Origin of the sequence: Pseudarthrobacter sp. L1SW (genome assembly GCF_020809045.1) — a bacterium.
Lineage (GTDB): Bacteria > Actinomycetota > Actinomycetes > Actinomycetales > Micrococcaceae > Arthrobacter.
In genome coordinates, this window is the sequence record NZ_CP078079.1 from 1 (window position 1) to 56,387 (window position 56,387).

Genomic DNA, 56,387 nt, shown 5'->3' on the forward strand with positions numbered 1-56,387 from the left:
ATGACAGTAGACGAAGCCAACCACGCCAATACTGTCGGAAGTTCCTGGCGGCGCGTTGTCAGCCTCCTGGAACAGGACCACCGTGTTTCACCTCGGCAGCGTGGCTTTGTCATCCTTGCCCAGGCCCAGGGCCTGATCGGGTCCACCCTCCTGGTGGCCGTTCCCAACGAGCTCACCCGCGAAGTGCTCCAGACCCAGGTCAAGGACGCCCTGGACGACGCACTGCACAACGTTTTCTCCGAGGACATCCGGTGCGCCATCGACGTGGATACGGACCTGGTGCCCATCCACAAGGAACCCGAACCCGTCGTCGTCGAGCCTTCCTTCTCCCCGGACCAGCTCATCGAGCAGAAGCCGCAGCCCATGCTGCCCAGCACCTCCCATGAATTCGGCCGCCTGAACCCGAAGTACGTCTTCGACACCTTCGTCATTGGTTCCTCCAACCGCTTTGCCCATGCTGCCGCCGTCGCCGTCGCCGAAGCACCCGCAAAGGCCTACAACCCGCTGTTCATCTACGGTGACTCCGGCCTGGGCAAGACGCACCTTTTGCACGCCATCGGCCACTACGCCCGGCGGCTCTACAGCGGCATCCGGGTCCGCTACGTCAACTCGGAAGAGTTCACCAACGACTTCATCAACTCCATCCGTGACGATGAAGGCGCCAGCTTCAAGACCACGTACCGCAACGTGGACGTACTGCTCATCGATGACATCCAGTTCCTCGCGGGCAAGGACCGGACGCTGGAGGAGTTCTTCCACACGTTCAATTCCCTGCACAACAACAACAAGCAGGTGGTCATCACCTCGGACCAGCCGCCCAAGTTGCTGGCAGGGTTCGAGGACCGGATGAAGTCCCGCTTCGAGTGGGGCCTGCTCACGGACATCCAGCCGCCGGAACTCGAAACCCGCATCGCCATCCTCCGCAAGAAGGCCCTGAGTGAAGGCCTGTCCGCTCCCGATGACGCGCTGGAATACATCGCATCCAAGATCTCCAGCAACATCCGTGAACTTGAAGGCGCCCTGATTCGGGTCACTGCCTTTGCAAGCCTCAACCGCCAGCCCGTGGATGTGGCACTCGCGGAAATGGTCCTCAAGGACCTCATTACCGACGACGGCGCCCAGGAGATCACGTCCAGCCAGATCCTCCAGCAGACCGCGGAGTACTTCAAGCTGAGCATGGAAGAGCTGTGCAGCAAGTCGCGGACCAGGACTCTGGTGACCGCACGCCAGATTGCCATGTACCTCTGCCGCGAACTCACGGACATGTCGCTGCCGAAGATCGGCCAGGAACTCGGCGGCCGCGACCACACCACCGTGATCCACGCTGACAGGAAGATCCGCGAGCTGATGGCCGAGCGGCGTGTGATCTACAACCAGGTGACGGAATTGACCAACCGGATCAAGCAGCAGCAGCGAGACTCCTAGCCAGCGCACCTATACCTTATTAACAGGTGCATGTGGATAAGCCTGTGGATAGTTAAGGGGACAACCGCGGTTAATGGGCTTAAAACCCTTAAGGCGCCTGTGGATTCGGAAAATCGCAAAAAATGTTCTCCCCATCCACACCCTGTTTAAAACCTGCGCCGCCCACACTGGATGAACAGGGCTTAACCGCTGGATCCCGCGGTGAGGGGAGGTTATCCACAGTTTCCACAGCAGTTATTAACACTACTAATCCCAAAAAATTGAAATCCCTCAAACAACAAGACCTGTGCACCCGTCCACACCGCACCAGGCCGGGCGGCCCTTAAGGCAGCCGGGACCATCGGGGATGGGTTAATCCCGGATCTTCCGGCTAAGCTGTCAGCAGCGCTCCCATCCTTGGGTTTTCGTGTGGTTCCCGCAGCACGGACCATGCAGGTTCAAGTGGCGGGGCAACACACTTTTTGGAACTGCCTGCGGGAAGTTCCAGGTCTATGGCAGCAGCAATGAAAGGCGGCACCCTTCCGTGAAGTTCAGAGTCGATCGGGACGTCCTGGCAGAAGCCGTCACCTGGACAGCCCGGTCGTTGTCTCCGCGGCCGCCCGTGCCCGTCCTGTCCGGCCTGCTGTTGAGGGCGGAAGCCGGCACCGTCAGTCTCTCCAGCTTTGACTACGAGACGTCCGCCCGCCTGGAAATCGCGGCCGACGTCAGGGACGAAGGCACCATCCTGGTTTCCGGCCGGCTCCTGGCGGACATCTGCCGCAGCCTCCCCTCGGCACCGGTGGACGTCGAAACGGATGGCAACAAAGTCACCCTGACCTGCCGCCGAAGCAGCTTCCACCTGGCCACGATGCCCGAGGCCGAGTACCCGCCTCTTCCCGCGCTCCCGGCCATCAGCGGAACGGTCCCCGGTGATGCCTTCGCCCAGGCGGTGTCACAGGTGATCATCGCTGCCAGCAAGGATGACACCCTGCCCATCCTCACGGGCGTGCGGATGGAGATCGAGGACGACCTCATCACGCTGCTCGCCACTGACCGCTACCGCCTGGCGATGCGCGAAGTGCCGTGGAAGCCGGTCAACCCCGGTATCTCGACCAGTGCCCTGGTCAAGGCGAAAACCCTGAACGAAGTCGCAAAGACCCTCGGCAACAGCGGGGACATCAACCTGGCCCTCGCGGACGACGACAGCAGGCTGATCGGTTTCGAAAGCGGCGGGCGGACCACCACCTCGCTGCTGGTGGACGGCGATTACCCCAAGATCCGCTCGCTGTTCCCGGACTCGACTCCCATCCACGCCACGGTGCAGACCCAGGAGCTTGTTGAAGCCGTGCGCCGCGTCTCCCTTGTGGCTGAACGCAACACTCCGGTCCGGCTCGCCTTCACCCAGGGGCTCCTGAACCTGGACGCCGGAACGGGAGAGGACGCCCAGGCTTCCGAGGAACTCGAGGCCCAGCTGTCCGGTGATGACATCACGGTGGCCTTCAACCCCCACTACCTGGTGGAGGGCCTCAGCGTGATCGAAACCAAGTTTGTCCGGTTCTCGTTCACCACTGCGCCCAAGCCGGCCATGATCACAGCCCAGGCGGACGCCGACGGCGAGGACCAGGATGACTACCGCTACCTGGTGATGCCCGTCCGCCTCCCCAACTAAGTAGCGCCAAGTGTCGTTATGGACGTCCAAAACGACACTTACTGCTACCTGGTTTGGCAGCCCACGATTGTTCCCGCACCCTAGCGCAGAAGGAAGTTCCACAATGCACATTGGACTGATCGGCCTTGGCAAAATGGGATTCAATATGCGCGAACGCCTGCGCAAGGGCGGCGTGGAGGTCACGGGCTTCGACCGGAACCCCGATGTCACGGACGTCGCAACCCTCAATGAACTCCTTGCCGCAGTCCCGGTGCCGCGGCTGATCTGGGTGATGGTTCCCGCCGGCGAGATCACGGACGCCGTCATCAAAGAACTGGGCGACAAGCTCACCGAGGGCGACCTGGTGATCGACGGCGGAAACTCGCGCTTCACCGAGGACCAGAAACACGGCGAACTCCTCGCTGCCAAGGGAATCCGCTTCGCGGACTGCGGCGTGTCCGGCGGAGTCTGGGGCCTGCAGAACGGCTACGGCCTGATGGCAGGCGGCGATGCGGCGGACATTGAACGCGCACTTCCGGTGTTTGATGCCCTGCGCCCGGAGGGCGAACGCGAGGACAGCTTTGTCCACGTCGGCGGTATCGGCGCAGGCCACTACGCCAAGATGGTCCACAACGGGATCGAATACGGCCTGATGCAGGCGTACGCCGAGGGCTACCAGCTGCTGGCTTCCAAGGACATCATCAGCGACCTTCCCGGCACGTTCCGCGCCTGGCAAAAAGGCACGGTGGTCCGGTCCTGGCTGCTGGACCTGCTGGTCAAGGCACTTGATGAGGACCCGGGGCTGCAGAACATCGACGACTACGTCGAGGATTCGGGCGAGGGCAGGTGGACCGTGGAAGAGGCCATCGCCAACGCAATTCCCGCTCCGGCCATCACGGCGGCACTGTTCGCCCGCTTCGAATCGCGCGAGGACAGCTCCCCGGCCATGAAGATGGTGTCCGCACTGCGCCACCAGTTCGGCGGACACGCCACCCGTCCCGCCAAGTAGCATCCACCCGGGAACCGTCCAGGTTCCCAGAATTGCCGAAAACCGCGTGTACCTCGAACACCTCTCCCTGACCGACTTCCGCAGCTACGCCCAGGTTGACCTTGCCCTGGGTCCGGGAGTCACCGTCCTGGTTGGATACAACGGCATTGGCAAGACCAACCTGATGGAGGCCATCGGCTACCTGGCCACCCTCAGCTCCCACCGCGTCAGCTCGGATGCACCCCTCCTGCGGTTTGGAACGGACCGGGCTTTGGTGCGGGCACGCCTGGTCCGGGGCGGGCAGACCACGGTCCTGGAACTTGAGATCAACGCCGGCCGGGCAAACCGCGGCCGGATCAACCGCAGCAATCCGGTACGCGCGCGCGACCTGCTGGGCATCTGCCAGACCGTCCTCTTCGCTCCCGAAGACCTGGCCCTGGTCAAGGGGGATCCCTCGAACCGGCGCCGCTTCCTGGACGAGCTGCTCGCCAGCCTCATCCCGCACCATGCCGCAACGCGCAGCGACTATGACCGCGTGCTGAAGCAGCGCAATGCCCTGCTGAAGTCCGCCCGGGCGGGTAAGTTCACCTCCGCCCATGAGGCAACCCTTGATGTGTGGGACCAGCACATGGCGAAGGCGGGCGCTGAACTGCTCCATGCCAGGCTCGAGCTGGTGGAGCGGCTCCGCCCGCACCTGGCGCGTGCCTATGCGGACCTGACCGACGCGTCTAAACCGGCAGACGCCCTCTACCGCTCCACCCTCCAGAACCAGATGGACGACGACGGCGCCGCGCTTCCTTCCGCGGCCGGCACCGCGGGCGGAGGTACTTCGGCGGACGTGGAAGACCTGCGCCAGTTCTCGGTGGACCAGTTGGCGGAGCGGTACGTCCGAGCCTTCGCCGAATCACGCCGGAAGGAACTCGAACGGGGCATTTCGCTCGTTGGACCGCACCGCGACGAACTGGAACTGATCCTGGGCCAGGCGCCCGCCAAGGGCTATGCCTCCCATGGCGAAACCTGGTCCATGTGCCTCTCCCTGCGGCTCGCCTCCTATTACGTAATGCTGGACGACGCCCGTACCGGAGGTTCCGCTCCCATCCTGATCCTCGACGACGTTTTTGCCGAGCTGGACGTCCAGCGGCGGCGTAAACTGGCCGCAATAGTCTCCGGCGCTGAGCAGGTCCTGGTGACCGCCGCCGTCGACGCCGACATCCCGGAAGAGCTGTCCGGACGGCGGGTGAAGGTCATCCCGGGAGGAATTGATGAGCAGGGACAATGAGAAAGGCGGCGGGCTGCAGCCCGGCCGCGACCCCGACAACATCGACGCCCCGCAGGTTGCCCTGAACCGGATGCGGGAGGCCGCCGCGGCGCGCGGCGAAATCCGCAGGGCAGCCCACCGCCCGGGCACCTCAAAGGCCAAAAAAGGCACCCGCGACACCCGCGGCTTCAGCCAGTTCCATGGCACCGGCCGCGACCCCCTTGGCCTGGGCAAGGTGGTGGGACGCCTGGTGGCGGAACGCGGCTGGACCTCCCCGGTGGCGGTGGGATCCGTGATGGCCGAGTGGGCAACCCTGGTTGGCCCTGAGATCTCGGCCCACTGCACCCCGGAAAGCTTCACCGATACCACCCTGCACGTCCGCTGTGACTCAACTGCCTGGGCCACCCAGCTGCGGCTCCTCAGTACCAGCCTCCTCGAGAAGTTCCGGGTGGAGCTGGGCGACGGAGTTGTCACCAGCATCCAGGTGCTTGGCCCTGCGGCGCCGAGCTGGCGCAAGGGCGGGCGCTCGGTAAACGGCCGCGGCCCCCGGGACACGTACGGGTAGTGCCGGGGGCCGGACTCTTGATAATCCGCCCAACGGCGTGTAGAGCGCTGTAGGGGATGGAGGGCGTATAGGCACCCGGAGGCCGCACTTCCAGCTCGCCCAAGGCGCGGTCAACGCCCTCGCACGGGCACACCACTGTCCGCCGACGGCCCTGGAATGCGGGGAAATGGGCCGCCGCGCGGTAGAATCGTTGTAGATAACTGGGCGCGGGTGAAACGTTGACTGAGTCCGTTTTCCGCGCGCCCACAGCACGCGGAGCGCGGATCCCCACCGTCAGCAGGCCACCGGCGCTATAAGTTTGTGCCTGTTGGCGGATGACTTTCCTGGGTCCAGGAGGGGATTCGGCCGGCCATCATCGAGAACAGAGGAGTCGACAGCGCCTGTGGCTAACGACAATACAGATATTCTGGCAGCTGAACCCGCAGTCGAGGATGCCCGAACGCCTGATACCCCGGCCCCATCGGCGACGCCGCGTGAATACGGTGCCAGCGACATCACTGTCCTTGAAGGCCTGGAAGCGGTACGCAAGCGCCCGGGCATGTACATCGGTTCGACAGGACCCCGCGGCCTCCACCACCTCGTCTACGAAGTTGTTGATAACTCGGTGGATGAGGCCCTTGCTGGCTACTGCACCCACATCGAGGTTGTCCTGCAGGCCGACGGCGGCGTGAAGGTTGTGGACGACGGCCGCGGCATTCCCGTGGACATGCACCCCACCGAGCACAAGCCCACGGTTGAAGTGGTCATGACCATACTGCACGCCGGCGGCAAGTTCGGCGGCGGCGGTTATGCGGTTTCCGGCGGCCTCCACGGTGTCGGCATCTCCGTGGTCAACGCACTTTCCAGCCGCGTTGATACTGAAGTGCGCCGCCAGGGCCATGTCTGGCGGATGTCCTTCGCGGACGGCGGCAAGCCCCAGGGCAGCTTGGTCAAGGGTGAGGAAACCGACCTTACGGGTACCACCCAGACCTTCTATCCGGATCCTGCGATCTTCGAAACCACCGAATTCGACTTTGAGACGCTGCGCGCCCGGTTCCAGCAGATGGCCTTCCTTAACAAGGGGCTTCGCATCACGCTGACGGATGAGCGCACCGCTGCCGAGCCGGATGCCGATGCCGACCTGGACCTTGACGCCGTCGCCACCGAGGGCGAAGTCACCGCAGAACACCGCACCGTGGTGTACCAGTACGACGAAGGCCTGCTGGACTACGTCAAGCACCTGAATTCCGGCAAGAAGGTGGATGTGGTCCACGAGGACGTCATCGCCTTCGAAACCGAGGACACGGAACGCAAGATAGCCCTCGAAATGGCGATGCAGTGGACCAACGCCTACTCCGAGAGCGTGCACACGTACGCCAACACCATCAACACCCATGAGGGCGGAACCCACGAAGAGGGCTTCCGTGCTGCCATGACCTCCCTGATCAACCGCTACGCGCGCGAAAAGGGAATCATCAAGGAAAAAGACGACAACCTGACCGGCGACGACATTCGCGAGGGCCTCACCGCCGTCATCTCCGTCAAGCTTGCCGAGCCCCAGTTCGAGGGCCAGACCAAGACCAAGCTGGGCAACTCCGAGGTCAAGGGCTTCGTCCAGCGCGTGGTCACCGACGGTTTGGGTGACTGGCTGGAACGCAACCCCGGCCCCGCCCGGGACGTCATCCGGAAGGCGATCTCCGCAGCGCAGGCCCGGATGGCCGCCCGCAAGGCCCGGGACAATGCCCGCCGGAAGAGCCCGCTGGAATCCTTTGGCATGCCAGGCAAGCTCTCCGACTGCTCCTCGAAGAATCCGGAGAAGTGCGAGGTCTACATCGTGGAGGGCGACTCCGCCGGCGGGTCCGCCAAGCGCGGACGCAATCCGGAGACCCAGGCCATCCTGCCCCTCCGCGGAAAGATCCTGAACGTGGAGCGGGCGCGCCTGGACAAGGCGCTGGGCAACGCCGAAGTCCAGTCCATGATCACGGCCTTCGGAACCGGCATTGGCGAGGACTTCGACCTCTCCAAGCTGCGGTACCACAAGATCGTCCTGATGGCGGACGCCGACGTGGACGGCCAGCACATCACAACCCTGCTGATGACCCTGCTGTTCCGGTACATGCGCCCCCTCATTGAGCACGGCTACGTCTACCTGGCCCAGCCGCCGCTGTACCGCATCAAATGGTCCAACGCAGCCCACGATTACGTCTACAGCGACCGCGAACGCGACGCGAAACTCGTGGCAGGCCAGGCCGCGGGACGCCGGATTCCCAAGGACAACGGCATCCAGCGCTACAAGGGCCTCGGCGAAATGGATTACACCGAACTATGGGATACCACCATGGATCCGGACCACCGCACGCTGCTCCAGGTCACCATGGACGACGCCCTCGCGGCGGACCAGATCTTCTCGGTCCTGATGGGCGAGGACGTTGAATCGCGCCGTAACTTCATTCAGCAGAACGCCAAGGACGTCAGGTTCCTCGATATCTAGGAAGCACATTTTCCTAATATTCGAACACTGACATATACCTGAAACGGAAATTATAAATGAGCGACGAAACACCCGAGAACCCGGCCCCCGACGCCGGTACTCCGGACACCGTTCTTGAAGGCGACGTGCTGATCGACCGCGTGGAGCAGGTGGACCTCCAGACAGAAATGCAGCGGTCCTACCTGGACTACGCCATGGCTGTCATCGTGGGCCGTGCCCTCCCCGACGTGCGGGACGGCCTGAAGCCGGTCCACCGCCGGGTCCTTTACGCAATGTTCGACGGCGGCTACCGGCCGGACCGTTCCTTCAACAAGTGTGCCCGTGTGGTGGGCGAGGTGATGGGCCAGTACCACCCCCACGGCGATACGGCCATCTACGACGCTTTGGTCCGCCTGATCCAGGACTGGACCATGCGCTACCCGCTGGCCCTCGGCCAGGGCAACTTCGGCTCCCCGGGCAACGACGGCGCTGCCGCACCCCGGTACACCGAAACGAAAATGGCCCCGCTTGCCATGGAAATGGTCCGGGACATCGACGAGGAAACCGTCGACTTCCAGGACAACTACGACGGCAAGAACCAGGAACCCACCATCCTGCCTGCCAGGTTCCCCAACCTGCTGGTGAACGGGTCCTCCGGCATCGCCGTCGGCATGGCCACCAACATTCCGCCGCACAACCTCCGCGAAGTAGCGGACGGCGTGCAGTGGTACCTGGCCAACCCCGACGCCAGCCGCGAGGAACTGCTGGAAGAACTCCTGTTGCGGGTCAAGGGTCCGGATTTCCCCACCGGCGCCACCATCCTGGGCCACAAGGGAATCGAGGATGCCTACCGGACCGGCCGCGGCTCCGTCACGATGCGTGCCGTGGTGAACGTGGAAGAGCTGCAGGGACGCACCTGCCTGGTGGTCACCGAGCTGCCCTATCAGGCAAACCCGGACAACCTGGCCATCAAGATCGCCGAGCTGGTCAAGGACGGCAAGATCCAGGGCATCGCGGACCTCCGTGATGAAACCTCCGGCCGCACCGGACAGCGGCTGGTCATTGTCCTCAAGCGCGATGCCGTGGCCAAGGTGGTGCTGAACAACCTCTACAAGCACACCGAACTGCAGAGCAACTTCTCCGCCAATATGCTGGCCATTGTTGACGGCGTGCCCCGCACCCTGAGCCTGGACGCGTTCATCCGGCACTGGGTGACGCACCAGATGGACGTCATCGCCCGCCGCACCCGGTACCGGCTGCGCAAGGCGGAGGAAGAAGCCCACATCCTGCGGGCGCTGCTGAAGGCACTGGACATGCTGGACGAGGTCATCGCCCTCATCCGTGCTTCCAACACCACCGAAGCGGCACGCGACGGCCTGATGGAACTGCTGGACATCGACGAACTGCAGGCCAGGGCGATCCTGGATATGCAGCTGCGCCGCCTCGCCGCCCTGGAGCGCCAAAAAATCCAGGACCGGCACGCCGAACTTGAAGCGCTGATCGCCGAGTACAACCAGATCCTTGGCTCGGAGCAGCGCCAGCGCGAGATCATCAGCACCGAGCTCGGCGAGATCGTGGACAAGCATGGAGATGACCGCCGCACCCGGATCCTCATGGGGTTCGACGGCGACATGTCCATGGAGGACCTCATTCCCGAAGAGGAAATGGTGGTCACCATTACCCGCGGCGGCTACGTCAAGCGCACCCGCAGCGACAACTACCGTTCGCAGCAGCGCGGCGGCAAGGGCATCAAGGGTGCCCAACTCCGTGGGGACGACGTCGTGGAGCACTTCTTCGTTACCACCACCCACCACTGGCTGCTGTTCTTCACCAACCTGGGCCGCGTGTACCGGGCCAAGGCCTATGAGCTGATGGAAGCGGGCCGCGACGCCAAGGGCCAGCACGTGGCCAACCTGATGGCGTTCCAGCCGGACGAACACATCGCCCAGGTCCTGGACTTGAAGGACTACCAGCAGGCTCCCTACCTGGTCCTGGCCACAAAGCGCGGCCTGGTGAAGAAGACCCGGCTCGAGGACTACGACACCAACCGGTCCGCCGGCGTGATTGCCATCAACCTGCGCGACGGCGACGAGCTGGTGTCCGCGCAGCTGGTGTCGGAAACCGACGACCTGCTGCTGGTCTCCCGCAAGGGCCAGTCCATCCGCTTCACCGCCACCGAGGATGCCCTCCGGCCCATGGGCCGGGCAACGTCCGGTGTCACCGGCATGAAGTTCCGTGAGGAGGACGAACTGCTCGCCGCCAATGTGGTGACCGATGGCTCCTACGTCTTCATCGTGACCGAGGGCGGGTACGCCAAGCGCACTGCGGTTGAAGAATACCGGCTCCAGGGACGCGGCGGGCTGGGCATCAAGGTAGCCAAGCTCGCGGAAGAACGCGGCGACCTGGTGGGCGCGCTGATCGTCCAGGAAGAGGACGAGGTGCTGGTGGTCATGGAGGGCGGCAAAGTGGTCCGCTCCTCCGTTGCCGGAGTCCCCGCCAAGGGACGGGACACCATGGGCGTGATCTTCGCCAAGCCGGACAAAAACGACCGGATTATCGAGGTGGCACGCAACAGCGAACGCGGCCTCGAGGGCGAGGAATCGCCGGAGGATGACGTAACGTTGGCTGAAGACGGCGGATCCCTCGAGGAATCAGCCAGCCCAGCATTGGCAGAAGAACCACCGGCCGTTGAGTCAGAGGACGCCTCGGGCAACGCTGAGCCGAACGAAGACTACACGGAGGTAACGAGTGAGTAATCCCGACTCATTTCCCAAGTCGAACAGTACCGTTCCCGACGGCAGCCGGCCCTCAGCCGCTCCGCGGGTAAACGCCCCCGTTCGTCCGCAGCAGCGCCCTGCCGCAGCTGCCGGTGCCCCGGGGCAGCGCCCCGCGGTTCCCGGCCAGCGCCCGGCCCAGGGCGACCGGCCGGCAGGACAGCCGGGCCAGCGTCCCATGGGACAGCCCGGCCAGCGCCCGGCACCCGGCCAGCGTCCGCCGTCGGGCTCTCCCGGGCAAGGCACCCCCGGCCTGGTCAAGCCTGCTCCGAAAGCCAAGGTCCGGCGTGCACGGCTGCTGATCAGCAAGGTGGACCCGTGGTCCGTCCTCAAGATGGCATTCCTGCTGTCCGTGGCACTGGGAATTGTCACGGTGGTGGCCGCCATTGTCCTGTGGACCGTTCTTGACCTCACGGGCATTTTCGACCAGGTGGACAGCCTGTTGGGTACCCTGGCTGGCACCGAGGGCGGCGGCTTTGAGTTGAAGAAGGTTGCTTCCCTGGGACAGGTGGCATCCTTCGCCACCATCATCGCGGTGGTGAACGTGGTCCTGCTGACCGCTCTCTCCATGCTCTCCGCCGTGCTCTACAACATCTCTGCCACCCTGGTGGGCGGCATTGGCGTTACCCTCACGGACGACTAGGTCCCCGCTTTCGCCGGCCACATACCGGCGAAAAGGTCCGATTTGAGATCGGGCCGGGATGTGCTGTAAAGTCATGTCTCGGCCCGATGAGGCATCGGGGCGTATAGCTCAGGCGGTTAGAGCGCTTCGCTGATAACGAAGAGGTCCCAGGTTCAAGTCCTGGTACGCCCACGGAACCTGTGCAGGTTCGAGTAGGTCTGGTTCGCGTAACCCGCAGCCGGACCGGAACGGGGAGCATGTGAAGAAGTTGCTTGTATTGGCAGCGGCGATCGCAGGCGTCCTGCTCTACCGGAAAGCACAGGAATCCGAAGCCCGGAAAGATGTCTGGAGCAAGTCAACCGACTCGGTAGACTAGCACCGGCGCCCGGACTGGAGCTGGTCAGAGGCTTCCAGGTTCTAGGGTATGATTGACGGGTTGCTTCTTATGGGGGCATGGCGCAATTGGTAGCGCACCTGCTTTGCAAGCAGGGGGTTCGGGGTTCGAGTCCCCGTGCCTCCACCATAAGGAAGTCCCGGTCAGCGGAAACGCCGGCCGGGACTTTTGCTTTGTCGGCCGGAGGCTCTCCAGCAGCAGGCTGGGCTGCGCATTAGGGTTGGTCAGTGAACTTCTTTCTTGCAGCACTCGGCGTACTGGGCGTCGCATCATCCGGTCCGCTGATTGCCGCCACCCTGGGCGCCACCACGGTCAGTGCACTCGCCATTGCCTTCTGGCGCAACGCGATTGGCGCCGCCGTGATGGCGTCCCCCACGCTGGTCCGGGAGCCCCGCGAGTTCGGCAGGATCACCAGGCGTGAGTTTCGCTGGTGCCTGCTGGCCGCCGTCGCCCTGGCATTCCACTTTGCCTGCTTTATAACCTCGCTGCAGCTGACGTCCGTGGCGGCGGCAACCGCGCTGGTGTGCCTGCAGTCGGCCTGGATCGCCGTCTTCCAGCTCTTCCGCGGAACCCGCCACCGCTGGCAGGTGCTGGCAGGCCTGGGCGTCGCCTTTGGCGGTGTTGTTGCCATTACCGGGTTTGACATGGGGTCCTCCCCGCAGGCCCTGCTGGGCGACCTCCTGGCGGTGGCCGGCGGTGCGCTGGCCGGCCTGTACACGCTGGCGGGCGGGAAGGCCCGGCAAAGCATGACGACGGGCACGTACACCACGCTCTGCTACGGGATGTGCGCAGCGTTCGTGGCCGTCATGGCCCTGCTGGCCGGGCAACCGCTGGCGGGCTTCGAAGCAGCGGGATGGCTGGGGATCCTGGCGATCACCGTCTGCGCACAGCTAGTGGGCCACACAGCGTTCAACCATCTCCTGGCCACCATGAGCCCGCTCCTGGTCTCGATGATCATTCTCCTGGAAATACCGGGGGCCGCACTGCTCGCCGGGATTTTCCTCGAGGAGACGCTCCCGGCCGGAACCTATGCCGGGCTGGGACTGATCCTGGCCGGACTGGCTATCGTCGTGTTGGGCCAAAGGTCGGGCAGGTCCGGGCGCCGGGGAAGACCGGAGGGTACCGGACAGGAGGAACCGCCGTCGGGCCGGCCCCTTGCGGAGCTGGGAACGGACTGAAGGCGCTGTCCCGAGGGACTACTGGCCGCCTCGGCGCACAGGTTGGGCCGTGTTGACCGTGTGGATGGCGCGGAGGAGCTTGGCCGGGAAGTACACCGAAAAGAACACCACCATGGGAGCCTTCAGCGCCATCTTCTTGACGTTGTGCGCCTTGTAGGTACGGTCGAACCGGGTGACGTAGTAGCGGTAGTCCCGGGGTGAATCCTCCAGCCTGCGCGCGGACATGCCGGAGACCATCTGCGGGCAGTACTGGATTTTCAGGTCGTGCTCGGCGAGGTGCAGGGACAGATCGATGTCCTCATGCATCTCGTCCTTTTCATCGCGGCAGGTCTCGGCCCGGATGGCCTCCCAAGCGGAGGACCGGAGGGCCATGTTGGAGCCGAACAGGAAGTGGTACTGGTGTTTTGCCAGTTTCAGCATGAGCTGGCGCATCTTGTCGTCGGCCTTGAGGCCGAACCGGCGCATGGGCATGTCGTAGTAGACCACTGGACCCGTGGCTGCCTGGACGGAGTGGTCCAGGAACGCCTTCTGCACCTGCTCCACCCAATCGGGCTCCACTACCGAATCGGCGTCGATCCGGCCCAGGACATCCCCTGTGGCGTTGTCCAGCCCGAAGTTCCGTGTGGGGATCAGGCCCTGCGCCTCATCCTGGCTTAACAGGATCAGCGGGCTTTCCGGGTATTCGAGCTGCATTTGGCGCACGATGTCAGCGGTCCGGTCCTTGGACAGGTTGTCCACCACCACGATCTCGTGGGCGGGGACGGACTGATAGATGGCAGCAATGAGGCACTGCCGGATGACGCTCTCCTCGTTGTATGCCGGGATGACAATGGATACGCGGGGCAGGTGTGCTGCGTCGTTCAAGGCATCCCCAGAGGGTTGGTGGGCTGGCATCAGTTCAAATCTAGCATCCAACCGCTTCCGATCCCGGACGGCCGAAACCATGGAAGACAGCAAAAAGGGCCCCGCCCTGCGGCGGAGCCCTTTCCGGCTGAGCTCTCCGGCCTTGGCCGGTTTATACAGCGGACGTCTTATCAGGACTGGGTAGTGCCCTTGTCCCCATTGTTGATGTTGGACGCAATGTTCCTGGTGGCAGTCTTGGCATCGGTCGCCGGAGTCGTTGCGCTGTCCGAAGTTTCTTCAGCCACGTGCTTTGCTTTTTCGCCGGCGTCCTCTGCCTTGTCAGCCGTGGAGTCGGCCGTGGAGGAAACGGACGATGCCGGCGTTCCAGCGGCGTCGGCTGCCTTTTCCTGGACGTCGTTCACGGTGGTGGCCGGGACCGGCGCGGGTGTGGGGGTCACCGGGGACGGGGTCTTCCATGGGTCCTCGACCGGCTTGGAGGCCTTCCATGCAGCGACACCGGCGGCCACGGCCGCGGCGATCACACCGAAGACAAGCCAGCCGCGCTTCTTCTTGGGGGGCTCCGGCTGTGCCAGCTGGATGCCGACGGTGCGGCCTGCCTCGGTTGCCGCGGCCTTGAGCTGGGTGCCGGTGGCCTGGGCCTGCTCCTGGATGGCGTGGATGATTCCCACATCCCCCAGCTTCTGCGCCACCGCGTCAACGTGGGCGGGAGTGTTCTCCAGGGTGCGGTGCACCACCTGGGATGCCTGGCCGATCTGGTCTGAAAGGCGCGGCAGGTATTCAACAACCACCCGGTCACGGGCGTTGAGGATCACCGGGGTGGCCTTGTCCAGGGCCTCATGCAGGCGGGGCGAGGCGCCTTCCACGGCATCGTTGATCTTGGGCGCGAGCTGCGCCAGGCCGTCCTGGATGCGAGGGGTCACCGTGGCCACGCCATCCGCCAGGTTGTGGGCAGCGGACTTCAGGCCTTCCTGGATCTTTGGCGATGCAGTGTCCAGGCCATGCTGGAGACGGTCAACGGCTGCTTCCACACGGGGGGCTGCCCAGTCCCTGGCATTCTCTACGGCGCTGGCGACTTGCAGCTCAAGGTCACGGGCAATACGGTCCGACTTCTTCACAACTACCTCCCGGTTAGGTGACGGTTCTGTGGTTAGCCTACGTGGCTTGGTGTTCACCGGCTATTCCCACTGCGGATTTTAGGCGGATTTCACCCAGCGCGGAACTGCCGCCGGAGCCGCAACGGCCCGGAGGGGCCGTGGAAGAATGGGGGCTATGACTGCCATCGCAACTGCAAAAGCAACCATCCACACGAGCCTCGGCGACATCGCCGTGAACCTCTTCGGCAACCACGCGCCCAAGACCGTCAAGAACTTCGTAGGCCTTGCCACCGGCGAGCAGGCGTGGACCCACCCGGAGACGGGCGAGGACAAGACCGGCACCCCGCTGTACAACGGGACCATCTTCCACCGCATCATCAAGGACTTCATGATCCAGGCCGGCGATCCGCTGGGCCGCGGCGTGGGCGGCCCGGGCTACCAGTTCGACGACGAAATCCACCCGGAACTGAGCTTCAACCAGCCCTACAAGCTGGCCATGGCCAACGCGGGCATCCGCATGGGCAAGGGCACCAACGGTTCCCAGTTCTTCATCACTACTATCCCCACGGACTGGCTCCAGGGAAAGCACACCATCTTCGGTGAAGTGGCTGACGAGGAATCCAAGAAGGTTGTTGACGCAATTGAAGGTGTCCGCACCGGCATGGGTGACCGTCCCGTGGAGGACGTCACCATCAACAGCATCGACATCGAACAGCTGTAACACCGAAGCATGAGTTACGGAATTCCGTCGGCTGAGCCGTCCGCGCAGGTTCCGGTTTGCCCGCGGCACCCGGACCGGCCCTCCTATGTGCGCTGCCAGCGATGCGGGCGTCCCGCCTGCCCTGACTGCCAGCGGGCGGCCGCCGTCGGATTCCAATGCGTTGACTGCGTCAACGAAACAAGGCGTACGACGCCGGAGGTGCGGACGGTCTATGGCGGCGCCGCAGCAAGCGGCAAGCCTGTGGTGACGTTCGGCATCATCGCCGTGTGTGTTGTGGTGTACGCGCTGCAGTGGCTCATCCCGGGCCAGGCGGTGTACGAACAGTTTGCCTACAACAACGTCTTCGCCACCCCCCAGTACGGGGCGTTCGAGCCGTGGCGCATGCTGACCGCGGCATTCCTGCACTCTCCTGATTCACTGCTGCACATCCTGTTGAACATGTACACGCTGTGGATCTTCGGCCAGGCCTTGGAGCCGCTCCTTGGCCGCGTCCGCTTCCTGGCCCTGTACCTGTTGTCCGCCGTAGGTGGCTCCGTTGGGTACCTGCTCCTGAACCCGGTTCTGGTGCCTGGACAGGGGCTGGTGGGAGTCGTAGGGGCTTCCGGCGCCATCTTCGGCCTCTTCGGCGCGATGCTGCTGGTCCAGCGCCAGCGCGGCGGTGACACCCGGCAGCTGTGGGTCCTCATCGCGATCAACGGGGTTATCGGTTTCCTGATTCCGCAGATTGCCTGGCAGGCGCACCTGGGTGGCCTGATCACCGGGGCGTTGTGCGCGACGGTTCTCGCGTACACCCCCCGCGGCCCCCGGCAGGGTCTCGTCCAGGGCGCTGGCCTGGTGGCCGTGCTCGCCTTGTTGATAGCGGCGAGCTGGGTGAGGATTTCCATCTAGGCTCCGGCCGTAGGGCAACCAAGCTGAAACTGTCCAGAAGCCCTGGCGTCCAGAGGACGCCGGGGTTTTTGCTTTATCCACAGTACTTATCCACATTGTTGGTAACTTACATGCCTGTAGTTCCCGATTCAGGTGCGCCGATTGCGCGGCATGACACGGAATAGGCTGTGGTCGGGCCGTTTTTCTCCACATCTGTGGATAACTCTTGGGGATAGGCATGTGCTTAAGTGGACAAACCACCTAAAAACAGCTGTTCTGTGGATAAACCCGCCAAAAGCGCTTGGAAGACAGGGTTCCTCGGGGTGCCAGGGTGCTGTATCAACATGGTTATGCACACTGTCAATAAACAACAGTGGTGTAGTTAGCTGCACTTTCCGCCGCTGCATCGCAACGTGCGGGCTGTTGATCCACCGGGAGCTCTCCGCCACTTTCCACAGTTGTGGATAACTTGTGGGTATCCCGCTGTTGGTAAGTGGATAAGCTTCAGGTGCCTACCTTTGCGACTGAGCACTTTTGCCGACAGGAGAGTCCATGACCGCCACCACCCAGCACATCTTCCTTGACAAGCAGCACCCTGCTTTGTGGCGTGCATTGAACGGGCTGGGGCTCAAGGTCAAGGAGGCGGCCCAGGAGGCCGGCATAGACGTCCGGACCATGGAACTGCTCAATGTGCGGATTTCCCAGCTGAACGGCTGCGCCTTCTGCCTGGACCTCCACGTCCGGGACGCTCTGGAGGCGGGCGAGACCCCGCAGAGGCTGGCGGTACTGCCTGCATGGCGCGACACAGCACTCTTCACGGAAAAGGAACGTGCTGCCCTGGCATTGATCGAAAGCATCACGGAACTTCCGGGCAACAGCGAACAGGAGCATGAGGAAGCCTATGCCCGGGAGCATCTCACCGAGGAGGAGTTTTCGGTGGTCAGCTGGCTGGCCATCACAATGAACGCATTCAACCGCGTCTCCATTACCAGCCATCACCCGGTTCGGCGTGAACGGTAGGGTCCGAAGGCAGGGGCAGCCCGCCCGTCCTGCGGATTATCCACAGGTATTCCACACTGTTAATAACCGTATCCGCGGTACCGGATTAGCGGTGGGGCCCCTACTGGACGGCAGCGGACGCGGGCAAAACGCCGGTTCGGCCGGTTATCCCCATTGTGGATAACTTTCCCAACAGCTGGGGATAAACCGCGTCCCTAGCTGACCGCGGTGGGCCAGACCCCGGAGGACCCCCGCCGGTGGCTGCCTACCAGGTGGGTGTCCACCATTCCGATGGCTTCCATCAGTGCGAACATGGTGGTGGGGCCAACGAAGGAGAACCCCTTCCTCCTCAGGGCCTTGGACAGCGCAACGGACTCAGCCGATTGGGTGGGGATGTCCGCGTGGACGGCAGGGTGCGGGGTGGCAGCGGGCTGGAACCGCCATACGAAGTCCACCAGGCCGCCGTCCTGCCGCAGCGCCAGGGTGGCCTGGGCGTTGTTGATGGCAGCACGGATCTTCAGGCGGTTCCGGACGATGCCTGCATCCTGCATGAGCCGCTCAACGTCGGCGTCTGTAAAGAGCGCAACGGCATCAGGACTGAAGCCGGCGAAGGCTGAGCGGAACGCGGGGCGCTTGCGCAGGATGGTGGCCCAGGAAAGCCCGGCCTGGAAACCCTCCAGGCAGATGCGTTCGTAGAGGCCCTGTTCGTCCTTGACGGGCAGGCCCCACTCGGTGTCGTAGTAGTCCCTAAGAAGCGGGTCCGCAGACGCCCATGCCGGGCGGGCCAGGCCGTCCTCACCCACCAGGACACCGGCAGCGTCAGAAGGCACGCTTCAGGAGCGCCAGCGGGTGGTCATCAGGAAGCCCACGATGGCAATGCCGAAACCGGCGACGATGTTCCACGATTCCCAGGCCTGGACAGGAAAGCGGCCTTCGCTGATGTAGAACGTGATGATCCAGAAGAGGCCGATGATCATCAGGCCGAACATCACAGGCTTGAACCATACCGGGTTGGGCTTGTAAGCCTGGGACGTAGCCGGCTGCGGGGTGCTGGCAGTCTTCTTGCGTGGCTTTGACTCGGGCACTGGCTCTCCTTGGCGGGCTGCGGCAAGATCGGCGTTCCGGCCTTGGTATCCTGCAAGAAGGAAATTGCCAGCGGTCTGCGCGATCTTGATCAAAATCTTGCTTGGTCAAATTTGGATTCTTACTAGCAGCCAATTCTAGCCGTAGTTCAGGGGCCGCCGGTGCCCATGGGAACCGCCCGGAGGAGAACGCGTGGTATTGCAGGAGAAGGCGAGGCAAGCCGCTGCGCCGCCTGCCGGCGTCGTTATTCTGCGCGGGACGGTCCAGGTGGTTGGTGAGCTGCTCATCACCGCCGGCATCATCCTCTTGCTGTTTGTTGCGTGGCAGCTGTGGTGGACCAACGTGGAATCAGATGCCAAGCAGAGCGAAGTAATCAAGGAATTCGCGCAGGACATCGCCGGTGCTGCCCCTGCCGCGCCGGCCGCCGCTCCGCCGCCCGCCGCCGGCGAAGACTTCGGTGAGCCCGTGGTGGCTGCCGCGCCGGCCCATGGGGGCACCATCGGCATCATGTACATTCCCCGCTTCGGGGCGAACTACACGCGGCCGATCGTCCAGGGGACAACCAGCGATGTGCTGGACACCCTGGGGCTGGGCCATTACGGAACCACCGCCATGCCGGGTGCCGTGGGCAACTTCGCCGTTGCGGGGCACCGCCAGACGCACGGCGCCGTCCTGGACAACATCCACACGCTGGTGCCCGGGGACAAGATCTACGTCCAGACGAAGGACGGCTATTACGTGTACGTCTTCCGCAACAACCAGATCGTCATGCCGCAGCGCACCGACGTCCTGGAGCCGGTGCCGGCGCAGCCGGGGGTTGCCCCCACTGAAAGATACCTGACCATGACAAGCTGCAACCCGCGCTTTGGCGCTGAAGAACGCATTATTGCCTATGCCCTGCTGGACAGTTGGCGCCCTGCATCCGCCGGACCGCCCGCGGAAATTGCGGACCAGGTGGCCGCGGCGATCGGGAAGGGATGAGCATGTACGGCTGGATTTTCCGCCATCTCCCCGGGCCGCTTTGGCTGCGGATTGTCACCTCATTGGTGCTCATCGCCGCCGCACTGGTATTGATGGTTCAGTTCCTTTTCCCCTGGATGTCCCAATACACCCAGTTCACCGACTCAACGATTGGTTCCGTAAGCCAGCCATGACCACAACCAAGATCCTCGTGGTGGATAACTACGACAGCTTCGTCTACACCCTGGTGGGCTACCTCCAGGAACTCGGCGCGGAAACCACCGTGGTCCGCAATGACGACGTCACCCTGGCAGAGGCCATCGAACTGGCCAGCACCCGGGATGGCGTCCTCATCTCACCCGGCCCCGGCAACCCGGCGGAAGCCGGGGTCTGCATTGAACTGATCAGGTGGTGCGGCGAGAACAGCGTCCCCATGTTCGGTGTGTGCCTTGGACACCAGGCGCTGGCGGAGGCCTTCGGCGGCAAGGTAACGCACGCGCCGGAACTCATGCACGGCAAAACGTCCCTTGTGCAGCACATTGGCACCAGCGTGTTTTCCGGGCTCCCCTCCCCCGTCACGGCCACGCGTTACCACTCGCTGGCAGCCGTGCGCGAGTCCATCCCCGACGTCCTGGAGATCACCGCTGAGACGGCAACGGGTGTGGTGATGGGCCTGCAGCACCGGACTGCACCCCTGTGCGGCGTGCAGTTCCACCCGGAATCCGTGCTTACCGAGGGCGGCTACCAGATGCTGGGCAACTGGCTTGAGTCCCTGGGCATGAAGGGCGCAGCTGCCCGGGCGGCCAAGCTGAGCCCGCTGATCCAGCACTAGACAGGCACTGACTGGCCGAGCCGAGCCGCACCGGCGAAGGGCCGAGCCAACGCGGCGTCGTGCCTAGCCCTTTTTGGTGGAGGTCGGCGTCGGAGTAGGCGTGGGTGTGGGGCTGGGGCTTGGCGGGGGCGGCGGCGCTTTGGCCACCACAATGGTGACGGTCTTGCCCTGTTCCACGGCCGCGTTCACGGCGTCGCTTTGCTCCATCACCCTGCCGGGCTCAACCTGGGCATTCTCGGCCTCAACCACGTTGGGCACCAGGCTCAGTTCCTTCAGCGCGGCTTCTGCTTCTTCGCGGGTACGCCCCCGGAGCTCCGGGACGGCGACCTTGCCGGTGGACACCACCAGTTCGACGCTGGTCCCGACGCCCACCTTCTGGCCGGGCGCGGGGCTTGTGGTGATCACGATTCCGGCAGGCACGGTGGCACTGTTGGCCGTGGTGGTGGAGGGGGCGCCAACCAGCCCGCTTTGGCGCAGGATATCCCTGGCTGCTGCCTCGGTCTTGCCCGGCAGGCTTTCAGGGATCATAACGGCGCTGGGGCCCTCCGAAATGTTGAGGATCACCTCGGCGCCTCGATCCAGGGCGGCGCCGGACGCCGGGTCCGTGCCGATCGCCGTCCCCTTGGCAACGGTGTCGTGCTGCGACCGGACAATACGGGGCCGGAGGTCGGCGTTGTACAGTTCCTGCAGCGCCGCCGATTCTGTCATGGCGGCCACGGCCGGAACCGTGATCTTGGGCGCCGCCGGAGCGGGGCGGTTGATGATGCTGTACAGCCACAGGGCACCGCCTGCCAGGACAAGGAGCGTGAAGACCACCAGCGTGCCAATCCACGCACGACGGCGGGACTTCTGCCGCGGGCTCCGCTCACGTTCCGGAGTCAGGCCAAGGGGCAACGGATCAGCCGGCCGCTCGTCATCAGCGTCCGCCACGAAGGGAACCAGGGTTTCGTGGTCCTCGGCAGGGGCAGGGGTCGCCTCCAGCCGGCCGGTAGGTGCGTCGTGGAGGAAGCCTGCGCCCGCGGCGGGGAAGGCCTCGGTGGCCGGCGGCGGGACGTGGTCGTTGGGGTCCGTGGGCGCTTCGGAGGCCGCAAGTGCGGGGACCGCTACGCCTGATCGAGCAGCACGCAGGGCACGCCGGAAGGCCGCGGCATCCTGGAACCGGTCATCGCGGTTTTTTTGCAGCGCCTTCGCCAGCACGCTGTCCAGGGCAGGAGTCACCTTGGGGTTGAGGCTGCTGGGGGGCTCGGGAATCTCCCGGACGTGCTGGTAGGCCACGGACACAGGACTGTCACCGATGAAGGGGGGCCTGGACGTGAGCATTTCATACAGCAGGCATGCGGCGGAGTAGAGGTCACTGCGGGCGTCGACTGTTTCGCCGCGGGCCTGCTCCGGCGACAGGTACTGGGCGGTGCCCACCACGGCCTGCGTCTGGGTCATGGTGGCTGAGGAGTCGGCGATGGCGCGGGCAATGCCGAAGTCCATCACCTTCACGGAGTTGGTGCTTTCGCAGTACATCACGTTGGCCGGCTTGATGTCCCGGTGGACGATGCCGGCCTTGTGGCTGTACTCGAGGGCGCCGAGGACGCCCAGGCAATAGTCGATTGCCTGGTCAATGGTGACGTCATGGGCGCGGATGAGGTCGCGGATGGTCTTGCCCTCCACGAATTCCATCACGATGTACGGCACCCGGACGTTGTCCTCCGAGCCATCGTGGACCAGGTGTTCACCGGTGTCGTAGATGGCAACAATGGAGGAATGGTTGAGGGCGGCAACGGCCTGAGCTTCCCGCTTGAACCGGGCCTGGAACTGCGGGTCCCGGGCCATGTCCGCCCGCAGCAGTTTCACGGCGACAGTGCGCCCCAGCCGGGTGTCCACTCCCCGGTAGACGTCCGCCATGCCTCCGCGGCCGATCAGGCCGCCCAGCTCGTAGCGGCCGCTGAGGACACGGCGGTTATCCACCGGGAGGCTGTCCTCGCGGTGCAACGGTGTGCGCGCTGACTCGTTCACTGGCTGTCCTGGCGGTTATGGCTTGCAGGTTGGCGGGGCACCGGGCAGTTGGCCGGCGGTGCAGGCGGGCAGGGGCGACGCTGCGGTGGGCGCCGCCACGGCCGACGTGGTGGCTGACGGCGCGGGGGCTGGTGCGGATGTGGTGGGTGCCGGCGGTGCCACTGCATAGACCACCGTGATGGGCGAACCCTGCGGCACGAGCCCTGTGGGGTTCAGCTCGATGACCCTGCCGGGGTCATCTGCCGTACTCTCCTGCGGAATCACAGTGACGGCCAGCCCCAGCCCGGCAAGCTCGGCCTGTACCTTGCGGTAGTCCTGCCCGAGGTAGGCGGCCGGGATCACGTTGACCATTTCCTGGGTGGGTGTGGGCGTAGGCGTGTTGCGCGTGGGCGTGGGCGTGGCGGATTGCGTGGTCCTGGTTGGGCTGGCGCTGGTGCTCGGCGGGCTTGTGGCGGCCCCGGTGGTGGCGTCGTTCGAGGGGAAGAGAATGCCCCGCTGGCTGAGGAAGAACCCCACCAACGCGAACAGAACCAGGAGGATCAGGGCAACCAGCGGCCAGGTCCAGGGACTGCGGCCCTTGCGCTGGGGCTCATCGGCAGGCTCGTCGTCGTACGTTGCTTCTTCCGGAACCCACCTGCGCTCGGCGGCGAGGGCATTGGCCCGGGCGAGTGTTCCCTGGGGCGCGTCAGCGTCCGCAGCTGCTGCCCCGGCGGCGGCTCCGGCGGCTGCACCTGCCGCGCCCGCACCCAGCACCGGCAAAGCGGACGTGGGCGTGGGCGAACTGTCATGCTGGGCACCAATGACGCCGGTGGGCGCCGTGGCGGTGTCCACCGGAGCCGTGATGGGGCCCGTATTGTCCGCGTCGAAGAGGAGCATGCCGGGAACGGCGGCCCGGGCTGCGCTGATATCCCCGTTGCGGATGGCCTCGGCCGCCTCGGCCAGTTTGATGGCGTTTTCCGGCCGGTTCTTAGGGTCCTTGGCCAGCATGGACATAAGGAGGGCGCGCACCGGGGTGGGAAGCGATTCGGGCAGCGGCGGCGGGGCGTCGTTGACCTGGGCCAGGGCGATGGCGATCTGGGACTCGCCGGAGAAGGGGCGGTGTCCGGTCAGGCACTCGTAGCCGATGACGCCGAGCGCGTAGATGTCCGAGGAACCGGTGGCGGTCTGTCCGGTGGCCTGCTCGGGGGCAAGGTACTGGGCGGTGCCCATTACCTGGCCGGTCTGGGTGAGCGGAACCTGGTCTGCCAGGCGGGCGATGCCGAAGTCGGTGACCTTCACCCGCCCGTCCGGGGTGATCAGGAGGTTGCCGGGTTTCACGTCGCGGTGCACCAGGCCCTGCGCGTGGGCAACGGAGAGTGCACGGGCGGTCTGCGCGATGATGGACAGCGTGCGGTCCGGGGACAGGACCTGCTCGTGTTCGATGATGTTGCTCAGGGGCTGGCCGGGGACCAGTTCCATGACCAGGTAGGCGGAGCCCTCCTCCTCGCCGTAGTCGAAGACGTTGGCGATGCCCACGTGGTTCAGGAGAGCGGTGTGGCGGGCCTCGGCGCGGAAGCGCTGGAGGAACCCGGGATCGCCGGTGTACTCCTCCTTCAGCACTTTGATAGCGACGATGCGGCCCAGGACGAGGTCTTTCGCCTTCCAGACTTCGCCCATGCCGCCGATCGCGATCCGCGTGGTCAGCTGGAATCTGCCGCCGAGGGTGATTCCGGTTGTAGGCCTCACTTATTCAACACCGCCTCAAAAATTCTTTTCGCGTTCGGACTGGTTAGCTGGGCTCCGGAGGTGATGTCCACGCCCTCCATGACGATGGTGACTCCCACCTGCGGGTTGTTTGCGGGGGCAAATCCGGTGAACCAGGAGTTGTTGGTGCCGTTTCCGAGCTCCGCGGTTCCTGTCTTGCCGGCCACCTGGACCCCCGGGACTGCGGCCCTGTTGGCGATGCCTTCGCTGACGGCACTGACCATCCACTCGGTGATCTGGTTTGCGACATCCGGAGTGGTGGAGGTCCGCAGCTGCTCCGGCTTGGGTTCGTCGATGACCCGCAGATCCGGAGAACGCAGGGTCTTGACCAGGTTCGGCCTCATCTGGACGCCGTCATTGGCAATGGCCGCGGTCATCAGCGCAACCTGGAGGGGTGTGGCCCTGACGTCTTTCTGGCCGATGGCGGACTGGGCCAGGCCGGGGGCGTCCAGGTTATCGGGGAAGCCGTTGTTGCGGGCGTAGCCGAGCTTGAGTTGGTCGCCCATGTCCTCGCCGAAGCCGAACTTTTTCGCCTGCTCGGCGATGGCGTCCCGGCCCAGGTCCAGCGCGATGCTGGCGAACGGGGTGTTGCAGGACTGCTGCAGGGCGAAGGCGAAGCTCGCGGTGTCCCGGGTGTAGCAGTTGCCGCCTGCGTAGTTGGGAAGCTTGTACTGGATTCCCGGAAACGGCATTTCCGCCGGGTTGGGGAGAACGCTGTCCTTGTTGTACTTCCCTGATGCAAGCGCCGCGGCCGTGTCAACGAGCTTGTAGACGGATCCCGGCGCCAGCAGTTCCCCGGTGGGTCCGCTGACGTTCTGGTTCAGGTTGATGCCCGGGACCTTGACCAGCTCATTGATGTTGGCGGTCTCGGCGTTGGGATCCTGGGTGGCGATCAGGTTGGGATCGTAGGAGGGCTTGGAGACCATGGCAAGGATCGCCCCGGTCTTGGGGTTGGTGACCACGATGGATCCGCGCTGCCCGTCCGGGATCAGGCTGTAGGCGAGCTGCTGGATCGCGGGATCAATGGTGAGCTCCACCGAAGCGCCCTTGGGCTGGTTCCCCAGGAAGAGCTGGCCCACGCGGTCCAGGAAGAGCTGGTCCGAGTTGCCGGTGAGCACTTCACCCATGGCCTGTTCCAGGCCGGTGGCACCGAAGTTCTGGGAGAAGTAACCCGTGATTCCGGCGTAGAGCTCCGGCTGCGGGTAGGTCCGCTGGAACTTGCAGGTTTCCGAGGTGCCCTCCACCGATTCTGCTACCGGGGTGCCGCCCACAATGATGGCGCCGCGGTCGTTGCAGTAGTTCTGCAGGATGGCGCGCTGGTTCCATGGGTTGGCCTTGAGCTCATCCGCCCCCACCACCTGCACGTAGCTGATGGCGCCGAAGATCAGGGCGAACATGGCGACGGCCGCCACCCACGAGTGCCGTATTGCCTGGTTCATGAGTGCTTCACCGCCTCAGTAGGAGTGTCAATGCCCATCGAATCTGCTGCCTCGCCCGGCCGCAGCGGGGTGGTGTCCACCGGGCCGCGGGCCGTGTGCGAGATCATCAGGAGCAGGCCAACGATGATCCAGTTGGCCAGCAGCGAGGAACCGCCGGCTGCCAGGAAGGGCGTTGTCAGGCCGGTCAGCGGGATGAGCCGCGTTACGCCGCCGATCACCACGAAGCACTGCAGTGCCACGGCGAAGGACAGTCCGCAGGCAAGGAGCTTTCCGAACGCGTCCCGGGTACCCAGCGCCGCCCGGAATCCGCGGGTGAAAAGCAGCAGGTACATGAGGACGACGGCGAACAGGCCCACCAGGCCGAGTTCCTCGCCGAGGGACGCGATGATCATGTCGCTGTTGGCGAAAGGGACCAGGTCCGGGCGGCCCTGTCCCAGCCCGGTTCCCACCAGTCCGCCGTTGGCCATGCCGAAGAGGCCCTGGACAATCTGGCCACTACCGCCGGGTGAGCGGTCGTAGACCTCCGGAGTGAATGCGTTGAGCCAGCCGTCGATGCGGAGTGCCACGTGGGAGAAGACCTGCGCCGCGATGAAGCCGCCGCCGAAGATGAGGGCCAGGCCGATTACCACCCAGCTGATGCGGCTCGTGGCCACGTAGATCATCACGATGAACAGGCCGAAGAAGAGCACCGATGAACCAAGGTCGCGCTGGAAGATGAGCACGCCGATGCTGACCAGCCAAGCCGTGATCATGGGTCCCATGTCCTTGAACCGGGGGAACTGCAGCGGACCGATCTTGCGGCCGGCCAGCAGGATCAGGTCGCGGTTGGAGGAAAGATAACCGGCAAAGAATATAGCCAGGGTGATCTTGGCGACCTCGCCGGGCTGGAAGGTCATGGGTCCGAGCCGGATCCAGACGCGGGCGCCCAGGATTTCGCCCGCGCTGATGCCGGGGATCAGCGGCAGGAGCAGGAGGAGGGCGCTGGCCGCGAGGGAGATGAAGGTGAACCGGCGGAGGACGCGGTGGTCCTTGAGCAGCCAGATCACTGCGATCGCCACCGCCATCGCAATGAGGGTCCACCGGAGCTGGTTGTTGCCGGTGTCGTCGCCGGGCGCATCGAGGCGGTGGATCATGGCCAGGCCCAAGCCGTTGAGGGCTACCACGAGCGGAAGTATTACCGGATCGGCATACTTGGCGCGGAAGCGGAGGACGCCGTGGAACACCAGGGCGGCTACGGCAAGGAGGCTGGACTGGAACCAGAAATCCGAATCAAAGGCCTTTTCCTTGTCCACGCCCACCAGCATGTTGGCGCCGATGCCGACGGCCAGGGCCAGCAGGAGCAGCGCGAGTTCGACATTCCGCCGCGGCTTGGGAGTGGTGCTGAGCTGGCTCATGGGGCCGCCTTGCAGGTGACGGTGGGGCTGGGGGACGGGCTTGCCGGGGTGGCGGTGGCATCCGGGGCTGGTGCGGGGGCGGCCGGATCCGCGGCGGCCGGCGTGGAGGGTCCGGGCGATGCCGACGGTGGTGGACACCCTTCCTCAGGGGAGGTGGTGCCGGTGAGTTCGAGGTTCTTCACGATCCGCTGGGCATCGTAGAGGTCGTTGGCAGGCACGGTCTGGCGCACCCGCTGCTGCGAGAACGGCGGCAGGGAATCCATCCGGATCTCCGTGACGGTCTCAAGGCTGGACAGCCCGATGGGCCCAAGGCGCTGGGAGACACCGTTGTAGATGGCGACGCGGGAGTCGTACTCGCCGATGTAGTAGCGCGTCTGGGTCCAGGCATAGCCGAGCCAGAGGCCCACCGTCAGGACCAGCAGGACGGCTGCGGCGATGGACCAGGTGATCCAGCGCCGCGGCTTGAGCGGCACGAGGGTGTCCTCGGCCTCGCTGCCCGGCTGTTCTGCCTTGTGGGTGAGGAGGGTGGCTGCCCTCCGTGCCACGGTGCGCCCGGCGATGGTGGGAATGGACCCGGACTCCGCGGCCGCAGCCGCGGCACCCACAAGTTCGTGCGGGCGGGAGGCGAGTTCGTCCCGCAGGACCTCAGCGGACAGGTGCTCGCCGAGGTGGGGATCGGTGGAAGCCTGGTCCTTGCCCTCGGCGGCCTTGCCAGTGCTTTCCTTGCCCGCAGGATTCTTCCCCGGCGCTTCGGCGCCGCCGGCCGGGTCCTTCGGGTTCACTGCAGCCGGTGCTGCCGGCTGGACTGCCGCGGCAGGGGCTGTGGCGGCGGCTGCGGAGGGGATGACTTCGACGGCGGCCGTACTGACGTCGTCGGGCGTTTCCTCCACGATCTCCACCATGACCACCGTGACGTTGTCCGGGGAGCCGGCTTCGAGGGTCAGGTCCACGAGGGTTTCCACGCACTCGCGGAGGTCCTTGGTTTCCCGGACCGTCCGTTCCACGGCGTGGCCGGCCACATAGTTGAGCCCGTCGGAGCAGAGCAGCCAACGGTCGCCGGGGCGGACGTCCAGGGTGTCGAGGTCGAGTTCCGGGCTGGCGTCCACGTCGCCCAGGACGCGCATCAGGACGTTTTTATGGGGGTGGCTTTCGGCTTCCTCAGGGCGGAGCCGGCCTTCGTCGATGAGCCGCTGGACGAAGGTGTGGTCCACGCTGACCTGCTTGAATTCGCCGTCGCGCAGGAGGTAGGCGCGGGAGTCACCGATGTGGGCGAAGTAGAGCTTGCCCTCGGCCAGCAGGAGCGCCGTGACGGTGGTGCCCATGCCCGCCAGCTTGGGGTTCTGGTGAACGAGTTCGGAAAGCAGGGAGTTGGCTGTCTGGATTTCGTCGGCAAGGACCGTGCCGGCGTCGCCGTCGTAGTCGCCGCGGTCCAGGTGGATCATGTCCAGGACGGTGGCGGCGGAGGCGACGTCGCCGCCCGCGTGCCCGCCCATGCCGTCCGCGACGACGGCGAGGTGCCGGCCCACGTAGGCGGAGTCGTCGTTCTTGGAGCGGATCCGGCCGACGTCGGAGCGTGCGGCGTAGCGCATGATGAGGGGCCGCTGCGCGGGCCGGGGCCCGTTTGCGGGGGTTTGCGTGACGGCCACGGCTATGGCCTCAATTCGATGACCGTCTTGCCGATTCTCACGGGTACCCCTGGCTCAACCGGCAGGGCACGGGTAAGTTGCTGGTCCGCCAGGTACGTTCCGTTCGTGGACCCCAGGTCCTCGATGAACCAGCGGCTGCCCTGGGGGAACAGCCTGGCGTGGCGGCCGGAGGCGTAGTCGTCCTCCAGAACCAGGGTGGCCTCCTGGGCGCGGCCCAGGAGGATGGGGCTGGCGGCGAGCGGGAGGGTGGTTCCCTTGAGCGGACCCTCGACGACGACCAGTTGGTGCGCCTGCTGCTTCATCGGCTGCGGGGGAGCCTCAGCAAGTTCCGGGTTCCTGCGGACCTGGCGCTGGGTGGGGGTGCCGGAGGCTGCTTTGCGGCCCACCATGAGGTCACGGCGCATGGCCGAGACGATGCTGAAGATCAGCACCCAGAGGAGCAGGAGGAAGCCGAACCGCAGGACGGTGATGGTCAGGTCGCTCATGTGCGGCCACCAGGGCTGGCGGGCAGAAGGCGGAAGATGATTTTTGTCCGTCCCATAGTGATGGTGGAGCCGTCAGTGAGTTCGGTGCTTCCTGACACCTTCTGCCCGTTGACGTAGCTGCCGTTGGTGGAACCCATGTCCACTGCGCTGGTGACCCCGTTGGCAGTGCGGATTTCCAGGTGGCGGCGTGAGACGCCGGTGTCCTCGACGTGGATGTCCGCTTCGGAGGACCTGCCAAGGACGATGGACGGGGCGTTGAGGGAGTAGCGCTGCCCGTCGATGTCCAGAACGGGCTGAAGGCGTACCGGCTGGCGGCTGGGGGCGGCCGGTACGTTGGGGCGCTGCGGCTGGCCGGCGGGGGCGCCCTTGGACTTCTCGGTTGAGGAGACGATCTCGAAATCGCCGGCGCGCAGCTCGGCGTCCCGGCGGAAGGAGATGCGGACTGAACCCTGGAGGGTGTAGCCCTGGCTGCGGACGTGGTTGATGACGACGTCGCAAAGCTCTTCGGCCAGCGGTGTGCCCCATTCCTGGGCCCGCTTGAAGTCGTCCTCGCTGAGTTGCACGTCGAAGACGTTGGGCGCGAGGGTCCGGCCGGCCGCCACCGTCAGTGCTTTGTGGTCCACTTCGCGGCGCAGCCTGCTGGCGATCTCCACGGGTTCAACCTGGGCGCGCGAGCCGGTGGAGAAGACGCCCCGGACAGCCTTTTCAATGCCGCGTTCAACCTTGTCCAGCAGGCCCATGGTCCTTCTCCTTTCCCCCCGGCAGCGGGGCAGTTTCCGTTGCGGAGCTGCACCCGCGGTGCAGCTCACAAGTCAGCGGTGCGCCTGCATGCAGCAGTCACTCCTACATCAGATACTACTGGGCAGGGCTGTGAATGACCTTAATCAGCAACGCCCGGGGGCCTCCGAAAGTTCGGTCCCTTGCCTGGTTCGGCGCGGTCCGGGCGTGGGTTTCAACTACGGAAAGGGGCAGGAGGCGGCCCGGCTTTTTGCCTCCGGGTGGGGGTCTGCGGAGCCCAATTGGTGTTTTCCGTCCACCTTCCGTTATGCTTGATCTCGCTGCTTTTGCAAGGTAACGGATGCGGGAAACCCGCCGGGGCTTCGTGAAAGAAGTTGCGCGCGAGTGGCGGAACGGCAGACGCGCTGGCTTCAGGTGCCAGTATCCGAAAGGGTGTGGGGGTTCAAATCCCCCCTCGCGCACGCAAATGAAAGAGCTCCGGTCGAGAGACCGGGGCTCTTTTGCTTTAACTCCGCTCACCTGGGCTTGTTCGCGATTCCGTGCTTTGAAGGTTCTGGTCCGCAAGCAAGCCTAGGTTCCGGCGGGTTGCCGGGATGCACTCCAGGCTACGGCCGCGCGGAAGCCTTGAACCGGCGTCGTGAGTTGGCCAAATGGCTGCGCATGGCAGCCGCTGCCGCAGCCTCGTCGCCGTCTGCAATGGCATCCGAGATGGAGCGGTGCTCCTGGACCACCTGGTCGAAGTGGTCCCGGGCGTAATGCTCGGCGCCGGTCATCAGGCGGGTGCGCGGCATCGCGATCATCGTTTGGCCCAGGGCGGCCAGGCAGTCGGAGTAGTAGGGGTTGCCGGAGGCGGCTGCGATGGCGCGGTGGAACTCGAAGTCCGACTTCATGGCGTGGGCCGGGTGGCCGGCGCTGGCCGTGAACTGCTCCAGCGCAGCGGTGACGGCGCGAAGCTGCCGTTCGGTGTGGTTGCGGGCGGCCAGCGCGGCGGCCTCGGTTTCCACCCCCATGCGGAACTCGAGCAGATGGAGGCGGTCCTCCGTGGTGGCCACGGGGCGGGCCCCGGGTGCTGCCTGGGGCCCGTCCGATGGCGGGGTGAGGGCGAAGCTGCCCCGTCCCCGTTCGGTTTCAACAAGACCCTCGGCCTGAAGCCGGGTCAGTGCGGCGCGGACAACGGTCCGGCTGACGCCGAAATCGCTGATGAGGGTGTTTTCGCTGGGGAGCTTTTCACCTGGCTGGATGATGCCGTCGACGATGCGGTTGCGAAGGTCGGCGGCGAGGTCCGCGGTGAGGTTCCGGCTCATGGCTTCAAGGTTACGGCTTTAGGGTTGCGCGCCGAACTCCACGGACTCGGTGGTCCAGGCGCGTGCCTGGTCACTGAGGGTGACGCCGAGGCCGGGGCGGTCCGGGACGATCATCCGGCCGTGCTTGGTTTCGAGGCGCTCGTTGAACAGCGGGTCGAGCCAGTCGAAGTGCTCCACCCAGGGTTCCCGCGGGTAGGCGGCGGCGAGGTGGAGGTGGATTTCCATGGCGAAGTGCGGGGCGAGGCCCAGTCCGCGCTCGTCGGCGAGGGCGGCGAGGCGGAGGAACTGGGTTATGCCGCCAACGCGGGGTGCGTCGGGCTGGATGATGTCGCAGCCGTTGGCGTTGATGAGGCCCTTGTGTTCGGCCACGGAGGCCAGCATTTCGCCGGTGGCGATGGGCGTGTCCAGGACGTTCGCCAGGTGGGCATGGCCTTCGAAGTCGTAGGCATCCAGCGGTTCTTCGATCCAGATGAGGTTGAATTCCTCGAGCTGGCGTCCCATGCGCAGGGCGGTGGCACGGTCCCACTGCTGGTTGGCGTCCACCATCAGCGGGACATCCCCGCCGATGTGTTCGCGGATGCCGGCCACGCGGCGGAGGTCTTCCTTGCTGTCCGGCAGGCCTACTTTGATCTTGATGCCGCCGATGCCTTCTTCGAGGGACTGGGTGGCGCGTGCCTTGACCTCCTCAAGGGAGGCGTTGAGGAAGCCGCCGGAGGTGTTGTAAGTCTGCGCGGAGTCGCGGTAGGAGCCGAGGAACTTGGCGAGCGGCAGGCCCGCGCGTTTGGCTTTGAGGTCGTAGAGGGCGATGTCGATGGCGGCGAGGGCCTGGGTGGCGACGCCGGAGCGGCCCACCGAGGCGCCGGCCCAGAGGAGCTTGGTATGGATCTTGGCGATGTCGTTGGGGTCCTCGCCGATGATGCCCTCGGCCACTTCCTTGGCATGGGCGTACTGCGCGGGGCCGCCGGCGCGCTTGGAGTAGCTGAAGCCGACGCCGGTGTGGCCCAGTTCAGTGGTGATCTCGGCGAAGAGGAAGACCACCTCTGTCATGGGCTTCTGCCGGCCGGTGAACACCTTGGCGTCGCTGATGGGTACTGCGAGGGGGAGTCGGGCGGTGGACAGTTTGACGTGCCGGATCAGATCGACGGTACTCATGGATTCTCCTTAGGGCGGCGCCGGGCTCCTTCGCCCGCCCTCTGAGAATACAAGTTGGTAACTTGTATTACAAGTATCGTCCGCTGCTACACCAACGATCCCCGCCCACGATCCGCCTGACATCACGTGGGGGTGTACTCCGGGCGACGGATGACCTCGTCTCCGGCCATAGTGCGAGGGCCAGGATTGAAGTCATAGAGCGCTGCGAATCAGGGCGGAGTCGTCCATGATCCAGGTCTGCTCATGCCCATGGTGGAAATTCTTGAATGGATTACTGACCGCGGCCTTCCTGCATATCCCGTCCCTGCGATGCGGTGACTCCCGGTACAACGAGCATAGCCTCGCACGCCTTCCTGATGCAGAGGCGGACAGGCGGCCCGCCCCCTCTTGCCGCCCTTACCCCCGCAGGGCACCCAGCCCCGAAATCAGCGCCTCCAGCCCCAGCTCGAACGCCACGTCCGCCGGGCGCGCCGCAGCAGAGGAAGAGCTCCGCACCGCAGCCGTGAAGTGCGGCGTCGAGTCCGCCATGGACCCGGAATCAAAGATGTCGGCAGGCGCCGTCACGTCATACGCGGAGCCGAAAATGAACGACTCCAGCGCCACGATTGAGGACACGACGCGCTCCTCTGGAAAGCCGGCGTCGAGGAACCCCTTGCTCACGGTCTCGTACATCGCCAGAGTCTGCGGGGCGTCCGTCACGGGCAGGACGGCGATGACCGGAATCAGGGGCGTGTGCTCGGCGAAAACATTCCGGTAGCTCCAGGCCCAGCTGCGCACGGCGTCTTCCCACGGCGCCGAGCCAAAGTCTGACACGTCAACCAGGGACGTGAGATGGTCCTCCACCAGGAGCAGTACGTCCCGTTTCGAGGCCACATGGTTGTAAAGGGCCGACGGCGCCACGTCCAGTTCCTTGGCCAGGCCCGCCATGGTGAGCCCGTCGTAGCCCTTCCGGCCAATGAGCTCCAGGGCGGCTGCCGTGATCCCGGCCTTGTCCAGGACGGCGGCCGAGGGCCGCCCCGCCTTCCTCTTCTGCGAACCGGGAATCTCCGCGGACGCAGCCTCCGCGGAACGTCCCTGTACAGCTGGTCCTGCCGGCATCAGTGGCCTTTCTCTGGTGGTCTCCAGCATTATTCCATCCGGCCCTTCCGGTCCCGGCCCCCAGCAGCTATAGTTCTAATAAATGAACGTCATTCATTTACCGACCGCCCGAACCGGGGAGGCCGAAGAAAGGACATCATGCTGAACCTGAACCGCGACGTCGTGGTCGTCGGAGCCGGGCCCTCGGGACTCACCGCAGCCCGTGAACTGAAGAAAGCCGGCCTCACCGTTGCCGTGCTGGAGGCGAGAGACCGCGTGGGCGGCCGCACCTGGACCGGCACCATCGACGGCGCCATGCTCGAGATCGGCGGCCAGTGGGTCTCGCCGGACCAGACCGTACTCCTGGACCTCCTCGACGAACTGGGCCTGCAGACGTATCCGCGCTACCGCGAGGGCCAGTCGATGTACATCGGTAAGGACGGCATTCCCGTCCGCTATACCGGCGGCACCTTCCCCGTGGACCCGGACACCGAAGCGGAGATGAACAAGCTCATCGCCCTGCTGGACGGCCTCGCCGCCGAGATCGGCCCCACCGAACCCTGGGCCCACCCGAAGGCGCGTGAGCTGGACACCATCTCCTTCCACCACTGGCTGCGCAAGCACTCCGCCAATGAGGAAGCCTGCAACAACATCGGCCTCTTCATCGCCGGCGGGATGCTCACCAAGCCCGCCCACGCCTTCTCCGCCCTCCAGGCCGTCCTGATGGCCGCCTCCGCCGGCTCCTTCACCCACCTCACGGACGAGGACTTCATCCTGGACCGCCGGGTTGTGGGCGGGATGCAGCAGGTCTCCCTGCTGCTCGCGCAGGAGATGGGGGACGACGTCGTGCTTGACTCCCCGGTGCGCACCATCAACTGGGAGCCGGACGCCGACGGCGGGCACCGCGTCACCGTCGAATCCGAGCGGGCCACGGTCAACGCCCGGTTCGTCATCATGGCCGTTCCGCCCAACCTCTACTCCCGCGTCTCGTTCAACCCGCCGCTGCCGCGCCGCCAGCACCAGATGCACCAGCACCAGTCGCTTGGTCTCGTCATCAAGGTCCACGCTGTCTACAGCCGCCCGTTCTGGCGGAATTCCGGCCTCTCCGGCACCTGCTTCGGCGCTGGCTCCTTGGTCCAGGAGGTCTACGACAACACCAACTTCGGCGACACCCGGGGCACCCTGGTGGGCTTCGTCTCCGATGAAAAGGCCGACGCCGTCTTCGAGTTGGGTGCCGACGACCGCAAGAAGGCCATTCTGGAATCCATCGCCGGGTTCCTGGGCGCCGAGGCGCTCGAGCCCGAGGTGTACTACGAATCCGACTGGGGCTCGGAGGAATGGACCCGCGGTGCCTACGCGTCCAGCTACGACCTCGGCGGACTCCACCGCTACGGCAAGGACCAGCACGTCCCGGTGGGTCCCATCTTTTGGTCATCCTCCGACCTCGCCGCCGAAGGCTACCAGCACGTGGACGGCGCCATCAGGATGGGCCTCCGCACCGCTGCCAGCATCTGCGAAGCGGCACGGGTGGCCGTTCCCGCCTGAGCCAGGGCGGCCCTCACACCATGGCTGGCTCCAATGGAACGTCTGCCACGGTGCTGTCGAAGGCCTCGGGGTCCAGATACCCCAGCGCCTGGGCAACCGGGACGGCGGAAGCCGCAGCCCAGGCCTGGGGGCGGCAGGAGGCAGGGTACGGAACCGGGGGCCACGTGTCCGCGGCGCCGTGGCCGGCAAATAGCTCGGGAAGGCGCCAGTTGAATCCCTGTGCCGCCCGGAGCAGCCCGCCCGCCAGCTTGCGCGCCTCCTCGAAATATCCCTCGGCCAGCAGGCCGCTGAGGATCATCGCGCTGTCGTGCGTCCACACCGACCCCGCGTGGTACCTGGTGGGCCAGTAGGCGGCGTTGGTGGTGGAGATGGTCCGGATGCCGTACCCGGAGTACATGGACGGGTCCATCAGTCGGCGGACCACGATGTCCGTTTCCTCGGCATCCAGGATTCCGGTCCCCAGCAGGTGCCCCATATTGCTGGCGATACCGTCCACCGGGTTCTTTGCCGCGTCCAGTGCAATCGCCGGATACCGCCCGCTTTCGTCTTCGCACCAGAACTTTGCCCGAAAGCGTTCGCTCATTGCCTCCGCATACGTGCGCCATTCCACCGCCTCGGCAATGTCCTCGCCTTCCCCGAAGGCCTCCAGCAGGTCGGCGCCGGCGAGGGCAGCCGCGTATGCGTACCCCTGCACCTCACACAGTGCGATAGAGCCCTCCGCCAGGCTGCCGTTGTGCCATCGGATGGAGTCGCCGCTGTCCTTCCATCCCTGGTTGGCCAGTCCGTGGCCCGAGGTATCCAGGTATTCCAGGAAGCCGTCGCCGTCCGAGTCGGCGTGGTCCCGGAGCCAGCCAAGCGCGCGCACCAGGTGCGGCATCAGGTCCCGCACCTCGTCCTCCGGCATGCCTGCCTGCCACGCCTCGTGCAGCAACATGATCCACAGCGGGGTGGCATCGATCGTTCCGTAATAGACCGGCGGGAGGGAAACCTTGCCGTCCAGGGTGACGGTATTGGTGACGCGCCGGACCTCATGCAGGATCTTGCCCGGCTGTTCGGCAGTGGCGGTATCCGCCTGGACACCCTGGCGCTGCGCCAGTGCCCGGAGCGTACCGGCTGCGAGGGTTGTGTCGATGGGGAGCAGCATGCGTGCGGCAATCAGGGAATCACGGCCGAACATGGTGAAGAACCAGGGGGCACCGGCGGCCAGGAACGTGTCATCCGGCGATTCCCGGTCAGCCATCCGCAGGCCATTGAGGTCGCTGACGGCGTGGTGCAGCAACCGGGCGATGTCGGCACTGCCGTGGTCCTGTGGTGCCTCCTCCGCCGGCCCGGACAGCTCCGGTACTGCCAGCTCGCGAGTGCGCGGCGCGATCATGGGAGCGGCAGAATCATGGGCTTCCAGGCGCCACGAGACCTCGGTGCTGCCGCCGGCAGGCACGGTGACCAGCCACGTTGCGGTGACTTCGGCCTTGTCCGCGTGGAGAGTGGGGGAGCCGGTGAATGCCAGCTGCAGGTGCGTATGTCCGTCCCGCCACTGCCATCCGTCCGTGCGGACCTGCGGCAGGTCCGTCGAGTACTGCCCCTGTTTGATCTTTTCCAAAGGAGTGTTATCGGAGGTCATGCGGATCTCGACGGCAAACGTAGCCGGGCTGGACAGGGCGGAGACGATCTCGATCGACTCGCTGACGCCGGCCCCGTCCGCCGAACGCGTCCGGCGCAGCGACACCAGCGGGTCCGCGATGCTGGGGTCCGTGCGGATGAAGCTCAGGTAACCCACCGTGTCCGCCCCGTGGGTCTGGGTTGAAACCCACCGGGGCTCCACGCCCTCAACGGTCAGCAGGACGGCGGAGACGACGCGCTCATCGGAGCAGTAGATGCCCTGGGCCTCGGTGCCCCTGATCTGGCCGTCCGCCTCGGACCAGGCCTGCACTGGTGCGGCAAAGACTCCGGACAGATCGTGCATGAAGGGCTGATGGGTCACGGGGAAGCTCCTGGAAGGGTGGGAGGCGGCCTGAAATTTGATCGTTCAAAAAATTTCGCTGGTAGGCACGCGCAAAAGATTGACAGGGGATTTGAACGTTCATATTGTTTATGACATCAGCAGAGATTGCAACATCCCCCGGCACGCTTTCCCACAAGGACCCAGAAGCCGGGGACAGAACTCAAAGGAGATCGGCTATGGCGTCACGGGTGACTATTGTGGACCTCGCCAACCAGCTCGGGGTTTCCCGGCAAACGATCTCCAACGTGTTGAACGCCCCGCACCGGGTCAAGGAAGAGACGCGCATCCGGGTGGCCAGGGCCATCGAGGAAAGCGGCTACCGGCCCAACGCTGCTGCCCGCCAGTTGCGCAACCATGTGTCCAAAAACGTGGGCATGCGGCTGCAGCCGGCAGGCAACGGCATCAGCGGTACGGTGCTGACGGGCTTCCTGTACGGGCTGACCGAGGCTGCCCACAGCCACGGCTACCGCGTGACCCTCTACTGTGCGGACTCGGACGAGGAGGAGATCAGCCGCTACGAGGAACTGGTCACCGAGGCGGACCTGGACGGCTTCATCCTCACAGCCACCCACCACGGTGACCAGCGGGCCGCCTGGCTTGCCCAGCGGGGTATTCCGTTTGTCGCATTCGGGCGGCCCTGGGATTCAGGCCGGGATGTGTCCGACGCCGGGCATTCGTGGGTCGATGTCGACGGCCGCAGCGGGACACGCGAAGCCACGGAACACCTCATTGCCGCCGGGCACCGGAGGATCGGCTACATCGGCTGGCCGAACGGTTCCGGTGTGGGCGGGGACCGGCGCGCCGGGTGGCTCGAGGCGATGACGGCCCATTTCGGCACGGAAGACCCCGCACCGCTCATCTACGCAGGCGAGGACACCGCAGCCAGCGGTTCCTCGGGTGCAGCCACCCTGCTGGGCAAGGGAGCCACCGCCTTCGTCTGCGCCAGCGACAGCCTTGCCCTGGGCGCCAGCGCCTACCTGCGGCAGTCGGACCAGCCCGCCCTGGCCTCGGCGGTGGTCGGCTTCGACAACACCCCCGTGGCCGCCGCCGTCGGACTTTCCAGCGTGTCCCAGCCTGTGGAATCCGCGGCTGCCGAAGTCATGCGGCTGCTGCTTGGCCACCTGAACAGCGCGACGGCAGAACCGCAGCACGTGCTGCTGCGCCCCAGGCTTGAACTCCGGGACCTCCAACCGTTCAACCACTAGCTTTTCCAGCCACAACAACCCCCAACTAAGGATCAGACAATGATGACTGCACTACACCCTGCCCAAAAACAGAAGGCATCCCGCATCCTGGCCGGCGCCGTGACCGCCCTTGCCACCCTCGCGCTGGTTGGCTGCGGCTCAGGTTTCAGCGCCGGCGGGACGGACCGTTCGGAAGCGCCTGACGCTGGCGGCCCGCTGAACGTCCTCATTGCCTCCTCCGGGGAAGCGGAATCCACCGCCGTGAAAACGGCTGTGGCTGACTGGGCCGCCGGCGCCGGAAAGGAAGCCACGGTCAACGTCGCCTCCGACCTGCCGCAGCAGCTCAGCCAGGGCTTCGCCTCCGGCAAACCGGCCGACGTCTTCTACGTCTCAGCGGACCAGCTGGCCAACTACGCGGGCAACGGCTCGCTCGAGCCGTACGGGGATGACCTGGCCAACAAGGGCGATTTCTATCCGGCCCTGACCGAGGCCTTCACCTACGACGGGAAGCTCTACTGCGCACCCAAGGACTTTTCCACGCTGGGGCTGGTCATTAACCAGGACCTGTGGAAGCAGGCCGGGCTGACCGAAGCGGATGTGCCAAAGACGTGGGAGCAGCTCGCAGCCGCAGCCGCCAAATTGACCCAGGGCGGCACCGTGGGCCTGGCCTTCGGCCCCGAGTACCAGCGCGTGGGCGCCTTCTTTGCGCAGGCCGGCGGCGGCCTGGTCAAGGACGGCCAGGCGGTTGCCAACAGCGAAGAGAACGTTGCGGCGCTGGGTTTCGTCAAGAAGATGATGAACGACGGCGTGGCCAAGTTCAGCTCCGACCTTGGCGCAGGCTGGGGCGGCGAGGCCTTCGGCAAGGGCCAGGCCGCCATGGTGATCGAGGGCAACTGGATCCAGGGCGCCTTGGACAAGGACTACCCAGCCGTCAACTATCAGGTGGCTGAACTGCCCGAGGGGCCTGGCGGCAAGGGGACCCTGACCTTCACCAACTGCTGGGGCATCGCAGCGGACAGCAAGAACAAGGACGCTGCCCGCAAACTCGTGGAGCAGCTGACCAGCAAGGAAAACCAGCTGGCGTTCTCCCAGGCCTTCGGCGTGATGCCGTCCATCAAGTCCGCCCGCGCGGAGTGGACCGCGGCTTTCCCGGCGCTGGCACCCTTCATGGCAGGTGCAGACTACGCCCAGACGACCCCCTTGCAGCAGGGTGCGGCTGATGTCCTGGCGGACTTCAACGCCCAGCTCGAGCAGCTGAAGGACAAGGAGCCCAAGGCCATCCTCGACTCCACCCAGGGTTCGCTGGAGCCTGTCCTTGAGGGGGCAAAGTAGCGGTGGCGGCCCGTGCAGCACACGCAGCAGGAATCCACGGCAGGCAGGCGCTGGCCGGCTGGATCTTTGTGGCGCCCGTGGTGCTGATCCTTGGCCTGTTCCTTCTGGTCCCCGTGGTGATGGCCGCCTGGGTCAGCGTCTCCGACTGGACCGGACGGGGGAGCCCCTTCGGCCCGAACGTGGGTTTCGTGGGGGCGGAGAACTACCAGGCCATCATTGCCGGCGGCGGACTCGCGGAAAAGGACTTCGGAACGGCGCTGCGCAACAACGCCTATTACGTCCTGCTGGTGGTGCCACTGCAGACGGCCATGAGCCTGTTCCTGGCCGTGCTGGTCAACCGGCAGGTACTGCGGGGCCGCGGCCTGTTCCGGACGGCCTTCTATTTTCCGTCCGTTACCAGTTCGGTGGCCATCACGGTGCTGTGGCTGTTCCTCTTCAGTGCAACGGGCGTGGTCAACAAGGTGCTCAGTTTCGTGGGCGTCCAGGGGCCAAACTGGTTCCAGGATCCCCGCGGGGTGCTGCACCTGCTGCTCTCCGCCGTCGGCATTGCGGGGCCCGCCGCCACCGGCGGGCAGTTCCTGGGCATCGGCTGGTGGGAGTGGTTGTCCGGGCCGTCCGTTGCGATGTCGGCCTTCATCCTGATGGCGGTCTTCACAACATCCGGAACCTTTATGCTGCTGTTCATCGCGGCGCTGCAGGGACTGGGCTCCGAAGTCCAGGAAGCAGCGCTGGTGGACGGAGCAACCGGCTGGCAACGGTTCTGGTTTGTTACCCTGCCCATGCTCAAGCCCACGCTGTTCACGGTCCTCACCCTGGGCCTGATCGGCTGCTGGCAGGTCTTCGACCAGATCTACGTGGGAACCCAGGGCGGCCCTTCCAAAACAACGCTCACCCCCGCATACCTCAGCTTCAATTCAGCGTTCAACAACCAGCAGTGGGGCCAGGGCGCGGCCATCAGCTTCATCCTCTTTGGCATCATCGTGGTCTTCGCGCTGGTCCAGCGCTGGCTGCTGCGGGATAAGGACAGTGCACGATGAGTATCCAGACCCGGCCCAGGCCGGACATTCGCAGCACGACGCCGGCACCCGCCGTACGTGCCCGCCGCCGCTTCACAGGTGGCTGGGTAGCCTACGGGCTGCTTGTGGCCCTGGCCCTGGCGTACACCTTTCCGTTCCTGGTCCAGCTGGCCACCAGCTTCAAGACCGAGCCGGAGGCGGCGGCGAACCCGCTTGGCCTGCTGCCGACCACCTGGTCCGGGGCCGCCTACACCGCGCTGTTCGCCAATTCCGACTTCCCGTCGTGGACCATGAACTCGCTGATCGTCACCGTCCTGGTCACCGCAGGCCGGGTGTTCTTCGATTCCCTGGCGGGCTATGCCCTTGCCCGGCTGCAGTTCCGGGGCCGTGCCACGGTGTTCGCCATCCTGGTGGGCGTCATGGCGGTGCCGGGGGTAGTCCTGCTGATCCCCAAATTCCTGGTGCTCAACCAGCTGGGCATGTACGACTCCTACTCAGGCATGGTCCTGCCCCTCCTGGCGGACGCCGCGGGGGTGTTCATCATGAAGAACTTCTTTGAATCGGTTCCGGCTTCCATCGAGGAGCAGGCCAGGATCGACGGTGCCGGGGTATTCAGGACCTTCTGGTCCATCGTGCTGCCCATGTCCATGCCCGCGCTGATGACCATCGTGATCCTGAGCTTCCAGGGTTCCTGGAACGAGCTCAACCACTTCATCGTCTCCACCCAAAGCCCGGAGCTGACCACCCTGACCAAGGGCGTGGCACAGCTCGCATCCGGGCAGCTGAGCCAGGGAACCCAGTATCCGCTCAAACTTGCGGCGGCCCTGCTGATGACCGTGCCGGTGGCGATCGTGTTCTTCATCTTCCAGAAGCGGATCATGAACAGCACCGCCGGGGCGGTAAAGGAATAGGCGGCCCCTTCCCCGGTGCCGGACCGGCTGGAATATAAGCATGCTTACCAATAGGCTGGCGATGGGGAGCGTCCCCGCAAGCAGACGAACGAGGTGAGACATGACTGACACCGGGAGCATCAGCAAGGTTACGGACATCATCAACCATTCCCACATCGGAATGTTGACCACCATCAACGAAGAAGGCGCGCTGGTCAGCCGGCCGCTGGCCGTCCAGGAAGTTAAGGACGACGGCGACATGTGGTTCTTCACGGGCCTCAGCACCTCACAGGTTGCGCACGTCCGGGCTGACCCGCGCGTGAACGTTTCCTTCGGCAAGAACACCGAGTGGGTTTCCGTCGCGGGCACCGCCGAGGTGGTGACGGACCGGGACAGGATCCGTGAAATGTGGAACCAGGCAGTGGAGGCCTGGTTCCCGGACGGCCCGGACACCCCCGAGGTGTGCCTGCTCCGCATCGACTCCGACTCCGCCGAGTACTGGACCAGCCCCGGCGGAACGGCCGCCACGGTGTTCCAGTGGGTGAAGTCCAAGGTCACCAACAGCCGGATGAGCGTCGGCGAGAGCGGCACCGTGGAGCTTTAGTCCAGCTCCACACCCTGCAGCGCGGCGAGGACCTCCGGCAGCAGGAGGTCATTCCGTCCCCACACGGGATCGAAGATCTCCACGTACCAGGAGTCGGAGAGCAGCAGGGCCAGGGCTTCGTTGGTTTCGTCCGCCCAGTCCTGTACCTGCTCTTCCGCCACGGGATTTTCGCTTGACCCGAGCACGGTGGTGACCTCTGTCCCTGCCAGGGTCACCGGTATCGCCGCGTTGCTGGCTTCCCCGGGCGCATGCGCAACCGTCACCAGCTCCGTGCGGGTGGAGAGCGCGAGCAGGGCTGTGGCAGCCGCGGGGGAGCAGAACCCGGTCACATACTCGCGCTGCGCCGCCGGTCCGGTCCTGATGCCGGGCTGGGACTCCTTGGTGAAAAGCCCGTTGCGGTTGAGCTCGGCAAGGGCCGCGGCAAGGGGCCGGGTTTCGTCGTCGAAGCCGGGGGCGAAGGTGCCCGGCTGGTACTGGCTGGCCCCCTCCAGCCACCGGGCGGTCAATTCGCCCGCGGCCGCGAGCGTGGTGGCCTGCCGCCAGACCCCACGGTCTTCCAGCAGCCGGCCGAACTGGTCACGGGTTGGCAATTCCTGAGGATCCATCCTCGGATGCTATCGCCGCTGCGCACGCCGTTCCACGGCAGCGACACAACGGGTAACGTCCTGCCCTATGCCTGCTCCGCCGGAATGCCTGCCGCCCGCTCCGCGGCCGCGAGGGTGGCACCGAGGCTGGTGACGGCGTCGGGGTACCCCTGGTGGGGGACTACGCGCAGCGCCTCAGCCTGGCGCATGGCCTTGATGAGGGCCGAGGTTTCCGGTGTCCGGACGTCGGTCAGCGCCGGGTAATCGATCGTGCAGGCCGGATCCAGCTCGTACCGGCGCCAACGCGCGATCAGTTCATCGTGGCGCGCCTGTGCATCCTGATGCGCCGCCGCCTGCTGCACGGACGCGCGCCGGCCGCTGCGCCACGCCAGGTACCGCGGGCTGCCCCTGTATGCAGCCACACCGGCAGCCACCCCCGCGCCGCCAAGGAAGAGTCCTGCCCATGGCGAGATGAACGCCGGGATCAACAAGGCGGGAACAGCCACGGACGAGCCAAGGAACAGATCCCAGAAAAGCTGGTCCTGCCGCTCTGCTGTCTCGTTACCCGCGGCGAGAGCACGGCGCCGGATGACAAAGACTGTGGCCGCCACGCTGGCCACCAGCACCAGGCCGCACAAAACCACCGCCCCTGCCCCCTGCAGCAGCCCCTGCACTGCGGCTTCCACCATGTCTGGCACCTTGCACCTCCGGCATTGAAGGCCCGGGCAAACAGCCCGGGTGGTCCTTCCATTCCAACGTTTTCCGGCCCCCGGGTCAATGGCCCGGGGCGCGGGGTTCCGTGCGACCGCCGGAAGTCCCTTCTGCCCGGGGGCAGGGCACCGTACCGTGGGACCATGAGACTCAAAATGTGCAGCATCCACGTCAAGGACCCGGCCGCCGCCCACGCTTTCTACACAGAAACCCTGGGTTTCGAGACACTGATGGCCATGCCGGAGTACAACCTGTACATCATCAAGGACCCCGGCGCGGACAACGGGTCCGTAGGGCTGCTGCTGGAGCCCAGCGACAACCCGATCGGGGCCACGTACATGAATGCCGTGCACGACGCCGGGCTCCCGGCCATCGTGTTCGGCGTCCCGGATGTGCAGGCTGAGTACGAGCGACTGGTGGCCGCCGGGGTCACCTTCAAGAGCGGGCCCACGGAGGACCCTTCCGGGATCAGCGCCGTGTTCGACGACGGCTGCGGCAACTTCGTCCAGCTGCACCAGGACTGAGCTTCCCGGGAAACAACCGGGGACTAACAGAGGCTTGTCCGCGGATCCGGACCATCATGGTTTGGATCCGCGGACAAGCCTGGGTTCAGGCGGCTATTCGGCCTTGGCGCGGGCCTTCTTGGCTTCCTTCTTGGCCGATTCTTCCTTCACGCGCTGGGCCTCGGCGCGGACGGCGGCATGCGTGGCGCGCTCGCTGACCAGCCACTGCGGGGGAGCCTGCAGCAGCGCGGTGATTTCCGCCGTCGTCAGCGCTTCCTCAACGCCGCCGCGGGCCAGCCCGCTGATGGAAACGTTCAGCTTTTGCGCCACCACCGGGCGGGGGTGGGGGCCGTTGCGGCGCAGCTCGGCGAGCCACTCCGGCGGGTTGGCCTGGAGCTCGGCGAACTCGGCCCGCGTGATGGTTGAATCCTGGAACTCCTGCGGCGTTGCGGGCAGATAGATGCCAAGTTTCTTGGCAACGGTGGCCGGCTTCATGGACTGGGAGTTAGCAGAGGTCATGCTTCAAGGGTATCCGGGCGGACGGTACTGTGAAGACGTGCCCTCCGACAACATCCCCCCAAGCCCTGCCCCCGCCGAATCTCCGGAGCAGGAGGCACCCCGCGTGCTCCGGTTCGCCTACGTGGCAGGCGTGACGCCCGGGAAGTGGATCCGCCGCTGGGAAGAGCGCGTGCTGGATATCCCGCTGGAATCGTTTATGTCCGACGACGGCGCGCAGGTTTCCGTGCTCCGTGACGGTTCGGCGGACCTGAGCTTCGTCCGGCTTCCGGTGGAGCGCGAGGGCCTCAATGTCATTCCGCTCTATGAGGAGCAGCCGGTGGTGGTGGCGCCCAAGGGCCACGAGATTTCGGTCTTTGAGGAAGTGGCACTGGCGGACCTCGGTGAAGAAACTTTCCTGGACGTCGCCGCCATGGGCGGCCCGGAAGCCGCACTGCAGGTGGTGGCCTCGGGGGCGGGCCTGGTGATCCTGCCGATGTCCGTTGCCCGGCACTTCAACGTCAAGGACACTGTGGCCCGGCGGCTGACAGGTGCGCCGGGAACGGAAATCGCGTTGGTGTGGCCCGCGGATTCCACGGACGAAGTGATCGAGGAATTCGTCGGGATCGTGCGCGGCCGGACCGCCCAAAGCTCCCGCCAGCCCTCGGCCCAGCCGGTCAAGGCGAAGAAGGAACCCAAGCCGGACCGGCGCGGCACCGGAGCCAAGAAGGCGCCCAAGGTAGCCCAGCGGTACGCGCCCAACCCGGACAAGGGCCGCGGCAAAGGCTCCCGGAAGAAGGGCAAGCGCTAGCCTGGTTGGCCCTATGGGCAGGGGGCCTGACCGGCGCCTGCCGTGCGGGCAGTACTGACAGCGTTAACAGCAACAGGCCGGCTCCGAGAGGAGCCGGCCTGTTTTCCTATCCAGACAATTTAGGTGTTCTGGCCTGTGGTTTTGACGTGGTCTGCAGCGTCTGCGGCGCGGTCTTTGACGTCGGTGGCGGCGTGCTGGCCTTCGGTTTTGACGTTTTGGGCGGCGTCGGTGGCGGTGGCTTTGACGTTTTCCATGGCTTCCTGGGCTGGTTCCTTGAGGTCTTGGACCATGTCCTTGGCGGCGTCGGTGACCTGGGTGGCGAGGGGTTCGGCGGCGGTTTTGAGCTGCTGGGCCGCTTCGCGTTCCTTTTGGCTGGCCGGGATCAGGGAGGAGATGAGCATTCCGGCGCCGAAGGCGATCAGGCCGGCGGCGAGGGGGTTGCCCTGGGTTTTGGCTTTGACCTGGTCCGGGGTGTTGGAGATCGCGGTGCCGGCGTCGCTGAGTTTGGCCGCGGCGGTGTCTTTGGCCCCGTGCAGGGTGTCTCCGGTGGAGTGCAGGGCGTCGGTGGTGTGCCCGGCGCCGGTGTGCATCGTGTCCGCGGCGCGGGTGGTGGTGTGGTCTGCTGCTCCCATGATTTTCTCCTTCACGCCGGTGACCGCGTCTTTTACTTTGTCGGTTTGGCGGTGGACGATGTTGGACGGGGTGACTTTGTCCGCCACGGCGTCAACGTTGGTGCCCAGGCGTGCGCGGGTGGCTTCTATGTCTGATCGGATTGCGTCCGGGTTATCGCTCATCGGTTTACCTCACCTGGTTTTAGGGTTGGGGGAATTTCAGAGAGTGTCTCGCCTGTCTGGGGCAGGCCCTTGATCTGTTTGAGTTCCTTGCGCCCCATCGAGGCCAGGACTGCGGCGATGATGCCCCAGATCACGGCGACGATCACGGCGGCCCAGCCCAGGGGCATCAGGGCGCCGAGGGCGAACATCAGGGCCAGGGACAGGAAGACGAGCACGAAGTGCCCGGCCACCCCTGCCCCGCCGAGCATGCCCGAGCCCTTCCCGGCCTTGGTGGCGGATTGTTTCAGTTCGGCCTTGGCGAGCTCCACTTCCTGGCGCATCAGCGTGGACAGGTCGCGGGTCACGTCCCCGAGCAGCTCACCCAGCGAGGCGTTATCAGCCTTCTGGTGCGCCGCACTCGGCGGCATCTCCGGAATAGAACTACTCACAGCTGGCGTCCTTCCGTTGACCGGTACGTGCCGTCGGCAGTGCGGTAGCTGCCGTCCTCATCGCGGAAGGGGTCATCCTCGTACCGGAGGGGTGTGTCCTCTGCAGTTCCCGCGGGCAGGGTTGAGGTTGAAACGGGTGCGCGCGTCCCCACCACCGGCTCGTCGAAGAGATCATCAGTGCCGGCCGCGTACACGGTCTCCTGGTGGATGGGGGCAACCGGCTGGGGCTGCACGGAGCGCTGCGACGCCGCGCCGTAGGTTCCGCCCTGGGAGACCGCGCCCTGGGAATCGGTGGTGCCGGCGGTGAGGCCGCGGGTGAGGCGTCCTGCCAGGACACCGGCGCCGGCGGCGATCAGCAGGAACGTGCCGGGGCGGTTGCGGGCGAACTTCTGGACTTCGCCGAGCAGGTCGCCGGGCTCCCTGTTCTCAAGCCAGGAGGCTACGGTTTCGGTGCTGCTGGCTGCCTGCCGGATCAGGTCGCTTGCCACGCCCTGCTGGTCCGGTGCGTCGGCCATGCTGTGCAGCTGGCTGGAGATGGTGCGGATGCCCTCCGCGGCCTTCTGCTGCTGGGTCCCGGCCTGGCTGGTCAGGCCCGACTTGGCCTGGTGCAACAGATCCTGTGCACTGGACTTCGCCTCGGAGGCCACGTGGGCGGCTTCCTCCTTGGCCGTCTGGGCAACGCCTTGGGCTGCGGAGGCGGCCTCGCCGGCGACGTGCGAAGCTTCTTCCTTCGCCGCCTGGCTCCTGGAGCCTCCGGCGGAACCCGCAGCCGGCGACGTGCCGAAGCCTTCGTCAACCCCTGGTTCCGGTGTGCCGAAAGGATCGGTGGTAGCAGGGCTGGATGTCTGGGGCCATTGGTTCTCTGTCATCGGGCTCTCTTTCGTGAAGGGTTAGCTGGCGATCAAGAACCAGCAGTGCTGGCTAGTAGTAAGCATGGTTACTAATTAGATACTAAGCACACTTCCCTTTTGGAATGCAAGGGGCTGCCGAATAAATGGCCATGGGGCGGGGGCTTTGGCAGCCGGCGATAGTAAGCCTACTTGCGAATCTGATGCTAAGCATGCTTATTGTAGAGAATGTAGCGACGCAAAAAGAGGTGATCACACCCTGCACTTCGCCACCCACAGGAAGGCCACGGCCCGATGACCAGCAATCTTGATCCAGATGCCCGGACCAGCTACCGGTTGATTACGGTGGCAGCCCGGCTGGTGCAAAGGCGGCAGGACGATGCCCTGGCGCACTTGGGCCTCACGAGGGCTGCCGTCATAGCACTGGAAGGACTTGCCGCGGGGCCCCTTAACCAGGAACAGCTCGCGGAGGCCATCCGCGTCCAGAGCCAGACCCTGGGACGCGTACTGATCCGGCTCGAAGGTGCCGGACATATCACCAGGACCCGCCAGTCCACGGACAGGCGCCAGTTCAAGGTTGAATTAACGGAATCCGGCGCTGCTGCCCTTGAGGCTGCCCGCCGTGCCGAAATCAACGCCTACCCGGATGATCCAAGCATCGACTGGAAGGTCCTCAGCGGGGAACTGGCAAAGTTTGTGCGTGCCCTGCCTGCGGACCGGGACCATGACGTCGTCCCGTTTGCCGCGCCGGAACACCGCACTGTGCGGCGCCCCCAGGGCGGACGCGGCACCAGCCTCCGCGGCGTGGACCAGCCCCGCCTTTAACGCGGCTGATTATCTTACGGGGCATTACCTTTGCGGCGCGGAAGTAACCGTGCCTGTGAGGTGGTGCTCGACGCCGGCGGGGCGGCTAAGCGGCGCAGGCGTCCTTGAGTGCCTGGACGGACTCGCCCGGCACTTCGTCTCCCGCCGCGGCGATCTGGCCCAACGGCGTCGTAATTTCTGCGGGGACTCCCGCCGTGCGGGCGGCGGAGACCAGGCCCGCCAGCGCCTGCTTGTCCTCCACGCTGACCAGGCCGTCCTGCACCACTGCGCAGACCTGCCTTCTCACTTCCGCGGCGCCTGCGGACGCCACCTTCGAGGCGGCGTCACTGGCAGCATTGCCGGCAGCCTCCTCAACGGCACCACAGCCGGCGAGGAGCAGGAGCAGGGGAGCGGCGGACAGGGCGGCAAGGCGGCGTTTCATCAACCCAGCCTATCGGCTCCGCGCAAACCCGCGCCGGAACGGCACCTTCTCGCAGGATCCTGAGCGAAGCCGGGTAGCGGATCAGCGTCCGCTTGGCGCTGGCACGCCCAGGACGCTGTCCAGCAGGCCGTTCCGGAACTTCCCGCCGGGATCGTGGGCCGATGCCAGCGAGCGGAAGTCGGCGAAGCGCGGGTAGAGCAATTCCCAGTCGTAGCCCGTGGGGGAGAAGAGCTTGCCCCAGTGCGGCCGGGCTCCAAAGGGCCGCAGCACTTCCTCGAGTTCCGGCAGGACCGCCTCCACCTCTGGCTGCAGCGGCTTCCACGTGAAGTGCAGGGCCACGCTCTGCTGCCGGTAGAAGGGGCTGAGCCAGAATTCATCGGCGGCGCCGGTGCGGATCTCGGACACAAACAGCAGCGGCGCGAGCTTGTCCGCGAGGCCGCGGACTGCCTCAATGGCCGCCGGGGCGTGCTCCAGGGGCAGGATGAATTCGCTTTGCAGCTCCTCGCCCTTGCTGGGGGTGAACTCGTGGCGGAAATGCGGCAGGCGGTCCAGCCACTGGCCTGGCTCGTCCAGTTGGAGCGTGCAGTTCTCGGCGGACATGTCAGGCAGCGGGTGCCTGGGGCTGCTGGCGGCCCTGGCTCCGAAAAGCCCGCCCAGCGGCGGTTCCGAATCCAGTGCCTTCAGCCACACCTGGCTGACGGAACCGCCGGCGTAGTCCGTGAAAAGGCTGACGCTGTAGGCGCTGGACACGATCTCCGTGAAATTGGCCAGCGCGCGGTCCCACGGCAGATCCTCCAGGACACGCTGGCGCATGCGGAAGCTCGGCCGGACGGAGAGTTCCAGGCCGGTGATGATGCCCAGGGCACCGAGGCCCACCACGCTGGCCAGGAATTCATCACCGTCAGCGCGGGAGAGGGACACCTGTTCACCGGAGGGCCGCACCAGGTCGATCGATTCCACGGCGCCGGCCAGCGACTGGTTGCCCACGCCGGATCCGTGCGTTCCGGTCTGGACAGCGCCTGCCACGGAAATGTGGGGAAGGGACGCCAGGTTGTGGATGGCGACGCCGGACTGTTCCAGGGAGCGGCACAGCGTTCCGTAGCTGACCCCGCCGCTGACCCGGACGGTTTGGCGTTCCGGGTCCAGTTCGATCCTCTGGGGCAGGGCGTCCAGGAGCACGTGAACGCCGTCGGTGTCCCCCACGCGGTTGAATGAGTGGCGTGACCCCAGGGCTTTGACCCGGCGGGCCCCCGCCACGATGCCCGCGAGTTCTTCCACTGACGACGGCTGACGGACCTCCGTTGAGGCGTACTCGAGGTTCCCTGCCCAGTTCTTCATTGAGTCGGCTTTCCGGTCGGAGGTGCAAAAGGCTCCCTCCACTGTCAGCGCTAACAATCAGGCTGTCAAGGAGCGTCCGTTCCCTGCGCGCCCGGCTGGGGAACCCCCACGGAGCTGGTCCGGGGCGGCGGCACACGGCGGCTGCCGGTGGCTTCGAAAGCAGCCGCAAGATGCAGCAGTCCGGTGTCGCCGTAGGCCCTCCCGGCAAAGGTCAGCCCCACCGGCATGGCGATGTCCGCGGCCAGCCCCATGGGGACCGTCACCGTGGGGATGCCCAGGTGCCGCGGGACCAGGTTGCCGTTGGACACCCAGACGCCGTTGCGCCAGGCAAGCCCCGCCGAGTGCTCGTTGCGGTCCGCGTCGGCGGGGCCAACATCCGCGGCGGCCGGAAACACCACCGCATCAAGGGCCAGGCCGTCCATCCACTCCTCCAGGTCAATCCGGCGTGTTTCCTCAAGCCCGCGGAGCCCCTCCGCCAGCTGGGGTATCCCGGACAGGACAGGCACCCCGTTGTCCCGAATCCACGCCGGATAATCGCTGATGTCGTCCTCAAACCCGTGGTACCGGTCCGGCAGCGAGCCGTCCGGGGCGGGGAAGATGCTGGCGCCGTCCACGTCAGACAGCCGGGAAAGGTTCGGGTCCCCATTGGCATCCAGGAAGTCATGCCAGGCCCAGGCCGGGAGGTCCACGATTTCCCTCCGGAGGTATTCGGGGGGCACCAGGCCCCTCGTGGCGATGGTGGGCGCGCCTGGCCGGTCCCCTTCGTAGTTGGTTACTGCCGGGAAGTCCACGTCCACCACGTCCGCCCCTGCCGCCTCCAGGCCGCGCCGGGCGGCATCCCACAGATCCATGATGGAAGCCCTGGTCCGGATGCGCTGCCCGGTGGGCCCGCCGATGCCGGGGGCGGGAGCCGTGCCGGCCTCCGGATCGGCGTTGACGTACATCCGCGGAACGCCCAGGCGCTTGCCTGCCAGGACGTTCGCCGCAGCTGCGGGGTCCGGTATGGCCAGTTCCAGATAGGAGGCGGGGCGCACCTCGGACGCTTTCGGCAGGTCAACCCATGGCTGCATCCGCCAGAAGTCGCCGCGGGTTTCGGCGTCGTCAGCCACCACCACGTCCAGTACTTCCAGGAGGTCATCCATGGTGCGGGCGTGCGGAACCACCACGTCCATGGTGGGAACCAGCGGCCAGTTGCCGCGAACCGAGATCACGCCGCGGGAGGGAGTGTAGGCGCAGAGCGCATTGTTCGACGCCGGCGCCCGGCCCGAGGACCAGGTTTCCTCTGCGAGGCCGAAGGCGGCGAAGCTGGCAGCGGTGGCGGTTCCGGAACCGTTTGAGGAGCCGGAGGCAAACGCCGCGGTCAGGTAGTCCGCGTTATAAGGACTTTCCGCCCGGCCGTAGACACCGCGCTGCATCCCGCCGTTGGCCATGGGCGGCATGTTGGTAAGTCCGATCAGGACCGCCCCGCCGGACCGCAGCCGCTCGATGGTGAAGGCATCGCGCCGGGCCACCAGGTCCTTGAAGGCCGGGGACCCGGCCGCCACCGTCAGTCCGGCCACCTGGTAGCTGTCCTTGGCGGTGTAGGGGATGCCGTCCAGGGGGCCCAAGGTGGAGTTCCCCGCGCGCCGTTGGTCGGACGCCCTTGCCTCCGCAAGGGCCTGGGGGTTCATGACCACCATTGAGTTCAGCCGGATGCCGGACCTGTCGTACGCCTCGATCCGCTGCAGGTACTCGCGGACCAGTTCCTCACTGGAGACCTGCCCGGCTTCCAGTGCTTCGCGGAGCTGGCTGATTCCCGCTTCCACCACATTGAACGGGCTCATGCTGCTGCGTCCTGCCGCCGGGCTGGCACCGGCTGCTGCTGGGTGATGCAGTGGATGCCGCCGCCAAACGCGAAGATGTCCCGCGCGTCCACCAGTTCTACGGTGCGTCCCGGATAGGCCCGTTCGAGGATTCCTGCCGCAACGGCGTCGTTCGGGTCGTCAAAGCCGCAGAGCACTACTGCATCATTGGCCACGTAATGGTTGATGTAGGACCAGTCCACGAACCCCTCCCCGTCCTCAAGGGCGGTGGGTGCGGGAACGTCGATGATGCGCAGCGGCCGGCCCTGGGCGTCCGTCTGCCCCGCAAGGACGGCATGGAGCTCCCGGTAGACCTCGTAGTCGGGGTGGGCGGGATTGTCCTGGCGGTGCAGCAGGACAGTGCCGGGTCCGGCGAAGGCAGCCACGATGTCCACATGCCCGCGGGTGCCGAATTCACCGTAGTCGCGGGTGAGCCCGCGGGGCAGCCAGATGGCCTTGGCGGATCCCAGGGCGGCGTGGATTTCAGCTTCAACGGAATCCTTGGTGGCGCCTGGATTCCGTCGCGGGTCCAGCTGCACCGTTTCCGTGAGGAGGACCGTCCCCTCCCCGTCCACGTGGAAGCCTCCGCCCTCATTAACCAGCGAACTCGGAAGGACCGGTACCCCGGCCTGCGCCGCGACAGACCGGCCCACGTGCCGGTCCTTGCTCCATTGCGCCCAGTGCTGTGCGCCCCAGCCGTTGAACGTCCAGTCGACGGCGGCCACGGTACCGTCCGGACGGCGGGTGAAGGTAGGCCCGCTGTCCCGGAGCCAGGCGTCGTCGAGCGGAATTTCGACTACGGTGATGCCCTCCCCGAGCCACTCCCTGGCAGCTGATGCGTCACGGGGATCGGCCAGCACGGTCACCGGCTCATAGCGGCTGATGGTGCGCGCAACGCTGGACCAGGCCGCACGGGCCCGGTCCAGGGCAGGGCTGCCGGTCGGGCCGAAGGTGTCGTTGGGCGGCGGAAAGGCCATCCAGGTGCGCTGGTGGGTTTCCCACTCAGCCGGCATGCGGGCGGGGGCTGCCTCCAGCGTGAATGCAGGTGCGGCAGCCGGGACGGCGGCGGAAGAATAAATGAATGGCATTCATTTATTATGAAGACGGTGCTGCTCCGGCGCAAGGGTTTGGGAAAACCTTCTGCGTGGTTGGGTTGGCGGTGCGTCCTTACCGCCCGGCGGGCTGGCCCGTCCGGTCCACTGCTGCGAGGATTGCCTGGGCAAGTTCCGCCGGCTTGGTGAACTGGGGCCAGTGTCCGGTGGGAAGGTCCACGAACTCCACGTCACTGACCCGCGCCAGTTCGGCAACAAAGGGGTGGCCGGCGTCGATCCATTCGCGCAGCAGCGAGGAGGGGAACTCGCACGCAATCACTGTGGCGGGGACGTCGTACCGGCGGGTGTCGTGCAGGTGCTGCTTGCCGTAGGCCACTCCCTTGGGTTGCGGGATTGCACGTGCGCGGAATGCTTTCCGCAGTCCGTCGTCGAGGTCAATGAGGTCGGCGTCCTCGAAGCCGTCCCACGGCGGCAGCGGAATGTCGTTGCCGTCGGCCGGCAGTTCATTGTTGATCACGTCGCCTTCACCCAGCGGGCCGCTGTCCACGTAGATGGCGCGTTCCACCCGGTTGGGGCGCGCGTCCAGCGCGCCGTGGATGATGGCGCCGCCCCCGGAGTGGCCCACCAGGACCACCTTGCCCTCAAGCGCGTCAATGGCGGCAACCACAAAGTCGATGTGGTCCTGCAGGCTGATGCCCGCCCGGTCCGCGTCGACGGATTCAAGTCCGGGCAGCGTGAGCGGATGCGGCCGGTGTCCCGCCGCCTCGAGCGTCGGAACCACCTCCTGCCATGAAGAGGCATCCAACCAGAAACCGGGTACCAGGATGATGTCCATGCTGGAACCCTAACGTGTTGCGGGAGGCCCTGGGTAGGGTGAGGAGAACCTGTGCAGTGGCAACCTAGCGGGCCGGGGACAGGGGCGTGTAGTCGAGGGATTTAAGGGGAAGCGTCCCCTTGTCCGTGGCAACCCTGACGGCGTGCTCTTCCGAACGGGGGAAAACGAGCGAGGTCAGTGTTTGCTCTCCGTCGTTGATGAACACTTCGACGGAAGAGTAGTCAACAAAGACGGTCAGCTTCACAAGGCCGTCCTTCGTTGGGGCGGCCACGGTCCGCCTCTCGGTGAAGAGCGGGCCCAGGTCCACATCGGGAGGCTGTTGCCGGTCCAGGAAGACGGCGCCGTCCCGGAAGTTGTAACCGAGGGTCGCAAAGGCAGAGCCGCCGCTTTCCAGGTGGATCCGCGCCTCAGGCTGGTCCTCGGGCCCCGGGGGTCCAAGCGTCGCGTCCAGTCGGTATGAGCCTCCTTGGGAGGCCGGAAGGTGCTTCGTGCCGTCCGGTGTGGCTCCTTGGAGACCCAAGGCTTCGCCCTCAAGCCGGCGCAAGGTTTTTGCCGGAGTGGAGACCAGGGTGGGGCGGCCCTGGACGGTTTTGAGGCGGACGTCCCGGATGAGGGTGTCCATGCCGCCGTGCCAGTCCCCGGTTGGGAGTTTGCGGGCATAGTCCCAGTTGTTCATCCACCCGATGGCCTTCCTGGACTGCATCTTCTGGCCTTCCGTGAGCCGGGGGTCGTCCCACGTCACGGCTGCGTAGAAGTCGGAGCCGGCGTCCATCCACTGGTGGTTCCCGTCCCGGGGCGTGAACTGGGTTCCGTCCCAGTTGCCGGTCCAATAGGCGACGCCGGTGGTTCTGCCCTCTTCTGTTCCGTTGGCACTTGCCGCGAGGACCCAGGTTCTCTTGCCGGGATCGCCGTCCACGTCCAAGTGGAAGAGGTCAGGGCACTCCAGTGTCCCCAGGCCGGTCCGTTCGAAACCCGACGCGTAGTGCCATTCCTTGAGATCGGAGGAGGTGTACATGCCGATCTTGTGGCCCTCGGCAAGGACCATGAGCCACTGGCTGCGTTCCCCGTCCCAGACAATTTTCGGGTCCCGCCAGTGCTCCGCTCCGGGGTTGTCCATCACGGGATTGCCCTTGTACGGGGTGAAGGTGTACCCGCCGTCGGTTGAGTAAAACAGTGACTGGCGCTGGACGCCCTGGTCCTGCTGGGTCAACAGGGAGATGACGGCGCCGTGGCCGAAACCGGCTGTGTTCCCGTGGTCCACCACCGTGCTGCCGGTCTCAATGTCACCCAGCCCGTTTTTGTACTTCTCAATGGCCACCCCTTCGTCCTTCCAGGTCAGAAGGTCTTCACTGGTGAGGTGGTACCACTCGGTCCCGTTTCCGTCCGGATAGTCGGCGTTGTACAGGTAGTAGTAGTGCCAGAGCCCATTGAGGTAAAAGGGCCGTTGCGGATCGTTCATCCAATTGCGTTCGGGAGTGATGTGGTAGCTGGGGCGGTACTTCGATGAATTCGGCGGCCGGTCAGCCGCTGCCTTTGGCCCGGTGAGCTGTTCCTGCAGGCCAACGTCGGCGAGCATTTGCCGGAGGGCCTCATCAGTGACGCACCCTGGCCGGCGGAGGTCCCCGGCTCCTGCGGCAACAGCGCCTTCGTCGAGGTTTGACCGCATGTAGATTTCGCCGTCAACCCGGGCAGCCGCAACCCAACCATTGTCACAACTGATGCTCCTCAAGTCCGCTACCCCTTCCGCCTGGACCGGATGGACGGCAGAGAGGCTGGGGTCACCGCCAGTCAGCCAATAGGAGGCATAAACGCCCGCCGCATCCTTGGATGCGGACTGTGCTATAGCAACATTCCGAAGGGCCTCTTCTGCGCGCACTTTGGCGCTCGACCCCTCGATCCGGACAACCGTGGAGACAAGGGCGGCCAGGATTGCGAGGGCTGCTGCTACTGCCCAGGCGGTGCGCCGGCTGGTGGTAGTACGGAGATCAGGTTTTTCCGACATGGTGACCATTTCAATTGGGGCTGTTTGTCCGGGCGGCGGTGCGCCACGGCAACGGAGCGGGACGCCTGGGGATGGCGCCCCGCTCCGCACTGGTGCCAGCTACCGCACAGGCAGGGAACTGCCGGTGCGCCGCCTGCAAGCAGGATGTGTCGTCGAGGTGTTGGTTACTTGTAGTGTCCCTCGCCGCCGACACGGACGTTGGTGGGCAGGTAGCCGAACGGGCCAAGGCCGTTCTCGCCGAAGCTCCGGTCAACCTGCGTGACGCCGTTCTTGAAGTTGATCTTCACGGTCGGGGACAGGGAGCCGCCGCGGACGCCGTTGACGTTGTCGATGAACGACTGCACGAGTCCATTGGGCTGCACGTAGTGCGAGTAGGCCTGGAACTGCCGTCCGTTCTGCTGGCCCGAGATGGTGCCGCTCGGGTTGTTGGCCGGCAGGTTCAGGTCGGTGGGCGAACCGAGTGCCAGGCCGGAGTTGTTGACCGGCTGGTAGTCGGAACGCACGCCGTCGCCCACGAAACCGTAGACCCCGTCGGGGCCGCGCATGCCGGCCGCGTAGGTGAACTGGTGGCTGATCGTGTACAGGTAGTACTTGTTCTTGCCGTCCTCGTTCTGGATGAAGATCTGCGGACGCTCAGTCTG

General features: G+C 65.6%; 53 protein-coding genes and 3 tRNA genes (1 of these 56 running past the window's edge). 28 read left to right on the forward strand and 28 right to left on the reverse strand.

Annotation, left to right across the window (positions count from 1 at the left end):
- The 12 genes from dnaA to KTR40_RS00060 all read left to right on the forward strand — a co-directional run bounded on the left by dnaA (position 1) and on the right by KTR40_RS00060 (position 13,280).
- On the forward strand, positions 1-1,425 hold the full coding sequence (gene dnaA, locus KTR40_RS00005; RefSeq protein ID WP_104996246.1) for a chromosomal replication initiator protein DnaA: 1,425 nt from the start codon (positions 1-3) through the stop codon (positions 1,423-1,425).
- A gap of 523 nt (positions 1,426-1,948) precedes the next feature.
- On the forward strand, positions 1,949-3,073 hold the full coding sequence (gene dnaN, locus KTR40_RS00010; RefSeq protein ID WP_228404812.1) for a DNA polymerase III subunit beta: 1,125 nt from the start codon (positions 1,949-1,951) through the stop codon (positions 3,071-3,073).
- Between the two features lie 103 nt (positions 3,074-3,176).
- Positions 3,177-4,061, forward strand: a complete 885-nt coding sequence (gene gnd / locus KTR40_RS00015) for a phosphogluconate dehydrogenase (NAD(+)-dependent, decarboxylating) (protein ID WP_228404814.1) — start codon at positions 3,177-3,179, stop codon at positions 4,059-4,061.
- A gap of 46 nt (positions 4,062-4,107) precedes the next feature.
- Positions 4,108-5,319: a DNA replication/repair protein RecF gene (gene recF, locus KTR40_RS00020; protein ID WP_228404815.1), complete on the forward strand. Its 1,212-nt coding sequence runs from the start codon at positions 4,108-4,110 to the stop codon at positions 5,317-5,319.
- On the forward strand, positions 5,303-5,863 hold the full coding sequence (locus KTR40_RS00025) for a DUF721 domain-containing protein (protein WP_139027252.1): 561 nt from the start codon (positions 5,303-5,305) through the stop codon (positions 5,861-5,863). The genes recF and KTR40_RS00025 overlap by 17 nt, the downstream gene beginning before the upstream one ends.
- A gap of 382 nt (positions 5,864-6,245) precedes the next feature.
- Entirely contained in the window at positions 6,246-8,333 is a 2,088-nt protein-coding gene (gene gyrB / locus KTR40_RS00030; protein ID WP_139027253.1) for a DNA topoisomerase (ATP-hydrolyzing) subunit B, read from the forward strand.
- Between the two features lie 56 nt (positions 8,334-8,389).
- Positions 8,390-11,068, forward strand: a complete 2,679-nt coding sequence (gyrA, locus tag KTR40_RS00035; protein WP_228404816.1) for a DNA gyrase subunit A — start codon at positions 8,390-8,392, stop codon at positions 11,066-11,068.
- Positions 11,061-11,729 (forward strand): DUF3566 domain-containing protein, encoded by a 669-nt coding sequence (locus KTR40_RS00040; protein ID WP_139027255.1) that lies wholly within the window; start codon positions 11,061-11,063, stop codon positions 11,727-11,729. Before gyrA ends, KTR40_RS00040 begins: the two co-directional genes overlap by 8 nt.
- A gap of 97 nt (positions 11,730-11,826) precedes the next feature.
- Positions 11,827-11,900 (forward strand) — tRNA-Ile (locus tag KTR40_RS00045).
- 67 nt (positions 11,901-11,967) lie between these two features.
- Positions 11,968-12,084, forward strand: coding sequence for a DLW-39 family protein (locus tag KTR40_RS00050; protein WP_218950010.1), 117 nt, complete (start codon positions 11,968-11,970; stop codon positions 12,082-12,084).
- A gap of 71 nt (positions 12,085-12,155) precedes the next feature.
- A tRNA-Ala gene (locus tag KTR40_RS00055) sits at positions 12,156-12,231 on the forward strand.
- A gap of 98 nt (positions 12,232-12,329) precedes the next feature.
- Positions 12,330-13,280 (forward strand): DMT family transporter, encoded by a 951-nt coding sequence (locus KTR40_RS00060; protein WP_228404817.1) that lies wholly within the window; start codon positions 12,330-12,332, stop codon positions 13,278-13,280.
- 18 nt (positions 13,281-13,298) lie between these two features.
- Here KTR40_RS00060 and KTR40_RS00065 read toward each other — a convergent pair whose 3' ends face one another.
- Both KTR40_RS00065 and KTR40_RS00070 read right to left on the reverse strand, forming a co-directional pair.
- Positions 13,299-14,174 (reverse strand): glycosyltransferase family 2 protein, encoded by an 876-nt coding sequence (locus KTR40_RS00065; protein WP_139027257.1) that lies wholly within the window; start codon positions 14,172-14,174, stop codon positions 13,299-13,301.
- Positions 14,175-14,314: 140 nt separating this feature from the next.
- The gene (locus KTR40_RS00070; RefSeq protein ID WP_139027258.1) at positions 14,315-15,259 is read right to left on the reverse strand and encodes a hypothetical protein; all 945 of its coding nucleotides are present in this window, start codon (positions 15,257-15,259) and stop codon (positions 14,315-14,317) included.
- Positions 15,260-15,413: 154 nt separating this feature from the next.
- Between KTR40_RS00070 and KTR40_RS00075 the strand changes: the two genes are divergently transcribed.
- From KTR40_RS00075 to KTR40_RS00085, 3 genes are all read left to right on the forward strand, one after another.
- Complete coding sequence (locus KTR40_RS00075) at positions 15,414-15,959, forward strand: peptidylprolyl isomerase (protein WP_139027259.1); 546 nt, start codon at positions 15,414-15,416, stop codon at positions 15,957-15,959.
- A 9-nt stretch (positions 15,960-15,968) separates the two neighbouring features.
- A complete protein-coding gene (locus KTR40_RS00080) occupies positions 15,969-16,847 on the forward strand; it encodes a rhomboid family intramembrane serine protease (protein WP_139027260.1) in 879 nt (292 codons plus the stop codon).
- Between the two features lie 531 nt (positions 16,848-17,378).
- On the forward strand, positions 17,379-17,846 hold the full coding sequence (locus KTR40_RS00085) for a carboxymuconolactone decarboxylase family protein (RefSeq protein WP_228404818.1): 468 nt from the start codon (positions 17,379-17,381) through the stop codon (positions 17,844-17,846).
- A 194-nt stretch (positions 17,847-18,040) separates the two neighbouring features.
- Here the strand turns inward: KTR40_RS00085 and KTR40_RS00090 are convergent, their stop codons facing one another.
- Together KTR40_RS00090 and KTR40_RS00095 are read right to left on the reverse strand one after the other, a co-directional pair.
- On the reverse strand, positions 18,041-18,655 hold the full coding sequence (locus KTR40_RS00090; protein ID WP_139027262.1) for a DNA-3-methyladenine glycosylase I: 615 nt from the start codon (positions 18,653-18,655) through the stop codon (positions 18,041-18,043).
- Between the two features lie 3 nt (positions 18,656-18,658).
- On the reverse strand, positions 18,659-18,910 hold the full coding sequence (locus KTR40_RS00095; RefSeq protein WP_139027263.1) for a cell division protein CrgA: 252 nt from the start codon (positions 18,908-18,910) through the stop codon (positions 18,659-18,661).
- Positions 18,911-19,100: 190 nt separating this feature from the next.
- Between KTR40_RS00095 and KTR40_RS00100 the strand changes: the two genes are divergently transcribed.
- The 3 genes from KTR40_RS00100 to KTR40_RS00110 are packed head-to-tail and all read left to right on the forward strand — an operon-like array spanning position 19,101 to position 20,700.
- Positions 19,101-19,889 (forward strand): class E sortase, encoded by a 789-nt coding sequence (locus tag KTR40_RS00100; RefSeq protein ID WP_228404819.1) that lies wholly within the window; start codon positions 19,101-19,103, stop codon positions 19,887-19,889.
- A 2-nt stretch (positions 19,890-19,891) separates the two neighbouring features.
- The gene (locus KTR40_RS00105) at positions 19,892-20,062 is read left to right on the forward strand and encodes a hypothetical protein (protein WP_171058866.1); all 171 of its coding nucleotides are present in this window, start codon (positions 19,892-19,894) and stop codon (positions 20,060-20,062) included.
- Entirely contained in the window at positions 20,059-20,700 is a 642-nt protein-coding gene (locus KTR40_RS00110) for an aminodeoxychorismate/anthranilate synthase component II (RefSeq protein WP_139027265.1), read from the forward strand. The genes KTR40_RS00105 and KTR40_RS00110 overlap by 4 nt, the downstream gene beginning before the upstream one ends.
- Before the next feature lie 63 nt (positions 20,701-20,763).
- Here the strand turns inward: KTR40_RS00110 and pknB are convergent, their stop codons facing one another.
- From pknB to KTR40_RS00145, 7 genes are read right to left on the reverse strand one after another with little or no spacing between them, the layout of a single operon-like run.
- Positions 20,764-22,707: a Stk1 family PASTA domain-containing Ser/Thr kinase gene (gene pknB, locus KTR40_RS00115; protein ID WP_304940889.1), complete on the reverse strand. Its 1,944-nt coding sequence runs from the start codon at positions 22,705-22,707 to the stop codon at positions 20,764-20,766.
- Positions 22,708-22,722: 15 nt separating this feature from the next.
- Positions 22,723-24,432 (reverse strand): protein kinase, encoded by a 1,710-nt coding sequence (locus KTR40_RS00120; RefSeq protein ID WP_228404820.1) that lies wholly within the window; start codon positions 24,430-24,432, stop codon positions 22,723-22,725.
- Entirely contained in the window at positions 24,429-25,889 is a 1,461-nt protein-coding gene (locus KTR40_RS00125; protein ID WP_228404821.1) for a penicillin-binding protein 2, read from the reverse strand. The genes KTR40_RS00120 and KTR40_RS00125 overlap by 4 nt, the downstream gene beginning before the upstream one ends.
- Positions 25,886-27,283, reverse strand: coding sequence for an FtsW/RodA/SpoVE family cell cycle protein (locus KTR40_RS00130; RefSeq protein ID WP_228404822.1), 1,398 nt, complete (start codon positions 27,281-27,283; stop codon positions 25,886-25,888). Before KTR40_RS00130 ends, KTR40_RS00125 begins: the two co-directional genes overlap by 4 nt.
- A complete protein-coding gene (locus tag KTR40_RS00135; protein WP_228406203.1) occupies positions 27,280-28,872 on the reverse strand; it encodes a PP2C family serine/threonine-protein phosphatase in 1,593 nt (530 codons plus the stop codon). The genes KTR40_RS00130 and KTR40_RS00135 overlap by 4 nt, the downstream gene beginning before the upstream one ends.
- Positions 28,873-28,931: 59 nt before the next feature.
- Positions 28,932-29,414, reverse strand: coding sequence for an FHA domain-containing protein (locus KTR40_RS00140; RefSeq protein ID WP_228404823.1), 483 nt, complete (start codon positions 29,412-29,414; stop codon positions 28,932-28,934).
- Positions 29,411-30,154: a DUF3662 and FHA domain-containing protein gene (locus tag KTR40_RS00145; RefSeq protein ID WP_139027271.1), complete on the reverse strand. Its 744-nt coding sequence runs from the start codon at positions 30,152-30,154 to the stop codon at positions 29,411-29,413. The genes KTR40_RS00140 and KTR40_RS00145 overlap by 4 nt, the downstream gene beginning before the upstream one ends.
- Before the next feature lie 376 nt (positions 30,155-30,530).
- Between KTR40_RS00145 and KTR40_RS00150 the strand changes: the two genes are divergently transcribed.
- Positions 30,531-30,613 (forward strand) — tRNA-Leu (locus KTR40_RS00150).
- Between the two features lie 144 nt (positions 30,614-30,757).
- Here KTR40_RS00150 and KTR40_RS00155 read toward each other — a convergent pair.
- From KTR40_RS00155 to KTR40_RS00165, 3 genes are all read right to left on the reverse strand, one after another.
- A complete protein-coding gene (locus KTR40_RS00155; protein WP_228404824.1) occupies positions 30,758-31,456 on the reverse strand; it encodes a FadR/GntR family transcriptional regulator in 699 nt (232 codons plus the stop codon).
- 18 nt (positions 31,457-31,474) lie between these two features.
- Positions 31,475-32,608 carry a mandelate racemase/muconate lactonizing enzyme family protein gene (locus tag KTR40_RS00160; RefSeq protein ID WP_228404826.1) on the reverse strand — a complete coding sequence of 378 codons (1,134 nt, stop codon included), beginning with the start codon at positions 32,606-32,608 and terminating at the stop codon, positions 31,475-31,477.
- A gap of 396 nt (positions 32,609-33,004) precedes the next feature.
- A complete protein-coding gene (locus KTR40_RS00165) occupies positions 33,005-33,706 on the reverse strand; it encodes a TetR/AcrR family transcriptional regulator (protein ID WP_228404828.1) in 702 nt (233 codons plus the stop codon).
- 138 nt (positions 33,707-33,844) lie between these two features.
- Between KTR40_RS00165 and KTR40_RS00170 the strand changes: the two genes are divergently transcribed.
- Positions 33,845-35,230 (forward strand): NAD(P)/FAD-dependent oxidoreductase, encoded by a 1,386-nt coding sequence (locus KTR40_RS00170; protein ID WP_228404830.1) that lies wholly within the window; start codon positions 33,845-33,847, stop codon positions 35,228-35,230.
- A gap of 13 nt (positions 35,231-35,243) precedes the next feature.
- On the opposite strand, the gene KTR40_RS00175 is transcribed toward KTR40_RS00170, so the two are convergent.
- Positions 35,244-37,211, reverse strand: a complete 1,968-nt coding sequence (locus tag KTR40_RS00175) for a glycogen debranching N-terminal domain-containing protein (RefSeq protein WP_228404832.1) — start codon at positions 37,209-37,211, stop codon at positions 35,244-35,246.
- A gap of 197 nt (positions 37,212-37,408) precedes the next feature.
- On the opposite strand from KTR40_RS00175, the gene KTR40_RS00180 reads away from it, so the two are divergent.
- From KTR40_RS00180 to KTR40_RS00200, 5 genes are all read left to right on the forward strand, one after another.
- A complete protein-coding gene (locus KTR40_RS00180; protein WP_139027277.1) occupies positions 37,409-38,437 on the forward strand; it encodes a LacI family DNA-binding transcriptional regulator in 1,029 nt (342 codons plus the stop codon).
- Positions 38,438-38,476: 39 nt separating this feature from the next.
- Positions 38,477-39,748, forward strand: coding sequence for an extracellular solute-binding protein (locus KTR40_RS00185; protein WP_228404833.1), 1,272 nt, complete (start codon positions 38,477-38,479; stop codon positions 39,746-39,748).
- A gap of 2 nt (positions 39,749-39,750) precedes the next feature.
- The gene (locus KTR40_RS00190) at positions 39,751-40,785 is read left to right on the forward strand and encodes a carbohydrate ABC transporter permease (RefSeq protein WP_228404835.1); all 1,035 of its coding nucleotides are present in this window, start codon (positions 39,751-39,753) and stop codon (positions 40,783-40,785) included.
- Entirely contained in the window at positions 40,782-41,675 is an 894-nt protein-coding gene (locus KTR40_RS00195; RefSeq protein ID WP_228404837.1) for a carbohydrate ABC transporter permease, read from the forward strand. The genes KTR40_RS00190 and KTR40_RS00195 overlap by 4 nt, the downstream gene beginning before the upstream one ends.
- Positions 41,676-41,775: 100 nt before the next feature.
- Positions 41,776-42,258, forward strand: a complete 483-nt coding sequence (locus KTR40_RS00200) for a pyridoxamine 5'-phosphate oxidase family protein (RefSeq protein WP_228404839.1) — start codon at positions 41,776-41,778, stop codon at positions 42,256-42,258.
- Here KTR40_RS00200 and KTR40_RS00205 read toward each other — a convergent pair.
- Together KTR40_RS00205 and KTR40_RS00210 are read right to left on the reverse strand one after the other, a co-directional pair.
- On the reverse strand, positions 42,255-42,863 hold the full coding sequence (locus KTR40_RS00205) for a hypothetical protein (RefSeq protein ID WP_228404841.1): 609 nt from the start codon (positions 42,861-42,863) through the stop codon (positions 42,255-42,257). The genes KTR40_RS00200 and KTR40_RS00205 overlap by 4 nt on opposite strands.
- A gap of 65 nt (positions 42,864-42,928) precedes the next feature.
- Positions 42,929-43,531, reverse strand: a complete 603-nt coding sequence (locus tag KTR40_RS00210; protein ID WP_139027283.1) for a hypothetical protein — start codon at positions 43,529-43,531, stop codon at positions 42,929-42,931.
- A 165-nt stretch (positions 43,532-43,696) separates the two neighbouring features.
- Between KTR40_RS00210 and KTR40_RS00215 the strand changes: the two genes are divergently transcribed.
- Positions 43,697-44,077 (forward strand): VOC family protein, encoded by a 381-nt coding sequence (locus KTR40_RS00215; RefSeq protein ID WP_228404842.1) that lies wholly within the window; start codon positions 43,697-43,699, stop codon positions 44,075-44,077.
- Positions 44,078-44,170: 93 nt separating this feature from the next.
- Here KTR40_RS00215 and KTR40_RS00220 read toward each other — a convergent pair whose 3' ends face one another.
- Positions 44,171-44,575, reverse strand: a complete 405-nt coding sequence (locus KTR40_RS00220; RefSeq protein WP_139027285.1) for a DUF5997 family protein — start codon at positions 44,573-44,575, stop codon at positions 44,171-44,173.
- Here KTR40_RS00220 and KTR40_RS00225 point away from each other — a divergent pair.
- Complete coding sequence (locus KTR40_RS00225) at positions 44,538-45,362, forward strand: LysR substrate-binding domain-containing protein (RefSeq protein ID WP_228404844.1); 825 nt, start codon at positions 44,538-44,540, stop codon at positions 45,360-45,362. The two genes, KTR40_RS00220 and KTR40_RS00225, sit on opposite strands and share 38 nt — an antisense overlap.
- Before the next feature lie 119 nt (positions 45,363-45,481).
- On the opposite strand, the gene KTR40_RS00230 is transcribed toward KTR40_RS00225, so the two are convergent.
- From KTR40_RS00230 to KTR40_RS00240, 3 genes are read right to left on the reverse strand one after another with little or no spacing between them, the layout of a single operon-like run.
- Entirely contained in the window at positions 45,482-46,156 is a 675-nt protein-coding gene (locus tag KTR40_RS00230; protein WP_228404846.1) for a DUF3618 domain-containing protein, read from the reverse strand.
- Entirely contained in the window at positions 46,153-46,563 is a 411-nt protein-coding gene (locus KTR40_RS00235; RefSeq protein WP_139031218.1) for a phage holin family protein, read from the reverse strand. Before KTR40_RS00235 ends, KTR40_RS00230 begins: the two co-directional genes overlap by 4 nt.
- A 17-nt stretch (positions 46,564-46,580) precedes the next feature.
- Entirely contained in the window at positions 46,581-47,453 is an 873-nt protein-coding gene (locus KTR40_RS00240; RefSeq protein WP_228404848.1) for a hypothetical protein, read from the reverse strand.
- 273 nt (positions 47,454-47,726) lie between these two features.
- Between KTR40_RS00240 and KTR40_RS00245 the strand changes: the two genes are divergently transcribed.
- Complete coding sequence (locus KTR40_RS00245) at positions 47,727-48,257, forward strand: MarR family winged helix-turn-helix transcriptional regulator (RefSeq protein ID WP_139027290.1); 531 nt, start codon at positions 47,727-47,729, stop codon at positions 48,255-48,257.
- 85 nt (positions 48,258-48,342) lie between these two features.
- Here the strand turns inward: KTR40_RS00245 and KTR40_RS00250 are convergent, their stop codons facing one another.
- From KTR40_RS00250 to KTR40_RS00280, 7 genes are all read right to left on the reverse strand, one after another.
- Positions 48,343-48,678: a hypothetical protein gene (locus tag KTR40_RS00250; RefSeq protein WP_228404850.1), complete on the reverse strand. Its 336-nt coding sequence runs from the start codon at positions 48,676-48,678 to the stop codon at positions 48,343-48,345.
- Between the two features lie 81 nt (positions 48,679-48,759).
- Positions 48,760-50,016, reverse strand: a complete 1,257-nt coding sequence (locus KTR40_RS00255; protein WP_228404852.1) for an FAD-binding protein — start codon at positions 50,014-50,016, stop codon at positions 48,760-48,762.
- Positions 50,017-50,081: 65 nt separating this feature from the next.
- Positions 50,082-51,839, reverse strand: coding sequence for an amidase (locus KTR40_RS00260; RefSeq protein ID WP_228404854.1), 1,758 nt, complete (start codon positions 51,837-51,839; stop codon positions 50,082-50,084).
- Positions 51,836-52,945, reverse strand: coding sequence for an agmatine/peptidylarginine deiminase (locus KTR40_RS00265; protein ID WP_228404856.1), 1,110 nt, complete (start codon positions 52,943-52,945; stop codon positions 51,836-51,838). Before KTR40_RS00265 ends, KTR40_RS00260 begins: the two co-directional genes overlap by 4 nt.
- A gap of 79 nt (positions 52,946-53,024) precedes the next feature.
- Positions 53,025-53,744 carry an alpha/beta fold hydrolase gene (locus KTR40_RS00270; RefSeq protein ID WP_228404858.1) on the reverse strand — a complete coding sequence of 240 codons (720 nt, stop codon included), beginning with the start codon at positions 53,742-53,744 and terminating at the stop codon, positions 53,025-53,027.
- A gap of 64 nt (positions 53,745-53,808) precedes the next feature.
- The gene (locus tag KTR40_RS00275; RefSeq protein WP_228404860.1) at positions 53,809-55,746 is read right to left on the reverse strand and encodes a glycoside hydrolase family 32 protein; all 1,938 of its coding nucleotides are present in this window, start codon (positions 55,744-55,746) and stop codon (positions 53,809-53,811) included.
- 164 nt (positions 55,747-55,910) lie between these two features.
- Positions 55,911-56,387, reverse strand: the 3' portion of a protein-coding gene (locus KTR40_RS00280) for a glycoside hydrolase family 68 protein (protein WP_228404862.1). 1,122 nt of this gene lie beyond the right edge of the window; the window shows 477 of its 1,599 coding nt (coding positions 1,123-1,599); its start codon lies off the right edge, out of view — the gene reads right to left on this strand; its stop codon occupies positions 55,911-55,913.

Bases quoted from the DNA above. Each gene is read 5' to 3' on its own strand.
- KTR40_RS00140 (WP_228404823.1), bottom strand. From the start codon at position 29,414: ATGAGCGACCTGACCATCACCGTCCTGCGGTTCGGCTTCCTCCTGCTC.
- KTR40_RS00155 (WP_228404824.1), bottom strand. From the start codon at position 31,456: ATGAGCCGGAACCTCACCGCGGACCTCGCCGCCGACCTTCGCAACCGC.
- KTR40_RS00065 (WP_139027257.1), bottom strand. From the start codon at position 14,174: ATGCCAGCCCACCAACCCTCTGGGGATGCCTTGAACGACGCAGCACAC.
- KTR40_RS00215 (WP_228404842.1), top strand. From the start codon at position 43,697: ATGAGACTCAAAATGTGCAGCATCCACGTCAAGGACCCGGCCGCCGCC.
- KTR40_RS00170 (WP_228404830.1), top strand. From the start codon at position 33,845: ATGCTGAACCTGAACCGCGACGTCGTGGTCGTCGGAGCCGGGCCCTCG.
- KTR40_RS00250 (WP_228404850.1), bottom strand. From the start codon at position 48,678: ATGAAACGCCGCCTTGCCGCCCTGTCCGCCGCTCCCCTGCTCCTGCTC.
- dnaA (WP_104996246.1), top strand. From the start codon at position 1: ATGACAGTAGACGAAGCCAACCACGCCAATACTGTCGGAAGTTCCTGG.
- gnd (WP_228404814.1), top strand. From the start codon at position 3,177: ATGCACATTGGACTGATCGGCCTTGGCAAAATGGGATTCAATATGCGC.
- KTR40_RS00105 (WP_171058866.1), top strand. From the start codon at position 19,892: ATGTACGGCTGGATTTTCCGCCATCTCCCCGGGCCGCTTTGGCTGCGG.
- KTR40_RS00110 (WP_139027265.1), top strand. From the start codon at position 20,059: ATGACCACAACCAAGATCCTCGTGGTGGATAACTACGACAGCTTCGTC.
- KTR40_RS00245 (WP_139027290.1), top strand. From the start codon at position 47,727: ATGACCAGCAATCTTGATCCAGATGCCCGGACCAGCTACCGGTTGATT.
- KTR40_RS00160 (WP_228404826.1), bottom strand. From the start codon at position 32,608: ATGAGTACCGTCGATCTGATCCGGCACGTCAAACTGTCCACCGCCCGA.
- KTR40_RS00260 (WP_228404854.1), bottom strand. From the start codon at position 51,839: ATGAGCCCGTTCAATGTGGTGGAAGCGGGAATCAGCCAGCTCCGCGAA.
- KTR40_RS00230 (WP_228404846.1), bottom strand. From the start codon at position 46,156: ATGAGCGATAACCCGGACGCAATCCGATCAGACATAGAAGCCACCCGC.
- KTR40_RS00185 (WP_228404833.1), top strand. From the start codon at position 38,477: ATGATGACTGCACTACACCCTGCCCAAAAACAGAAGGCATCCCGCATC.
- KTR40_RS00080 (WP_139027260.1), top strand. From the start codon at position 15,969: ATGAGTTACGGAATTCCGTCGGCTGAGCCGTCCGCGCAGGTTCCGGTT.
- KTR40_RS00205 (WP_228404841.1), bottom strand. From the start codon at position 42,863: ATGGATCCTCAGGAATTGCCAACCCGTGACCAGTTCGGCCGGCTGCTG.
- KTR40_RS00195 (WP_228404837.1), top strand. From the start codon at position 40,782: ATGAGTATCCAGACCCGGCCCAGGCCGGACATTCGCAGCACGACGCCG.
- KTR40_RS00145 (WP_139027271.1), bottom strand. From the start codon at position 30,154: ATGGGCCTGCTGGACAAGGTTGAACGCGGCATTGAAAAGGCTGTCCGG.
- KTR40_RS00240 (WP_228404848.1), bottom strand. From the start codon at position 47,453: ATGACAGAGAACCAATGGCCCCAGACATCCAGCCCTGCTACCACCGAT.
- KTR40_RS00135 (WP_228406203.1), bottom strand. From the start codon at position 28,872: ATGCGCTACGCCGCACGCTCCGACGTCGGCCGGATCCGCTCCAAGAAC.
- KTR40_RS00165 (WP_228404828.1), bottom strand. From the start codon at position 33,706: ATGCCGGCAGGACCAGCTGTACAGGGACGTTCCGCGGAGGCTGCGTCC.
- KTR40_RS00265 (WP_228404856.1), bottom strand. From the start codon at position 52,945: ATGCCATTCATTTATTCTTCCGCCGCCGTCCCGGCTGCCGCACCTGCA.
- KTR40_RS00075 (WP_139027259.1), top strand. From the start codon at position 15,414: ATGACTGCCATCGCAACTGCAAAAGCAACCATCCACACGAGCCTCGGC.
- KTR40_RS00130 (WP_228404822.1), bottom strand. From the start codon at position 27,283: ATGAGCCAGCTCAGCACCACTCCCAAGCCGCGGCGGAATGTCGAACTC.
- gyrA (WP_228404816.1), top strand. From the start codon at position 8,390: ATGAGCGACGAAACACCCGAGAACCCGGCCCCCGACGCCGGTACTCCG.
- KTR40_RS00255 (WP_228404852.1), bottom strand. From the start codon at position 50,016: ATGAAGAACTGGGCAGGGAACCTCGAGTACGCCTCAACGGAGGTCCGT.
- KTR40_RS00025 (WP_139027252.1), top strand. From the start codon at position 5,303: ATGAGCAGGGACAATGAGAAAGGCGGCGGGCTGCAGCCCGGCCGCGAC.
- KTR40_RS00125 (WP_228404821.1), bottom strand. From the start codon at position 25,889: ATGAACCAGGCAATACGGCACTCGTGGGTGGCGGCCGTCGCCATGTTC.
- KTR40_RS00180 (WP_139027277.1), top strand. From the start codon at position 37,409: ATGGCGTCACGGGTGACTATTGTGGACCTCGCCAACCAGCTCGGGGTT.
- KTR40_RS00220 (WP_139027285.1), bottom strand. From the start codon at position 44,575: ATGACCTCTGCTAACTCCCAGTCCATGAAGCCGGCCACCGTTGCCAAG.
- KTR40_RS00275 (WP_228404860.1), bottom strand. From the start codon at position 55,746: ATGTCGGAAAAACCTGATCTCCGTACTACCACCAGCCGGCGCACCGCC.
- KTR40_RS00235 (WP_139031218.1), bottom strand. From the start codon at position 46,563: ATGCCGCCGAGTGCGGCGCACCAGAAGGCTGATAACGCCTCGCTGGGT.
- KTR40_RS00270 (WP_228404858.1), bottom strand. From the start codon at position 53,744: ATGGACATCATCCTGGTACCCGGTTTCTGGTTGGATGCCTCTTCATGG.
- KTR40_RS00200 (WP_228404839.1), top strand. From the start codon at position 41,776: ATGACTGACACCGGGAGCATCAGCAAGGTTACGGACATCATCAACCAT.
- KTR40_RS00085 (WP_228404818.1), top strand. From the start codon at position 17,379: ATGACCGCCACCACCCAGCACATCTTCCTTGACAAGCAGCACCCTGCT.
- KTR40_RS00210 (WP_139027283.1), bottom strand. From the start codon at position 43,531: ATGGTGGAAGCCGCAGTGCAGGGGCTGCTGCAGGGGGCAGGGGCGGTG.